The 55,613-nt window shown below is 69.0% G+C and carries 55 protein-coding genes and 1 other RNA gene (2 of these 56 cut by a window edge); 40 read left to right on the top strand and 16 right to left on the bottom strand.

Going from position 1 to position 55,613, the window contains the following annotated elements:
• Window positions 1-439: the 5' portion of a hypothetical protein gene (locus tag IEY69_RS08905; RefSeq protein WP_229783780.1), read on the bottom strand. The gene continues 392 nt to the left of window position 1, outside the view; only the first 439 of its 831 coding nucleotides appear in the window; its start codon is at window positions 437-439; the stop codon falls past the left edge of the window.
• 180 nt (window positions 440-619) lie between these two features.
• On the opposite strand from IEY69_RS08905, the gene acnA reads away from it, so the two are divergent.
• The 4 genes from acnA (at window position 620) to IEY69_RS08925 (ending at window position 6,330) form a co-directional block, all read left to right on the top strand.
• Window positions 620-3,331 carry an aconitate hydratase AcnA gene (acnA, locus tag IEY69_RS08910; RefSeq protein ID WP_189072765.1) on the top strand — a complete coding sequence of 904 codons (2,712 nt, stop codon included), beginning with the start codon at window positions 620-622 and terminating at the stop codon, window positions 3,329-3,331.
• Between the two features lie 95 nt (window positions 3,332-3,426).
• Window positions 3,427-4,527, top strand: a complete 1,101-nt coding sequence (locus IEY69_RS08915; RefSeq protein WP_189072766.1) for an acyl-CoA dehydrogenase family protein — start codon at window positions 3,427-3,429, stop codon at window positions 4,525-4,527.
• 40 nt (window positions 4,528-4,567) lie between these two features.
• Window positions 4,568-4,900 (top strand): HNH endonuclease, encoded by a 333-nt coding sequence (locus IEY69_RS08920; RefSeq protein ID WP_189072767.1) that lies wholly within the window; start codon window positions 4,568-4,570, stop codon window positions 4,898-4,900.
• An 86-nt stretch (window positions 4,901-4,986) separates the two neighbouring features.
• Window positions 4,987-6,330: a S8 family peptidase gene (locus tag IEY69_RS08925; RefSeq protein WP_189072768.1), complete on the top strand. Its 1,344-nt coding sequence runs from the start codon at window positions 4,987-4,989 to the stop codon at window positions 6,328-6,330.
• 58 nt (window positions 6,331-6,388) lie between these two features.
• Here the strand turns inward: IEY69_RS08925 and pilC are convergent, their stop codons facing one another.
• Window positions 6,389-7,609, bottom strand: coding sequence for a type IV pilus assembly protein PilC (gene pilC, locus IEY69_RS08930; protein WP_189072769.1), 1,221 nt, complete (start codon window positions 7,607-7,609; stop codon window positions 6,389-6,391).
• Window positions 7,610-7,690: 81 nt separating this feature from the next.
• Between pilC and IEY69_RS08935 the strand changes: the two genes are divergently transcribed.
• From IEY69_RS08935 to gatA, 4 genes are all read left to right on the top strand, one after another.
• Window positions 7,691-8,326 (top strand): L-threonylcarbamoyladenylate synthase, encoded by a 636-nt coding sequence (locus IEY69_RS08935; RefSeq protein WP_229783781.1) that lies wholly within the window; start codon window positions 7,691-7,693, stop codon window positions 8,324-8,326.
• Window positions 8,323-8,856, top strand: a complete 534-nt coding sequence (gene scpB, locus IEY69_RS08940) for an SMC-Scp complex subunit ScpB (protein WP_189072770.1) — start codon at window positions 8,323-8,325, stop codon at window positions 8,854-8,856. Before IEY69_RS08935 ends, scpB begins: the two co-directional genes overlap by 4 nt.
• Window positions 8,857-8,969: 113 nt before the next feature.
• On the top strand, window positions 8,970-9,731 hold the full coding sequence (locus IEY69_RS08945; RefSeq protein WP_189072771.1) for a DUF4388 domain-containing protein: 762 nt from the start codon (window positions 8,970-8,972) through the stop codon (window positions 9,729-9,731).
• A gap of 46 nt (window positions 9,732-9,777) precedes the next feature.
• The gene (gatA, locus tag IEY69_RS08950; protein ID WP_189072772.1) at window positions 9,778-11,226 is read left to right on the top strand and encodes an Asp-tRNA(Asn)/Glu-tRNA(Gln) amidotransferase subunit GatA; all 1,449 of its coding nucleotides are present in this window, start codon (window positions 9,778-9,780) and stop codon (window positions 11,224-11,226) included.
• Window positions 11,227-11,283: 57 nt separating this feature from the next.
• Here gatA and truB read toward each other — a convergent pair whose 3' ends face one another.
• A complete protein-coding gene (truB, locus tag IEY69_RS08955; protein WP_189072773.1) occupies window positions 11,284-12,210 on the bottom strand; it encodes a tRNA pseudouridine(55) synthase TruB in 927 nt (308 codons plus the stop codon).
• A 98-nt stretch (window positions 12,211-12,308) separates the two neighbouring features.
• On the opposite strand from truB, the gene IEY69_RS08960 reads away from it, so the two are divergent.
• From IEY69_RS08960 to rnpB, 3 genes are all read left to right on the top strand, one after another.
• Entirely contained in the window at window positions 12,309-12,680 is a 372-nt protein-coding gene (locus tag IEY69_RS08960; RefSeq protein ID WP_189072774.1) for a hypothetical protein, read from the top strand.
• Window positions 12,677-13,441 carry a pseudouridine synthase gene (locus tag IEY69_RS08965; RefSeq protein ID WP_189072775.1) on the top strand — a complete coding sequence of 255 codons (765 nt, stop codon included), beginning with the start codon at window positions 12,677-12,679 and terminating at the stop codon, window positions 13,439-13,441. Before IEY69_RS08960 ends, IEY69_RS08965 begins: the two co-directional genes overlap by 4 nt.
• 74 nt (window positions 13,442-13,515) lie before the next feature.
• Window positions 13,516-13,950: RNase P RNA component class A (rnpB, locus tag IEY69_RS08970), an RNA gene on the top strand.
• Between the two features lie 105 nt (window positions 13,951-14,055).
• On the opposite strand, the gene IEY69_RS08975 is transcribed toward rnpB, so the two are convergent.
• Entirely contained in the window at window positions 14,056-14,412 is a 357-nt protein-coding gene (locus tag IEY69_RS08975) for a DUF423 domain-containing protein (protein WP_189072776.1), read from the bottom strand.
• A 244-nt stretch (window positions 14,413-14,656) separates the two neighbouring features.
• Between IEY69_RS08975 and mraZ the strand changes: the two genes are divergently transcribed.
• The 8 genes from mraZ to IEY69_RS09015 all read left to right on the top strand — a co-directional run bounded on the left by mraZ (window position 14,657) and on the right by IEY69_RS09015 (window position 20,892).
• Window positions 14,657-15,085 (top strand): division/cell wall cluster transcriptional repressor MraZ, encoded by a 429-nt coding sequence (mraZ, locus tag IEY69_RS08980; RefSeq protein ID WP_174368260.1) that lies wholly within the window; start codon window positions 14,657-14,659, stop codon window positions 15,083-15,085.
• 5 nt (window positions 15,086-15,090) lie between these two features.
• On the top strand, window positions 15,091-16,038 hold the full coding sequence (gene rsmH / locus IEY69_RS08985) for a 16S rRNA (cytosine(1402)-N(4))-methyltransferase RsmH (RefSeq protein WP_189072777.1): 948 nt from the start codon (window positions 15,091-15,093) through the stop codon (window positions 16,036-16,038).
• A complete protein-coding gene (locus tag IEY69_RS08990) occupies window positions 16,035-16,406 on the top strand; it encodes a hypothetical protein (protein WP_189072778.1) in 372 nt (123 codons plus the stop codon). Before rsmH ends, IEY69_RS08990 begins: the two co-directional genes overlap by 4 nt.
• Complete coding sequence (locus IEY69_RS08995) at window positions 16,397-17,734, top strand: peptidoglycan D,D-transpeptidase FtsI family protein (protein ID WP_189072779.1); 1,338 nt, start codon at window positions 16,397-16,399, stop codon at window positions 17,732-17,734. The genes IEY69_RS08990 and IEY69_RS08995 overlap by 10 nt, the downstream gene beginning before the upstream one ends.
• Before the next feature lie 454 nt (window positions 17,735-18,188).
• Window positions 18,189-18,761, top strand: coding sequence for a 3D domain-containing protein (locus IEY69_RS09000; RefSeq protein WP_189072780.1), 573 nt, complete (start codon window positions 18,189-18,191; stop codon window positions 18,759-18,761).
• Window positions 18,762-18,854: 93 nt separating this feature from the next.
• Window positions 18,855-20,030, top strand: a complete 1,176-nt coding sequence (locus IEY69_RS09005; RefSeq protein WP_189072781.1) for an FtsX-like permease family protein — start codon at window positions 18,855-18,857, stop codon at window positions 20,028-20,030.
• 53 nt (window positions 20,031-20,083) lie between these two features.
• Window positions 20,084-20,422, top strand: a complete 339-nt coding sequence (locus IEY69_RS09010) for a 4a-hydroxytetrahydrobiopterin dehydratase (protein WP_189072782.1) — start codon at window positions 20,084-20,086, stop codon at window positions 20,420-20,422.
• Complete coding sequence (locus IEY69_RS09015; protein WP_189072783.1) at window positions 20,419-20,892, top strand: acyl-CoA thioesterase; 474 nt, start codon at window positions 20,419-20,421, stop codon at window positions 20,890-20,892. The genes IEY69_RS09010 and IEY69_RS09015 overlap by 4 nt, the downstream gene beginning before the upstream one ends.
• A gap of 106 nt (window positions 20,893-20,998) precedes the next feature.
• Here IEY69_RS09015 and IEY69_RS09020 read toward each other — a convergent pair whose 3' ends face one another.
• Together IEY69_RS09020 and IEY69_RS09025 are read right to left on the bottom strand one after the other, a co-directional pair.
• Entirely contained in the window at window positions 20,999-21,637 is a 639-nt protein-coding gene (locus tag IEY69_RS09020; RefSeq protein ID WP_189072784.1) for a cyclase family protein, read from the bottom strand.
• 569 nt (window positions 21,638-22,206) lie between these two features.
• Window positions 22,207-24,222, bottom strand: a complete 2,016-nt coding sequence (locus IEY69_RS09025) for a DNA gyrase subunit B (protein WP_189072785.1) — start codon at window positions 24,220-24,222, stop codon at window positions 22,207-22,209.
• Window positions 24,223-24,504: 282 nt separating this feature from the next.
• On the opposite strand from IEY69_RS09025, the gene IEY69_RS09030 reads away from it, so the two are divergent.
• Together IEY69_RS09030 and IEY69_RS09035 are read left to right on the top strand one after the other, a co-directional pair.
• A complete protein-coding gene (locus IEY69_RS09030; protein ID WP_189072786.1) occupies window positions 24,505-26,484 on the top strand; it encodes a vWA domain-containing protein in 1,980 nt (659 codons plus the stop codon).
• 49 nt (window positions 26,485-26,533) lie between these two features.
• Window positions 26,534-26,791 carry an NAD(P)H-dependent oxidoreductase subunit E gene (locus tag IEY69_RS09035; RefSeq protein WP_189072787.1) on the top strand — a complete coding sequence of 86 codons (258 nt, stop codon included), beginning with the start codon at window positions 26,534-26,536 and terminating at the stop codon, window positions 26,789-26,791.
• A 27-nt stretch (window positions 26,792-26,818) separates the two neighbouring features.
• Here the strand turns inward: IEY69_RS09035 and IEY69_RS09040 are convergent, their stop codons facing one another.
• Together IEY69_RS09040 and IEY69_RS09045 are read right to left on the bottom strand one after the other, a co-directional pair.
• Window positions 26,819-28,102 carry a S41 family peptidase gene (locus IEY69_RS09040; protein ID WP_229783782.1) on the bottom strand — a complete coding sequence of 428 codons (1,284 nt, stop codon included), beginning with the start codon at window positions 28,100-28,102 and terminating at the stop codon, window positions 26,819-26,821.
• A gap of 254 nt (window positions 28,103-28,356) precedes the next feature.
• Complete coding sequence (locus tag IEY69_RS09045) at window positions 28,357-28,911, bottom strand: hypothetical protein (protein WP_189072789.1); 555 nt, start codon at window positions 28,909-28,911, stop codon at window positions 28,357-28,359.
• Window positions 28,912-29,004: 93 nt separating this feature from the next.
• Between IEY69_RS09045 and IEY69_RS09050 the strand changes: the two genes are divergently transcribed.
• The 8 genes from IEY69_RS09050 to IEY69_RS09085 all read left to right on the top strand — a co-directional run bounded on the left by IEY69_RS09050 (window position 29,005) and on the right by IEY69_RS09085 (window position 37,981).
• A complete protein-coding gene (locus IEY69_RS09050; protein WP_189072790.1) occupies window positions 29,005-30,183 on the top strand; it encodes a class I SAM-dependent rRNA methyltransferase in 1,179 nt (392 codons plus the stop codon).
• Window positions 30,184-30,241: 58 nt separating this feature from the next.
• Complete coding sequence (locus tag IEY69_RS09055) at window positions 30,242-31,096, top strand: GNAT family N-acetyltransferase (protein ID WP_189072791.1); 855 nt, start codon at window positions 30,242-30,244, stop codon at window positions 31,094-31,096.
• Window positions 31,097-31,208: 112 nt separating this feature from the next.
• Complete coding sequence (locus IEY69_RS09060) at window positions 31,209-31,925, top strand: M23 family metallopeptidase (protein ID WP_189072792.1); 717 nt, start codon at window positions 31,209-31,211, stop codon at window positions 31,923-31,925.
• Window positions 31,922-32,887, top strand: a complete 966-nt coding sequence (locus IEY69_RS09065) for a TolB-like translocation protein (RefSeq protein ID WP_229783783.1) — start codon at window positions 31,922-31,924, stop codon at window positions 32,885-32,887. The genes IEY69_RS09060 and IEY69_RS09065 overlap by 4 nt, the downstream gene beginning before the upstream one ends.
• A gap of 149 nt (window positions 32,888-33,036) precedes the next feature.
• Window positions 33,037-36,147: an excinuclease ABC subunit UvrA gene (gene uvrA, locus IEY69_RS09070; RefSeq protein ID WP_189072793.1), complete on the top strand. Its 3,111-nt coding sequence runs from the start codon at window positions 33,037-33,039 to the stop codon at window positions 36,145-36,147.
• Window positions 36,144-36,773: a hypothetical protein gene (locus tag IEY69_RS09075; protein WP_189072794.1), complete on the top strand. Its 630-nt coding sequence runs from the start codon at window positions 36,144-36,146 to the stop codon at window positions 36,771-36,773. The genes uvrA and IEY69_RS09075 overlap by 4 nt, the downstream gene beginning before the upstream one ends.
• A gap of 104 nt (window positions 36,774-36,877) precedes the next feature.
• Window positions 36,878-37,546 carry a DsbA family protein gene (locus tag IEY69_RS09080; protein WP_189072795.1) on the top strand — a complete coding sequence of 223 codons (669 nt, stop codon included), beginning with the start codon at window positions 36,878-36,880 and terminating at the stop codon, window positions 37,544-37,546.
• A gap of 3 nt (window positions 37,547-37,549) precedes the next feature.
• Entirely contained in the window at window positions 37,550-37,981 is a 432-nt protein-coding gene (locus IEY69_RS09085; RefSeq protein ID WP_189072796.1) for a disulfide bond formation protein B, read from the top strand.
• Window positions 37,982-38,044: 63 nt separating this feature from the next.
• Here the strand turns inward: IEY69_RS09085 and IEY69_RS09090 are convergent, their stop codons facing one another.
• From IEY69_RS09090 to IEY69_RS09100, 3 genes are all read right to left on the bottom strand, one after another.
• Window positions 38,045-38,794 (bottom strand): SDR family NAD(P)-dependent oxidoreductase, encoded by a 750-nt coding sequence (locus IEY69_RS09090; RefSeq protein ID WP_189072797.1) that lies wholly within the window; start codon window positions 38,792-38,794, stop codon window positions 38,045-38,047.
• A gap of 171 nt (window positions 38,795-38,965) precedes the next feature.
• Entirely contained in the window at window positions 38,966-39,913 is a 948-nt protein-coding gene (locus tag IEY69_RS09095; protein WP_189072798.1) for an electron transfer flavoprotein subunit alpha/FixB family protein, read from the bottom strand.
• A complete protein-coding gene (locus tag IEY69_RS09100; RefSeq protein ID WP_189072799.1) occupies window positions 39,910-40,671 on the bottom strand; it encodes an electron transfer flavoprotein subunit beta/FixA family protein in 762 nt (253 codons plus the stop codon). Before IEY69_RS09100 ends, IEY69_RS09095 begins: the two co-directional genes overlap by 4 nt.
• Before the next feature lie 257 nt (window positions 40,672-40,928).
• Here IEY69_RS09100 and IEY69_RS09105 point away from each other — a divergent pair, with 257 nt between their 5' ends.
• Window positions 40,929-41,606: a hypothetical protein gene (locus tag IEY69_RS09105; protein WP_189072800.1), complete on the top strand. Its 678-nt coding sequence runs from the start codon at window positions 40,929-40,931 to the stop codon at window positions 41,604-41,606.
• On the opposite strand, the gene IEY69_RS09110 is transcribed toward IEY69_RS09105, so the two are convergent.
• Window positions 41,600-42,004: a carboxymuconolactone decarboxylase family protein gene (locus IEY69_RS09110; protein WP_189072801.1), complete on the bottom strand. Its 405-nt coding sequence runs from the start codon at window positions 42,002-42,004 to the stop codon at window positions 41,600-41,602. The two genes, IEY69_RS09105 and IEY69_RS09110, sit on opposite strands and share 7 nt — an antisense overlap.
• A gap of 251 nt (window positions 42,005-42,255) precedes the next feature.
• Between IEY69_RS09110 and IEY69_RS09115 the strand changes: the two genes are divergently transcribed.
• On the top strand, window positions 42,256-44,496 hold the full coding sequence (locus tag IEY69_RS09115; RefSeq protein WP_189072802.1) for an ATP-dependent Clp protease ATP-binding subunit: 2,241 nt from the start codon (window positions 42,256-42,258) through the stop codon (window positions 44,494-44,496).
• A gap of 58 nt (window positions 44,497-44,554) precedes the next feature.
• Here IEY69_RS09115 and IEY69_RS09120 read toward each other — a convergent pair whose 3' ends face one another.
• Window positions 44,555-45,235, bottom strand: a complete 681-nt coding sequence (locus IEY69_RS09120) for a hypothetical protein (protein ID WP_189072803.1) — start codon at window positions 45,233-45,235, stop codon at window positions 44,555-44,557.
• A gap of 141 nt (window positions 45,236-45,376) precedes the next feature.
• Between IEY69_RS09120 and IEY69_RS09125 the strand changes: the two genes are divergently transcribed.
• The 6 genes from IEY69_RS09125 (at window position 45,377) to IEY69_RS09150 (ending at window position 49,686) form a co-directional block, all read left to right on the top strand.
• Window positions 45,377-45,658, top strand: coding sequence for a DUF2087 domain-containing protein (locus IEY69_RS09125; RefSeq protein WP_058977178.1), 282 nt, complete (start codon window positions 45,377-45,379; stop codon window positions 45,656-45,658).
• Window positions 45,651-47,030 (top strand): DNA repair protein RadA, encoded by a 1,380-nt coding sequence (radA, locus tag IEY69_RS09130; RefSeq protein ID WP_189072804.1) that lies wholly within the window; start codon window positions 45,651-45,653, stop codon window positions 47,028-47,030. The genes IEY69_RS09125 and radA overlap by 8 nt, the downstream gene beginning before the upstream one ends.
• A 4-nt stretch (window positions 47,031-47,034) precedes the next feature.
• Window positions 47,035-47,553, top strand: coding sequence for a PH domain-containing protein (locus tag IEY69_RS09135; protein ID WP_189072805.1), 519 nt, complete (start codon window positions 47,035-47,037; stop codon window positions 47,551-47,553).
• Between the two features lie 78 nt (window positions 47,554-47,631).
• Entirely contained in the window at window positions 47,632-48,612 is a 981-nt protein-coding gene (locus IEY69_RS09140; RefSeq protein WP_189072806.1) for a cation diffusion facilitator family transporter, read from the top strand.
• Between the two features lie 217 nt (window positions 48,613-48,829).
• A complete protein-coding gene (locus tag IEY69_RS09145) occupies window positions 48,830-49,183 on the top strand; it encodes an ArsR/SmtB family transcription factor (protein WP_189072807.1) in 354 nt (117 codons plus the stop codon).
• The gene (locus IEY69_RS09150; RefSeq protein WP_189072808.1) at window positions 49,180-49,686 is read left to right on the top strand and encodes an SRPBCC family protein; all 507 of its coding nucleotides are present in this window, start codon (window positions 49,180-49,182) and stop codon (window positions 49,684-49,686) included. The genes IEY69_RS09145 and IEY69_RS09150 overlap by 4 nt, the downstream gene beginning before the upstream one ends.
• Before the next feature lie 3 nt (window positions 49,687-49,689).
• On the opposite strand, the gene IEY69_RS09155 is transcribed toward IEY69_RS09150, so the two are convergent.
• Window positions 49,690-50,574 (bottom strand): LysR family transcriptional regulator, encoded by an 885-nt coding sequence (locus tag IEY69_RS09155; RefSeq protein WP_189072809.1) that lies wholly within the window; start codon window positions 50,572-50,574, stop codon window positions 49,690-49,692.
• Between the two features lie 71 nt (window positions 50,575-50,645).
• Here IEY69_RS09155 and IEY69_RS09160 point away from each other — a divergent pair, with 71 nt between their 5' ends.
• Complete coding sequence (locus tag IEY69_RS09160) at window positions 50,646-51,869, top strand: MFS transporter (RefSeq protein ID WP_189072810.1); 1,224 nt, start codon at window positions 50,646-50,648, stop codon at window positions 51,867-51,869.
• A 24-nt stretch (window positions 51,870-51,893) separates the two neighbouring features.
• Here IEY69_RS09160 and IEY69_RS09165 read toward each other — a convergent pair whose 3' ends face one another.
• Complete coding sequence (locus tag IEY69_RS09165) at window positions 51,894-52,262, bottom strand: VOC family protein (protein WP_189072811.1); 369 nt, start codon at window positions 52,260-52,262, stop codon at window positions 51,894-51,896.
• 56 nt (window positions 52,263-52,318) lie between these two features.
• Between IEY69_RS09165 and IEY69_RS09170 the strand changes: the two genes are divergently transcribed.
• Window positions 52,319-52,777, top strand: a complete 459-nt coding sequence (locus IEY69_RS09170; protein WP_189072812.1) for a MarR family winged helix-turn-helix transcriptional regulator — start codon at window positions 52,319-52,321, stop codon at window positions 52,775-52,777.
• 71 nt (window positions 52,778-52,848) lie between these two features.
• On the opposite strand, the gene clpB is transcribed toward IEY69_RS09170, so the two are convergent.
• Window positions 52,849-55,407 (bottom strand): ATP-dependent chaperone ClpB, encoded by a 2,559-nt coding sequence (gene clpB, locus IEY69_RS09175; RefSeq protein ID WP_189072813.1) that lies wholly within the window; start codon window positions 55,405-55,407, stop codon window positions 52,849-52,851.
• Window positions 55,408-55,594: 187 nt separating this feature from the next.
• Here clpB and IEY69_RS09180 point away from each other — a divergent pair, with 187 nt between their 5' ends.
• Window positions 55,595-55,613, top strand: the 5' end (the start) of a protein-coding gene (locus tag IEY69_RS09180) for a hypothetical protein (RefSeq protein WP_189072814.1). The gene runs 653 nt beyond the window's last position; the window shows 19 of its 672 coding nt (coding positions 1-19); the start codon lies at window positions 55,595-55,597; the stop codon falls past the right edge of the window.

Below are 55,613 nucleotides of genomic sequence, written 5' to 3' on the forward strand. Positions count from 1 at the left end.
TGGCCATGATGCGGACCTCGGCGGCGGGCACGTCCCACGGCACGTCCTCCTCGCCTTCCATTTCAGGCTGGGTGTCGGGCGCGGCGGCCTCCACGAGGCGGGCGATGACGCGCTGCTGTTCGGGTTCCAGTTCCTCGATGACCTTCGCGGCGGCGCGGTATGAGCGGGCCTGCGCCTCGTTCTTCGGCTGGATGCCCAGCGGATCGAGGACTTTCGCGACGTCGGACGCGTCGATCAGGCGTCCGGCCTGCGGGGCGGTGAAGCCCCAGCGGTCCTGCAGGTACGCCTCGAAGGACTCGTAGGAGGCGCGGTAGAACCCGTTGTCGCGGATCTCGCTGAGGGCCTGTCCGGTGCGGCGGAAGTCGCGCAGGCCGTCGCGGACGGTCTGTTCCAGCGCGGAGAGGCGGGCGGACTCGTGGGGGGCGAGGGAAGCGGTCACGTCCTGAAGTATGCGCGAGCGGCGGCCCCGGCGTCCGGGGGAGGCGACCCCGACCGACGTGCGTTGTCCCCGGCGGGGTGACGATGTCGGGCTTTCGTGCCTGCACGGGTAACGCCCGCCCACACACGGAACATTTATGATGGAAGAACCGCCCCGTCGGGGGCAAGGAGGAAACCAATCATGGCGATGAACCTGTTCGGGACGCGCGACGTCCTCACCACGCAAAGCGGTCAGAAACTCTACTACTACAACCTGAACAAACTTCAGGAGCAGGGCCACGACATCAGCCGCCTCCCGGTCAGCATCAAGGTGCTGCTCGAGAGCGTCCTGCGCGAAGCGAACGACTACGACGTCCGCCGCGAGGACGTCACCACCGTCGCCGGGTGGAAACCCGTCAACGAGGAAGTCGAGATTCCCTTCAAACCCGCCCGCGTGATCCTCCAGGACTTCACCGGCGTGCCCGCCGTCGTGGACCTCGCCGCCATGCGCAGCGCCATGGTCAAGCTCGGCGGTGACCCCAGCAAGATCAACCCGCTGATCCCCGTGGACCTCGTCATCGACCACAGCGTGCAGGTGGACGAGTTCGGCACCGAGTTCGCCCTGGCCAACAACATGGCCCTCGAATTCGAACGCAACCGCGAACGTTACGAGTTCCTGCGCTGGGGCCAACAGGCCTTCGACAACTTCGGCGTCGTGCCCCCCGCCAGCGGCATCGTGCACCAGGTCAACCTGGAGTACCTCGCCAAGGGCGTCCAGAGCCGCCCCGAAGATGACGGCGTCGTCGTGTACCCCGACAGCCTCGTCGGCACGGACAGCCACACCACCATGATCAACGGCCTGGGCATCGTCGGCTGGGGCGTCGGCGGCATTGAGGCCGAAGCCGTCATGCTCGGCCAGCCCATCTACATGCTGATGCCCGAAGTGATCGGCTTCAAGATCACGGGCGCCATGCCCGAAGGCGCCACCGCGACCGACCTCGCGCTGCGCGTCACCGAGATGCTGCGCGCCAAGGGCGTCGTCGGCAAGTTCGTCGAGTTCTACGGCGCGGGCCTGAGCAACATGACCCTCCCCGACCGCGCCACCATCGCCAACATGGCCCCCGAATACGGCGCGACCATGGGCTTCTTCCCCGTGGACGACGAGGCGCTGCGCTACCTGCGCCGCACCGGCCGCCTGGACACCGAAGTCGAACTGGTCGAGGCGTACTACAAGGCCCAGGGCATGTACCGCACCGACGACACCGTCGACCCCGTCTTCACCGACACCATCGAACTCGACCTGGGCACCATCGTCCCCAGCCTCGCGGGCCCCAAGCGTCCCCAGGACCGCGTGGACCTGACCGGCATGCACACCGTCTTCAACGAGGCCCTCACCGCGCCCGTCAAGGCCCGCGGCTTCGAACTGCCCGAAGGCAAGCTGGACGCGCAGGGCACCATCACCGGCACCGACATCAAGATCGGCCACGGCGCCGTGACGCTCGCCAGCATCACCAGCTGCACGAACACCAGCAACCCCAGCGTCCTGATCGCTGCCGGACTGGTCGCCAAGAAAGCCGTCGAACTGGGCCTCAAGAGCAAACCCTGGGTCAAGACCAGCCTCGCCCCCGGCAGCCGCGTCGTCACCGAGTACCTCGAAGCCGCCGGTCTCCAGAGCTACCTCGACCAGATCGGCTTCAACACCGTTGGCTACGGCTGCATGACCTGCATCGGCAACAGCGGCCCGCTGCCCGAACCCACCGTGGACGCCATCAACGAAGGTGACCTCGTCGTCGCCAGCGTCCTGAGCGGCAACCGCAACTTCGAAGGCCGCGTCAACCCCCACATCAAGGCCAACTACCTCGCCTCCCCGCCCCTGGTCGTCGCGTACGCCCTGGCCGGCACCGTCGTGAACGACATCGTGAACGACCCCATCGGCACCGGCCCAGACGGTCAGCCCGTCTACCTGCGCGACGTGTGGCCCACCACCGCCGAAATCCAGCAGGTCATGGACCAGGCCATCAACGCCGAGATGTTCAAGAAGGTCTACGACGGCATCGAGAAGAGCAACCAGGACTGGAACGCCATCCCCGTCGCGGAAGGCGCGCTGTACGACTGGAAGGAAGACAGCACCTACATCCAGAACCCCCCCTTCTTCGACAACCTCGCCGGAGGCCCCAGCGACATCGTCAGCATCGAGGGTGCGCGCGCCCTGGTGAAGGTCGGCGACAGCGTCACCACCGACCACATCAGCCCCGCCGGTTCCTTCAAGGCCGACACCCCCGCCGGGAAGTTCCTCACCGAACGCGGCATCCAGCCGAAAGACTTCAACAGCTACGGCAGCCGTCGCGGCAACGACCGCATCATGACCCGCGGCACGTTCGCCAACATCCGCCTGAAAAACCAGCTCGCCCCCGGCACCGAAGGCGGCTTCACCACCGACTACACCACCGGACAGGTCAGCAGCATCTACGACGCCAGCGTCAACTACAAGGCCAGCAACATCCCCCTCGTCATCTTCGCCGGTAAGGACTACGGCATGGGCAGCAGCCGCGACTGGGCCGCGAAGGGCACCTTCCTGCTCGGCGTGAAGGCCGTCATCGCCGAGAGCTTCGAGCGCATCCACCGCAGCAACCTCGTCGGCATGGGCGTCCTGCCCCTGCAGTACAAGAACGGCGAGACCGCCGAGAGCCTGGGCATCAACGGCGACGAGACCTTCGACGTGATCCTCCCCGGCGACCTCAAACCCCGCCAGGACGTCACCGTCAAGATCACCGCCGCCGACGGCCAGAGCCGCACCATCACCGTCCAGTGCCGCATCGACACGCCCGTCGAAATCGACTACTACAAGAACGGCGGCATCCTCCAGACCGTGCTCCGCGGCATCCTCGCCAAGAGCAACGAAGTCAAAGCCTAAGCCGGACCTGAAATGAACGAGACCCGCCCGGGAAACTGGGCGGGTCTCGTTCACTTTTCCTCGGCCACGTCCAGCGCTTGCCGTACGATGACCACATGACCAGTACAGTCCAGCGGTTGTCGCCGGAGCAGGCGGCCCTGTGTGTGTTCGAGGTGGTGCGCGCGAACGCCGCCGACAGCGAGCGGCAGGGCGCACTGACGGCGGGGACGCTGGCGGCCCTGCACGGGTCGGGGTTATTCCAGGGGATGCGTCCGGCGTCGTTTGGGCCGGTGCTGCCGCTGCCGGAGGTGCTGCGCGCCGTGGAGGACGTGGCCCGGGCGGACGGCTCGGCCGGGTGGTGCCTGATGATCGGCGCGGCCAGCGTGGCCCTGACCGGGTGGCTGGACGTGGATTCGGCGCGGGAGGTGCTGGACGGGCCGGACGTGGTGTGCGCCAGCGTGTTCCGCCCGTCGGGCGAGGCGCGGCCGGTCCCCGGCGGGTACCTCGTGTCGGGCCGCTGGTCGTACGCGAGTGGCGTGCGGCACGCGGACTGGATGCTGGGCGGGTGCCTGGTGCCGGGCGAGGCACCGGTGCAGGTGTTCATGCCGGTGGTGGACCTGGAGGTCGTGCCGAACTGGGACGTGCTGGGCCTGCGCGCGACCGGCAGTCATGACGTGGTGGCGCAGGACGTGTTCGTTCCGGCGGGGCGCACGCTGCGCTTTCAGGACGGGCCCCGCGACGGTGGGGCGCTGTTCCGGGTGCCGTTCCCGGCGCTGCTGTCACTGTGGAGTGCGCCGGTGCCGCTGGGCATCGCGCGGGGCGCCCTGGATGAACTGCGTGCCGAGCTGGGGCGGCGCGGGGTGGAGGGGCTGGGTTCGTCCGTCTGGGCGCGGTACGCGGAGGCGGAGGGAATGCTGCGCTCCGCCCGGGCGTTCGCGCATGACGTGACCGGGCGGCTGTGGGAGGCGGTGACGGCCGGGCAGCAGGTCACGTCGGAGGACGTCGCCGAGGCGGCCGTCATGGCCCGCCACGCGGCAGTCACGGCCGCGCGGGTCACGCAGATCACGCACGAACTGGCCGGGGGCGCCAGTCTGCGCAGCGGTGTCCTGTCCCGCGCGTTCCGGGACGCGCACGCGGCCGCGCAGCACGTCGCGGTCGCCCCGCGCATCTGGGAGCAGGCCGGGCGGACCCTGCTGGAAGCGTCCGCGCCAGCCTGACCCCACAGACCTATGGCGGCGCGGACGCTATGGTGCCGTCATGGGTCGTAAGGAACGCGAGCAGGCCAGCTGGATCGAGGACACGCAGACGGAACCGCTGGACACGTGCGTCCTGTGCGGGCGTGAGGGGGACATGACGGATCATCACCTCGTGCCGAAGTCGCAGGGGCGGCGGCAGGGGGTGAAACTGGGCGAGATTCCCACCGTGAAGATGTGTGCGGCGTGCCAGGGGTTCCTGGTGAAGACGTTCAGCAACGCGCAGCTGGCGAATGAACTGAACACCGTGGACGCGATCCGCGAGCGGGAGGAGGTGCAGAAGTTCGTGAAGTGGGTGCAGAAGCAGCCGCTCTCACGGGGTGTGCGCGTTCACTGACCGGCCGGACGATACAGCTGAGCGGGGGAGACATTTATGGATGTTCCCTTCAGGTGACCGTCAGGGCATTCTGCGTACGCTGAGACATGCGCTCAATCCTCCCTGCCCTGACCCTCCCGCTGCTGCTCGCCGCCTGCGGAGGTGGTGGCAGCACCCCGGGCGGCTCAACCCCACCCCCTACCCCCCCACCCACCACGTCCATCTGCCCCCAGACCACCCGGCTGGCCGCGCAGACGACAGCGGTGCCCGAAGCAGCGGCCTGGACGCCGGGCGCCGCCGACTGGAGTCAGCCGCACGTGCCGGGGCGCATTCTCGTCAGCAGCGTCCCAGGCGGCCCAAAACTCTCGACCCTCACCGCCCAGGCGCAGGAGATTCTGCCCGGCGTGGCGATCATCTCAGCGCCCGTCGGCCAGGAATCCACCGTCGCGGCGACGCTTCGCGCCCAGGGCGTGACGACCCAACCGGACTTCCTGTACCAGCCGCTCGCCATCCCCAACGACCCCGGTGTACCCGGCGGCGGACACACCGGCGTATCCATCGGCGGCGCCCGCTACTTCCAAACCTACCTCACGAGAATCAAAGCCCCTGAAGCCTGGGAATTCCTGCAACAGTGCGGCAAAACCCCACAGGGAGCCCTGACCGCCATCCTCGACTCAAAGGTGGAAGCCACGCACGGGGACCTCGCCGGACGGATCAGCCAGCAGGTGTCCGTGCTCGACCAGGGCGCCGTGTCGGACACACGCAGCGGCCACGGCACCGCCTCAGCCGGTCTGGTCGGTGCCACCACCAACAACAACCTCGGCGTTGCCGGGGTCACGTGGAGCGGACCGCTGCTCGCCGTTGAAGTCCTCGGCACAGGAGGCGGCAGCACCAGCGCCCTCGCGCAGGGCCTGCGGGCCTCCGTGGACCGCGGCGCTCAGGTCATCAACATGAGCCTCGGACTGGCCGGCGACCCCGGCGACAAGATCCTCTTCCAGGCGCTCACCGACGTCGCCAAAACAGCCGTTCTCGTCGCATCAGCCGGCAACACAGCCATAGACGGCGTGTACTTCCCCGCCAGCCACCCGGACGTCATCGCCGTCGGCGCAGTCGGATCCAACGACACGCAACTCGCCTGCTACAGCGCCCGGCCAAATGCCACCCGCCCCCGCCCCCTCGACCTCGCCGCCCCAGGAGGCACAGGAAGCTGCCCGGACGCCACCAACGCCGGCCAGCTGCTCACCCTCGCCCCAGGAAACCAATACACTCTCAGCGCCGGCACAAGCTTTTCCGCCCCACTCGTCGCCGGAACCGCCGCCCTCATGCGCGCCGCAAACCCTGGCCTGACCGCAACAGAAATCAGAACCCGGTTGATCGCAAGCTCAAGAGCCATCAATGCCGATATCCGATTGCTGGATGTCGACTCTGCCGTCAGATCAGTCCTGAAGTAAGGTTAAAGAAGAACCAGCCCCTCTTGGACAAGAGGGGCTGGTTTGATGATCTGCTTTTTTATTGGCTCAGCTGACCGATGATGCTGAACATGGGGAGAAACATCCCGGCAACGATGGTCCCCACAATGCCACCCAGGAATACGATCATGAGTGGTTCAATAGCAGCTGTCATTCCGTCAACAGCTTCGTCTACTTCACGATCATAAAAATCGGCGATTTTATCGAGCATGTCATCCAGCGAGCCTGTTTCTTCGCCGATATTGATCATGCTTACCACCATTGGCGGGAATACTTTGCTAGATGCGAGGCTGCTGCTCATCTGTTCGCCAACCATAACGACGTTTTTGGCATTTTCAATGCTGTCTTCTACTATAGCGTTGTTCGCCGTTCCTTTAGTTATCTCCAGGCTTTCAATTATGTTGACTCCACTGCTGATAAGGAGTCCAAAGGTGCGAGCAAATGATGAAATTGCACTTTTTTGGATAAGATTGCCGAGGATGGGAGTTTTAAGTTTTATTTCGTCGATAACGATCCTGCCTTTGGGGGTTTTATAATACGATCTATACGCAAAAGTAAATACTGCCCCAACCCCCACAAGAATAAGTATCCTGTTCTGCAAAAAATCAGATACCGCCATTAACATCTTCGTGATAAAAGGCAAAGGGGCATTGAGTTGCGATAAAATACCGGCGAATTGCGGAACGATTGTTGTAAGTAGGAAATATGTAATTAACATTGCAAAAACTAGGACTACGGTTGGGTAAGTAAGCGCGCTCTTGATCTTTCCTCTAAGTGCAAGCTCTTTCTCTTGAAATGCTGCGATTCGCTCGAGTACTGAATCTAGCGTCCCACTTGTTTCGCCAGCCCTGACGAGATTCAAATAGAGCCTGTTAAATATTTTGGGATGTTTTGCGATAGCTTCGCTGAGTGGAGTTCCTCCTTCGATTTCTGTCCTCATCTCTTTGACGACATTTTGAAAGCCCTTGTGCTCAATCTGCTTCTGCAAGATAGCCAGTGATTGTACAAGTGGTACACCTGCGTTGATCAGCGTAGCCAACTGTTTGCTGAAAATGGCCACCTGTTTAAGTCCGGGGGGACGGTTGTCCAGGAATGGAATTTTTATGTCGGCGTTCAGGCCGCTTTTGGGCGGCTTGATCTCGACGATCATGAGGCCTTTGGATCGCAGGGCGTCGCGGACCTTGTTCGCCGTCTCGGCTTCCATCTGGGACTTCAGCACCTTGCCGGAGCGGTCTCGCACGCGGTATTCGAAGACGGGCATGCTGAGCAGTATATGCTTCTGATCTTGCGGAGGTCTTATGCGTTTGGGGGTGAACCCTGGTGTGTCTCGTTCAGGTGGTGAATGATGGGCGGTTTGCCGGATGATGGGACGAAAGGGCTCTTGAGTCCTGAGTGGGAGAGAGGGTTCGTGCAGGCTGAGACTGTTCTCCGTCAGGGGGGGCTCGTCGCCTATCCCAGTGAGACGGTGTGGGGGCTGGCTGCTCTGCCCGGCACGGAGGGTGTGGCGCGGCTCTATGCGGTCAAGGGGCGCCTCGCGGAGAAACCGGTGCAGGGTTCGTTTGCAAGTGTCGAGACGGCTGAGCGTTACGTCCAGTTACCGGTTGCCCTGCGCCGCCTGGTTTCCTTCCTGCCGGGTCCGTTGACGGTGGTGACCGACGCGTCTCCTCTGTGTCCGGTTGAACTGGCCCCGGGGGGGCGGGTGGGGATCCGGGTTCCGGACCATCCGGTGGCGCTGGAATTGCTGGGGCGGGTGGGTGGCGTTCTGGCGACGACGAGTTGTAACCGGAGCGGTGAGCCGCCGGCGCTGAGTTACGACGAGGCGGTGGCGTGTGGATTGGCGGATCTGGTCTTGCCGGATGGGGGCGTGCCGGCCCGGGGCGTGCCGAGCACGGTGCTGGACCTCTCGTCGTGTCAGATTCTCCGGGAGGGGGCAGTTCCGGCAGCCACGCTGCTCGCGGCGCTGGAGGTTCAGTCGTGAGTCGTCCGTCGTTCTCGGCGCTGCTGGGGGCGGCGCTGCTGGCGGCGGGCCGTCCGGTCACGGTCCGCGAGTTGGCTCAGGTGCTGGATCTGTCTGAGGACGCGACGGTCCGGGAGGCGGCGGCGTTCACGCGCCGGGTGGCGGAGGCTGACCTGGGGTTTCAGGTGGAGGCGGTGGCGGGTGGTTACCGTCTGGTGGTTCCGTCGGTCACGTCGCCGCACCTGTCGTCGCTGCTGGCGCCCCCGGCGTTGCCTGCGTTGAGTGGCGCGGCGCTGGAGGTCCTGGCGGTCGTGGCGTACCGTCAGCCGGTCACGCGGGCGGAGATCGAGGCGATGCGGGGCGGGAGTGCAAGCACGGTGCTGACGTTGCAGGAGAGGGAACTGATCAAGGTGGTGGGCCGCTCTGACGCCGTGGGGCAGCCGCTGCTGTACGGCACGACGGAGAAGTTTCTGCTGGAATTCGGGTTGACGTCACTCACGGATCTGCCTCCGTTGGAGTCCGGGCAGTTCGCGCATCTCCTGCGCAGTTGAGGTCGTTTCCGGGTGGCCGTTCAGTCATGCCCTCTTGCCGGTCTGTCCGAGATGAGCGAACATGGAGCCTGGCGATTGGTCCGGAGCGTGAGCGGGTCGGTCCTCCTCCTTCCATGACGACATCCGCGACGAACCTCGAAACGTTCGATTTCCTCGAGCTGCTCTACCTGCTGTCCGAGCAGGGTCGGAGCGGCGTCCTGACGGTCCTCCGGACGGACGGGCGGTTTCAGGCGTGGTTGCAGGACGGCCGCGTCCGGCACCTTCAGCTGGGTGAGGACGAGGGAGTGCCCGCCCTGATCCGGTTGATGCAGGAGCCGATCGGGAGGTTCCACTTCGATGAGGGCGTGCGGCATCCCAATCCGCGACTGGACGCGCCTCTGGACGAGGTGACGCTGGAGGCGCTGGACCTGCTTCCCGTGACGGACCTTCCCTTCGATGGTCCGGGCCGGATCACGTCGCCTGAACGTGTGCAGCGTCTGCGGTGGAGTCTGCAGGAGCAGCAGGTGCTGCGGCAGATCGATACGCAGAAACCGATCGGTGATCTGGCCCGGGACCCGGAAGCCCGGCGGCTGCTGTTGAAGCTGATCCGGGTGGGTCTGCTGGTGCCTCGGCGGTCGCGTACAGCGCGGCTGGTGGTCACGGTGACGCGGCAGGTGCGGGACGTGGTGCTGGTGGATGAGGTGATTTTCCGCCGCTGGAAGGAGGACATCGTCCGCCACCCACAGTTCGTGGCGGTCCGGAACGAGGCGGGGCAGGTGTTCTCCCTGCCGGTCCGCGTGAGTGCGAATCTCACCACGCAGTTGATGATTCCCCCGGAACTGCTGATGCGCACGTCCCTGCGCGCCGGTGAGTCGGTTCTGGTCAAGCCCGTCTGATCCTCCTTCGCGGCGGTGGGGGAGACGCCCGGTACACTGGCGCGGTATGGCTTTCACCTCCGCCGCAACTCAGGCGCGCCGCGTTCAGGCGCGTGACCTCTCCCCGCAGGACCTGACCGATCAGGCCCTGACCCGTATCGAGGCGGCCCGCGAGCTGAATGCCGTCGTCAGCGTCAATCCCAACGCGCAGGCGCAGGCGCAGGCGGTGCAGGCCCGCCTGGACGCCGGGGAGACCCTGCCGCTGGCGGGCGTGCCGGTGATCGTGAAGGACAACATCAACGTGACGGGCACCGAGACGACCTGCGGGAGCCGCATCCTGCGCGGGTACGTCAGCCCCTACGACGCGACGGCCGCCGCGCGCCTGACCCGCGCGGGCGCCGTGATCGTCGCGAAGGCGAACATGGACGAGTTCGCGATGGGCAGCTCCACCGAGAGCAGCGCGCACGGCCCTGCCCTGAACCCCTGGGACACCGGCCGCGTGCCGGGCGGCAGCAGCGGTGGCAGCGCCGTGGCGGTCGCGGCGAACCTCGTGGACGTCAGCCTGGGCAGCGACACGGGCGGCAGCGTCCGGCAGCCCGCCGCGTTCACCGGCGTGTACGGCCTGAAACCCACCTACGGCCGCGTGAGCCGCTCGGGGCTGGTCGCGTACGCCAGCAGCCTCGACCAGATCGGGCCGTTCGCCCGCAGCGCGGAGGATCTGGCGCTGATCATGAACGTCATCGCCGGGCACGACCCGCTTGACGCCACCAGCCTGGACGCGCCCCCCACCTTCGCGGCAGGCACTCCGGACGACCTGCGCGGCCTGCGTGTGGGCGTGATCACCGAGAGCCTCGCGGGGAACACGGCGGGCGTGGACGCCACCCTGAACGCCACGCTTTCTGCCCTGCGCGGCGCGGGCGCGACCGTCAGCGAGGTCAGCCTGCCCGAACTGCGGTACGCCATCGCCGCGTACTACCTGATCGCCATGCCCGAGGCGAGCAGCAACCTCGCCCGCTTCGACGGCATGGTGTACGGCCAGCGCGCCCAGGGCAGCGACCTGACGGAAGCCATGACCCTCACGCGCGAGCAGGGCTTCGGACCCGAGGTGCAGCGCCGCATCCTGATCGGCACCTACGCCCTGAGTAGCGGCTACTACGACGCGTACTACAGCAAGGCCATGAAGGTCCGCCGCCTTATTGCCGACCGCTTCACCCAGGCCTTCGTGCAGTTCGACGTGCTCGTCACGCCCACCAGTCCCTTCCCCGCCTTCCGGCGCGGCGAGAAGACCAGCGATCCCCTGGCCATGTACGCCGCCGACGTGGACACCGTCGCCATCAATCTCGCGGGCCTGCCCGCCCTGAGCGTCCCAGCCGGATTCGACAATGCACAGGGCGTGCGCCTTCCCGTCGGCATCCAGTTCATCGCGCCGCCCCTCCAGGACGAACGCCTCGTCCGCCTCGCGGGCGGCCTGGAAGGCATCGGGATCGCGCAGCCGCAGGTGGCCCCCGGGTACTGATCTCGTCAGTCGAACGTGGGGAGTGGGAAGAGCTGACCCCACTCCCTCCTGCCTCCCTTACGCCCAGGCGCGCACGACTTTCAGCTGCTCCCCGTTGCCGTCCACGACGGCCACGAGGTCGCCGCCCAGGGTGACGACGTGGCGGCCCTGGGCGGTGTGGGCCGGGCGTTTCCCCTGGCGGAGTTCGCGGGCGAGGCGTTCGTCGGCCTCGATGACCGGGAAGTCCAGTGCGGCCAGGTCGGGAATGCCGGTCGCGCCGGGCAGGTCGTCCACGGTCACGGCGCCCCGCAGGTCGTAGCGGCCCACGCGGGTGCGGACCAGGCCGCCCAGGTGCGCGGGCACGCCGAGTGCGGCCCCCACGTCGCGGGCGAGGGAGCGCAGGTACGTGCCGCTGCCCACGCTGGCGCGGACGAACAGGGTGGGGTACTCGCCCAGCGCCGGGGGCAGCGTGAAGGTGTGCCCCGTATCCGCCGGGGTCCAGTCCTGCGGGTCGAAGGTGCGCGGCGCGGCGTCCACGCTGGGGTACACGCCCAGCAGGTCCAGCGAGTGAATCACCACGTTCCGCGCGGGCAGGTCCAGTGCGCCCCCGGCGCGGGCGACCGCGTACGCCCGCTGGCCGCCCACCTGAATCGCGCTGTACTGCGGCGGCACCTGTGCCTGCGGCCCGGTGAAGGTGTTCAGGAGCTCCTGCACGCGCGCGGCGTCCAGCGTGGGCACCTCCGCGACCTCCTCGACCGGTCCCTCGGCGTCCAGGGTGGGCGTACCGGCCCCCAGGCTGATCCACGCGAGGTAATCCTTGCTGTCGGCCTCCATGAACTGCACGACCTTCGTGCTGTCGTCCACGCACAGTACCAGCACCCCGGTCGCCAGCGGGTCCAGCGTCCCGGTGTGCCCGACGCGTTTGGTGCCGCGCGCCCGCCTCGCGCGGTTCACGACATCGTGCGAGGTGAGGTTCAGGGGCTTGTCCACGGCAATCACGGGCATACGGGGGAGGGTAGCAGGTGCGGGGCCGCCGCAGGGTTCCGCGGCGGCCGGGACCGCGCGGGACGTTTCCTTTCATCCGGGCGGGTAGACTGGGTCCTGTGTTGCGTGTCGCGTTCTGGCTGACCGCCCTGCTGTTCATCCCGCTGGGCCTGTACCTCTACTTCCTGCCGCCGGACGTCGCGTCCCTGATCGGGGTGTCACCCCTGTGGCTGGCGCGCGGAGCGGGCGCACTGGTGCTCGCGTGGGGCGCGTTCCAGGCCGCGGCAGGATTCGCGCCGGACCGCGTGAAGGTCGGCGGACTCGTCGGCGGGCATCTGCTGCTCGTCGCGGCGCTCGTTCCGGCGGCGCTGCGCGGTGGGGACGCCCTCCCGGCCGCCATCCGCTCGAGCCTGCTGGTCGTGGCGGGCGTGCTGGCCGCGCTGGCCGTCCTGGGCATCCTGGGCACGCCGTCCCGCCGGGGGCGCCTGTGAGCCCCGAACGCCTCCAGAAACGCCTCGCCCGCGCGGGAGTCGCGTCGCGCCGCGCCGCCGAGGAGATGATCGCGGCCGGGCGGATCACTGTGAACGGCGAGGTCGCCGTGCTGGGCCGCACCGTCACCGACGCGGACGACATCCGCCTGGATGGGCAGCTGATCGAGACCGAGAGCGTCCCGAAGGTCACGTACATGCTGTACAAACCGCGGGGGTACGTCACGACCGCCCGCGACGAGTACGGCCGCCGCAACGTCCTGGACGCCATGCCGCGCATTCCGGGCCTGCACCCGGTCGGTCGCCTGGACCGCGACTCGGAAGGGCTGCTGCTTCTGACGACCGACGGCGACCTGACGCTGACCATGACCCACCCGCGCTTCGGGCACGAGAAGGCCTACCGCGCCTGGACGGACGGCCCCGAGGAACCCACCCAGGCGGACCTGGACGCCCTGACGGACGGCACCCTGAAGCTGGAGGACGGCCCGGCCCGGGCGCTGCAGGCGACCCCGGCGCGCGGCGGGGCGTTCGTGACGCTCGGCGAGGGCCGCAACCGGCAGGTGCGCCGCATGCTCGAGGACATCGGCCACCCGGTCACGCGCCTGCTGCGCTACCGCGTGGGCGGCCTGTGGCTGGGCAACATGGAGGTCGGCGAGTACCAGCAGCTCGACGAGCGCGACCTGCAGGACCTGCTGCACCCGGAGAAGGTCCCAGCGGCCATCTGGGACCGTCAGTGGGAACGCATCCAGAAACGCTGGGGGTGAGGGGATAGTGGACTGTGGAAACTGCTGTTCCGCCACCCCACAGTCCACAACCCGGCCTGCTATGCTCTGTCCTTGCGGGGGAATGTTCGGCCGCGCCTGGGCGTGAGTTCAGGTGAGGAAAGTCCGGGCACCGCAGGGCAGGATGCCAGCTAACGGCTGGTCGGCGAGTCAAGCGCCCACTGCGCGCGCCTGCGCGTGGGTGGCGGCGAAGCCGAAGGACAGTGCCACAGAAACCAGACCGCCACCTGCTGACGTGCAGAACGTGAAGCCCCGGCGCGGGCGGGCAGGTGGTCAGGGTGAAACGGTGCGGTAAGAGCGCACCAGGCCCCCGGGAGACCGGGAGCGCTGGTAAACCCCATCCGGTGCAAGACCCGACAGTGCGCGAGGGCGGCCCGCCCGATGACCGCCAGGATGGTCGCTTGAGGCGCGTGGCGACACGCGTCCCAGAGAGATGGCCGAACAGTCACGCGAGTGGCGGACAGAACCCGGCTTACAGTTCCCCCGCACCACACGAAGCAGGCTGCCCCGGTTACCCGGAGGCGGCCTGCTTCAGGTTGTGGGCGGTGGGTTGCAGGTGGTGGGAACAGCCTTTCCGACAGCACACAACCGACAACCTACACCCCTCTTTTCACGTCCAGCGCCTCCAGGACGAACCCGGCGATCATCAGCGCGCCGCCGATGGGTGTGACCGCGCCGAGTGCCTTCACGCCGGTCAGCGCCAGGATGTAGAGGCTGCCGCTGAAGATGACAGCTCCGGCAAGCAGGAACCCCGGCGCGCGGCGCTGCGCGTCCTGGGTGCCCAGCGCGAGAAGGGCCAGGGCGGCGTACATCTGGTAGCGGGCGCCGGTCTCGAAGTTGGCGAGCATCGCGGCGTCCAGGCGGGGTTTCAGGCCGTGCGCGGCGAAGGCGCCCAGCGCGACGGCCAGCGCGGCCAGGATCGCGCCGCTTCTCAGGGTGTGGGTGGGTGTCATGCGGGCAGGGTAGCGGGTGGGTGCCGGGGTGGGTGTCCTGCCGCCGGGGTGGAGTGCCGGTGGGGATCAGGGGCGGAACTGGTGGGAAAAGTGGGGGCGCGGTGGGAATCGGTGGTAAATCGTGGTGGTGGCTGTTACACTCGCTGCATCAACCGAAATGCGTTTAGCTCGTGTTCACGGTTGGCCGTGACCTTCCCTTCTGCCGCGGTCCGTGGTGGGAGGGAGTGGGGAAGAGAGGAGACGTTTGCCGTTTGGAGAGTACCCGTACACCATCGACGACAAGGGCCGCGTGGTCATGCCACCCGCGTTCCGTGACTTCGTGGAGGACGGCATGATCCTGACGCGCGGCATGGAGGGCTGCCTGTACGTGTTCCCGCTGTCCAGCTGGAAGCGCGTGGAGGACCAGCTTGAGGGCCTGCCGCTCACGGACGCCGAGTCGCGCGCGTTCGTGCGGTTCTTCTATTCCGGCGCGAACAAGGCGCGACTGGACAACCAGAGCCGCGTGTCGGTCCCGCAGACGCTGCGGGCCTTCGCGGGTCTGGACAGCGAGGTGATCGTGGCGGGAGCGCCCGGTCGCCTGGAGCTGTGGAATCCGGCCCGCTGGGAAGCGGCCATCACGGCTGTGCAGGACAACCCGCCCAAACCTGACCTTCTCACGAACTTCGTGGCGTGATTCCAATGACTGACCCTGACTTTCCCACTGACCCCCACGCGACCCCCACCGGGGAAGCGTTTCAATCCGACGATCTGACGCCCGAATCGGGCGACTCCCTCTCGCACGTGCCGGTCCTGGCGGACGAGGTGCTGGAGATGCTCCAGCCCGCGCCGGGCAAGGTGTTCGTGGACGGCACGCTGGGCGGCGCGGGACACACAGGCCTGCTGCTCGCGGCGGGCGCGACCGTGTACGGCATCGACCAGGATCCCTATGCCCTGGACCGCGCCCGCGCCGCCAACCCGCAGGGCCTGACCGTGCTGGAAGGCAACTACCGCGACATGGCTGCGCTGCTGGCCGGGGTGGGCGTGACGCAGGTGGACGGCATCCTGCTCGACATCGGCGTGAGTTCCTTCCAGCTGGACGACACCGCGCGCGGCTTCTCGTACCACACCGAGGCCCCGCTGGACATGCGCATGAGCCAGTCCGGCGAGAGCGCTGCCGACGTGGTCAACGAGTACGAGGCCGAGGAGCTGGCGTCGATCATCTACGAGTACGGCGAGGATCGCCTGTCGCGCCGCATCGCGCGGGCCATCGTCGCGGCGCGCGAGCAGGCGCCTATCGAGACGACCGTGCAACTCGCCGACATCGTCAAGCGGGCCTACCCTGGCTTCTCGAAAGGCATCCACCCCGCGCGGCGGACCTTCCAGGCGCTGCGCATCCACGTGAACGACGAACTCGGCGCGCTGCGTGACGGACTGTCCGCCGCCGAGATGCTGCTGGCCCCCGGTGGGCGGCTGGCGGTCATCAGCTTCCACTCGCTGGAGGACCGCATCGTGAAGCGTTTTCTGCTGGGCAGCGAGCGGCTTGAACCCCTGACGAAACGGCCCGTGATCGCCACCGATGAGGAGCAGGGCACCAATCCCCGGGCCCGCAGTGCCAAACTGCGCGGCGCACAGCGGACGGACGCATGAGACGCCTGCCGACCGTCGATCCGGACCTGACGCTGCCGACCTGGCGGGCGCGGGCCGTGCGGTACCTGTTGATCTACGTGGCGCTGGTGGTCTCGCTGGTCAGCGTGCGCGCCTCGACTGCCGGTGTGCGCCCGGCCCTGCGTGAAGCGCAGACGCGGGAACAGACGCTGATCACGCAGAGGGACAACCTCTCGCTGCAACTGCAGACCCTGGAGAGCCGTCCGCGCATCATCGCGTGGGCCAAAGCAAACGGAATGGAGCTCTCGGCCGTGGCCTCCAAGGGCGCGGCTGACATTGCCGGTGTACCCGAGGCCGCTCACGTGCCGGCCGCGCCGCGCACCGTGGAGGTGAGGACCCAGTGGAAGTGAAGATCCGGACCCGTTCCGCCCTGATGCGCTTCATCGCGCTGGCCATGTTCCTGACGCTGGTGTGGGCCTACGCCCAGCTGGAGTGGGGCGCCCCGCAGGGTGTCCGTCAGCGGGCCATCCAGGCGCGGGGGACCATCCTGGCCGCCGACGGGCAGGTGCTGGCCACCAGCGTGAACGGCAAACGCGTGTACCCCCAGGGTGCACTGGCCGGACAGGTGCTGGGCATGATGGGCGACACCGAGGGCCTGGAAGGTCTGGAGGCGGCGTACAACGGCTCGCTCACCGCAGGGCAGAACCTGAAGCTGACGCTGGACACCCAGGTGCAGGCCGCGGCGGAAGCGGCGCTGGCGAGGGCCGTGCCGGACCACCAGGCGGAGTACGCGTCGGCACTGGTCCTGGAAACGCGCACCGGGCGGGTCCTGGCCGCCGCCAGCTACCCGCCGTTCGATCCGAACACGTGGCGGTCGTTCAGCAGCGCCGCCCGCCGCAACCGGCCGTTCATTGACGTCTTCGAGCCCGGGTCGACCATCAAGGCGCTGGTGGTCGCGGCTGCGCTGAACGAGGGCCTGACCACACCGAACACCCTGTACAGCACCCCCATGAGCCGCTTCGTGGGGGGCCGCTGGGGCAGCCGGATCGGGGATGCGGTGGCGCACCCGGCCACCCTGACCACCCAGGGCATCCTGCGGTACAGCAGCAACGTCGGCATGACGCACATCGTCGAGCACTTCCAGCCTCAGAAGATGCGCGATTACCTCACGCAGTTCGGCTTCGGGCAGGACGTGCCGCTGCCGGTCATGCCCACGGCCACCGGGCAGCTGCAGCCGCTGACGCGCTGGAACGATCTGGTCCGGGCCACGAACGCCTTCGGGCAGGGCATGAGCGGCACCAACCTGCAGCTGCTCGCCGCGTTCAACGTGCTGGCCAACGACGGGCAGTACGTGGCGCCCCGGCTGGTCGAGGGCGCGGGTGGACTGGAGCGGCGCGAGGTCCTGCGCCCCGAGGTGGCCCGCACCACGCGGCAGCTGCTGCTGAACGTGATCAACGAGGGCATCTTCCCGCAGGCGGGAATCAAGGGCTTCGACCTGGCCGGGAAGACTGGGACGGCGCAGGTGGTCGTGGACGGGCGGTATTCCAGCACGGTCTACGACAGCGTGTTTGCCGGGTTCCTGCCGGCGGAAGCGCCGCGGGTGACGATCACGGTGATGGTGCATGGTGCGAAGCAGAGGCATCACGGCTCTCAGCTGGCCGCACCGATCTTCCGGGAGATCTCCGCGCAGGTGATCTCGGCCTGGGGAACAGCACCCGCTGCACAGACTGGACCATGAGTAGATAATGAGATTGGATGCGGAGTTGAGCGGCTGGTCAGATACTTCTTGACGTGAACTCACAGTCGCTGTGTTGCAGCGAGTAGTCGCCGCCACAATACGGAGGGATGCTGGGCCTATCTGAGGTCCAGCATCCCCTTTTCGTATGGCCGTCCTCACGCATACCATGAGAAACTAAATGAGAGGATTAGAACTTGTCTCATTTTTAAAGTGTAGGTATAGTCGGATAGTTTTCGCTTTTTTATGCTGAGTATAAAAATATAACGTATTTATAATGAGTTAACAAACGTGTATATCTTAGGAAACTGCCACACTGGACCTTTAGTCTCATCCCCAGGTTAGTGGAATTCTTCATTCCGGACCGGACCAGATCCCAGCAGCAGGGGATGCCAGCAGCACAACCTCACACCACCACAGCCAGGCACGCCGACCCGGGTGCCTGACAGGAGAGTTCATGTTTCAAACCCCCATCCGCCGACTGCAAGCCCTGATCGTGGCCCTGCTCGGCTTCGCTGGCGCCGCCAGCCCCGCACTGCCCGCCAGTACCGTCGCCACCGACGCCGTCCGCGACGCCCTCGCCCAGACCGCCCCGGCCCAGAGCACCGCCCAGCAGGCCGCCACGAACCAGGCCGCGCAGAACCGCGCCGCTGGCGTCGCCGCCACGCAGACCAGCGACACCGTCGCCTACACCCCCATCCGCGGCAAGAGCGTCATCGCACGCAGCACCGCCTACAACAGCACCCCCGGCCAGACCGACGCCACCCCGTTCATCACCGCCACCGGCACCCGCACCCGCCCCGGCGTGATCGCCCTGTCCCGCGACCTCCTGCGCATCTTCCCCTACGGCACCCGCGTCATGATCGAAGACCTGAGCGGCCGCTACAGCAGCATGCTCAAGAACCGCGTGTTCATCGTGGAAGACACCATGGCCGCCCGCAAGACCAACTCGGTCGACGTATGGATGCCCACCCGCAGCGAAGCCCTGAACTGGGGCGCCCGGCAGATCCGCATCACCGCCGTCCGCTGACACACGTCCCACCGATCCGCCCCCACCCGGGGGCGGTTTTGCGTTCCAGTCGCCAGACCGCCGCGCCGGGAGTGAGTGGTATCCTCCGCTGTCATGACCGTTGCCCCCGACCGGACGCTCGCCTGGACCCTGGCCCGCGCGCACCTGCGCCGCCGCCGCACCCAGAACGTCCTGACCATCCTGGGCATCGCGGTGGGCGTCATGGCGCTGATCGCCGCGCTGAGCCTCACGAACGGCTTCACCCGCGCCCTGATCAGCGCCACCCTGCGCGCCAGCCCGCACCTGAGCGTCACCAGTTACACGCCCAGCGGCCCCAGCCCGGACCTGGAACGGGCCATCCGCGCCGACGGTCGCGTGCAGGCCTTCACGCCGTTCCTAGCCGACAAGGGCCTCCTGACCCGCCCTGCCAGCAGTGGCCGCGCCGCCGGGGTGGACTTCACCACGCTGTTCGGCGTGAGTCGCGACGCCGCGCGGGTACTGGACCTGCCCCCCGAGGAACGCCTGACCCTGGGCACCCTGAAGGACGGCGAGGTCATGCTGGGCGCCGCCCTGGCCCGCAGCGTCGGCGCGTTCAGCGGCGAGGAGGTCCGCCTGCTGAACAGCAGCCAGCGCCGCACCACCCTGAAGGTCCGGGGTGTGTTCCAGACCGGCAACTACCTGATCGACTCCGCGTACGCCTTCACCAACCTGAAGACGCTGCAGCAGCTGCAGGACACCACGACCATCACCGGGTACCAGCTGCGCCTCTTCAACCCGGACCTCGCCCCCCGCGTCGGCGACGACCTGACCCGCACCCGGGCGTACGCGCCGCTCCCCTGGCAGAGCCTGTACGGCACCCTGCTCGATCAGCTGGCCCTGCAGAAGAAGGTCATCGCGTTCGTGGTGCTGCTGATCGTCGTGGTCGCCGCGTTCGGCATCGCGAACGTCCTGACGCTCGCCGTGTTCGAGAAGACCCAGGAGATCGCCATCCTGCGCGCCATCGGCGCCACCCGCACGCTGATCACCCGCGTGTTCCTGATCGAGGGCCTGATCCTGGGCTTCGGCGGCCTGCTGCTGGGCAACGTCCTGGGGCTGGGCATCAGCGCGTACTTCACCGTGCGGCCCTTCACGCTGCCCGGTGACCTGTACTTCATCACCACCTTGCCGGTCGAGGTGAAGGTCACCGACATCCTCGGCGTGAACGCCATCGGCCTGATCACCACCCTGCTGGCCGCGCTGATCCCCGCCCGGCGCGCCGCGAGCGTGGAACCCGGCCGCATCATCCGCTGAACCGCGTCCCCGACCACACCCCTGCCCCGCCCGCGCGGCCTACCATGCCGGGTATGGCGTACGACCCCCGCATCGGCTACGACACCACGCGCAAACTCACCGACGGTGACGTCCTGCAGGACAAACCCGACGGCTGGTGGGGCGACTCCGGCAAGCTGTACCGCGACTATCCCTTCCAGAACTTCATGGACGGCGTGAACTTCGCCGTGCGCGTCGCGCAGCACGCCGAGGAACGCGGCCACCACCCGGACATCCACATCCACTACCACTACGTCCGCGTGAACTACTACACCCACGACGCGGGCGGCGTCACCCAGCTCGACCTGGACGCTGCCCGCGCCCTGAACGACCTGCTGGCCGCAGACCCACAGCCCGGAGGCGCCCCCGCTTGAAGCTCCGCATTCCCGACGCGGATGTCCTCTGGACCGAGGTTCCGGACACCCGCCGCCACGAGCAGACCGTCACCGTCCAGCCCGGCGATCTGGACGACCTGGATCACGTGAACAACACCGTGTACCTCGCGTGGTGCGAGCAGGTGGCCCGCGAACACGCCCTGCGCCTGGGCATGGGCACTGACGCCCTGACCGCGCTGGGCGCCGTGCCCGTTGCGCGGCAGCACGTCATCACGTACCATCGCCCCGCCGTGCTGGGTGATCAGGTGCGCGTCCGCACCGCGCTGACCCTGCACGCCGGGGTGCGCAGCGTCCGCGCCTACGCCCTGGACCGCATGAACCCCGGTGACCCCGAGGGCGGCGTGCGCCTCGCCGAGTGCCAGACCGAATGGGTGTGGGTGGACCCGCAGTCCGGGCGGCCCAAGCGCGCCCCGGCGCCGGTCAGCGCCGCGTTCGGTTTCGACGGCTGACCGGCCGACAACGGTCGGATCAACTCCACGCCCGGAATCCGCTCTCCTCCTCCTCGCATCCGCTCGGATTGACGCGGTTCTGCGAACCTGTCAATCGGAGTCCGTATTACAGCGTCCCGGCCCGCAGCAGGATCGCGCGGGCCGGGGCGCCGTCCACTTCCGCCAGCGGCAGAGGCAGGCACACGAGGTCGTACTCGCCGTCCGGGATATCCTCCAGGTTCAGGCTCTCCAGGATGAGCACCCCCGTGTCCCGGCACGCCGCGTGCCCCGGCAGGTCCTTGCTGGTCAGGGCGTCCACGCTGGGGCAGTCCGTGCCGATCAGCCGCACGCCGCGCCGCGCCGCCTCCCGCACGAAGGCCGGGGAGAGGGCCGGGAAGTCTTCCGGGAAGGCCGCCCAGTGCGCGGGCTGTCCGGTCCGCAGCAGCAGCCGGGGCGCGAGGGTGTCCGGCAGGCCGTCCAGCACCTCTGCCTGTATGGCCCCGTCGTGGGCGGTCACGCCCAGCACCCGGCAGCGGCCCACGTACACGTCCAGCGGCACATCCTGCAACTTCACGCCCGCGTCGTCGTAATGCCACGGCGCGTCCACGTGCGTGCCCGTGTGCGTGCTCGTGCACAGCTCGCCGGTGTTCACGCTGTCGCCCGCCGCGATCCGCGCCCCGGGATTCACCCGGAACGGCGCGTCGCCCGGCCAGTTCGGATGACCGGGCGTGAGCAGGCGGGAGATATCATGCGGAAAGGTCAGCATGCTCCCAGCCTACCGGGCCGCGCGCCCCGGTTCGCCTGGCCACCATCCGTCACGCTTCCCTCGTGACCCTGCGGACGGTCGGGCGGCGAACGCGCAGAGGAATGATCGGCTGCTGCCAGCAGAGTTCAGAGGTCTTGAGGGTATGCCTCGATACCTCTGAATCGAGCGAAGCGAGCACCTGAGAAAGACAGTGGTTGGAAGTGGAATGGAAGGGCGTGCTGTTGGCCCTTCAATGAAACTGAAAACCGCTGTGAGAGCACCTTCTACACGTGCGTACCGGTCCCTGGAAGGCCGACACCCCAGCCAAGGCGTCTCACATCGCGGCGTCTGTACCGAGCCGATATGAGTCCTTATGACCGCTGTGGCGCACCGGCAAGGGCTGCCGAGCACCTTGGCTGAGGACCGGGCACCGGCAAGACGCCGCCTTGGCCTTCCGCGGCGTCCGGCTTGTGTCTGCCTGGAGTCCCGGTGAAATGGCCGCCGGTCAGCCAGTTCCGGTGGGTGCCCAGCACCATAGGCCGCAGCCCCGCTCCATCGCTGGGCGGGGCTGCGGCTTGAAGGCTCGTGAATTACACGCTGATTTCAGCGAAGCGCGCGTTTTCCTGAATGAACGTCTTGCGGGGGGCGACGTCGCTGCCCATGAGGTTCTCGAAAACTTCGTTGGCGACGATCAGGTCCTCGATGCCCACGCGCTTGAGGGCGCGGGTTTCGGGGTTCATGGTGGTGTCCCACAGCTGGTCGGCGTTCATCTCGCCCAGGCCCTTGAAGCGCTGGATGTCGTACTTCTTGCCTTCCTTGTTGGCGCGGGCGACGTGTTCCTTGAGGTCCTCGTTGGTGTAGAGGTACGTGCCCTTCTTTTCGCGGCCGACCATGATGCGGTACAGGGGGGGCTGCGCGATGTACAGGTACCCGGCTTCGACGACGGGACGCATGTAGCGGTAGAAGAAGGTCAGCAGCAGGGTGGCGATGTGACCGCCGTCCATGTCGGCGTCGGTCATGATGATGATCTTGTGGTACCGCAGGTTGCTCAGGTCGAAGTGCATGCGGTCGCCGGTGCCTTCGACGCCGGCGCCGATGGCGCCGATGAGGGCGCGGATCTCGGCGTTCTTGAGGATCTTGTTCAGTTCGGCTTTTTCGACGTTGAGGATCTTGCCGCGCAGGGGGAGGATCGCCTGGAAGCGGCGTTCACGTCCGCCCTTGGCGCTGCCGCCTGCGGAGATGCCTTCCACGATGAACAGTTCGCTCTCGGCGGGGTCCTGGCTGCTGCAGTCGGCGAGTTTGCCGGGCAGGTCGTCGTTCTCGAGGGGGTTGCTGCGGCGGACGATGTCGCGGGCCTTGCGGGCGGCTTCTCTTGCGCGGGCGGCCTCGGCGGCCTTCTCGACGATGGTCTTGCCGACCTTGGGGTTCTCTTCGAGGAACTCGGCGAATTTTTCGCCGACGACGGCGTTCACGGCGGTCTGCGCCTCGCTGTTCAGCAGTTTGACCTTGGCCTGGCTTTCGAACTGCGGGTCGCCGAGTTTGACGGACACGACGCAGTAGATGCCTTCGAGGAGGTCGTCGCCGCTGGGGACGGGGTTGCCGTTCTTGATGAGGTTCTTGTCTCGGGCGTACTTGTTCAGGATGCGGGTGTACGCGGTCTTGAAGCCGGTCAGGGGGGTGCCGCCGTCGCGGGTGCGGATCATGTTGGCGTACGTGAGGATGTTGTCGCTGGCGTAGGTGTTCGCGTGGATGAACGCCACCTCGACTTCCACGTCGCTGTGCTTGCCGCGCATGACGATGGGCTGGTCGTACAGGAGTTTGCTGTCGTCGGTGACGAGCGCGCGGGCGAAGTTGGCGACGCCGCCCTTCTCGTGGAAGGTTTCTTCCTTGATCTGCCCGGCATGCAGTTCGGTGCGTTCGTCCCGGATGACGATCTTCAGGCCGGTCAGGTACGCCAGTTCGCGCAGGCGGTTGCGGATGCGGTCGTAGTTGAACTGGTTGTCGAACTCCTTGAAGATGCTGGGGTCCGGGTGGAAGCTGACGCGGGTCGCCCAGGTCACGTCACCGGGGGTGGCGCCCTCGTCGCGCAGGGGCTTGACGAGGATGCCCTTCTCGAAGCGGATGTTGTGCAGGTGACCGTGCTTGTTGACGGTGACGTCGAGGTACAGGCTCAGGGCGTTCACGACGGTGCTGCCGACGCCGTGCAGGCCGCCGCTGACCTTGTACGCACCCTGGCCGAATTTGCCCCCGGCGTGGAGTTCGCTGAAGATGACCTCGATGGCGGGGCGGCCCTTGCTCTGCATGATGTCGATGGGGATGCCGCGGCCGTTGTCGGTGACGGTGGCGGCGCCGTCGGCGTGCAGGATGACGTGGATCTCGTCGGCGAATCCGGCGAGGCCCTCGTCGATGCCGTTGTCAATGATCTCGGTCAGGAGCTGGTGGTAGCCGTCGACGCCCGTGCCGCCCTGCACGTACATGCCGGGGCGTTTGCGCACGGCGTCCATGCCCTCGAGGACGCTGATGTCGGCGGCGGTGTATTCGGCGCTGGGTCCGGCGGTGGTGGTGATCTCGGTCACGGCGTTGGTGGGTTCGTCGATCTGGGTCATGTCACTCCTGTGGCGCGCCCGGCGGGGTGGCCGGGCGGCGCTGGTGGGTGGGGGAGGTGGGGTGGGAGACGCGCTGGGCGCGCCTTCCGTGTCTGTCCAGTATACTACCAAGGTTGAAAAGGGTCAAATATTTTACGTAAATAACGAAATAGTGTACCGGGTATCTCCAGCAGGACGAATCCTGAAAACACCGCCCGAAACGCACAAAAGTTCAGTCCCCCCACCGTGGCCTCCGGAATGCACACCTGCGCCGCACCTCCAGGCGTCACAATGGGGAACCGAATGTCCCGCGCCGTCACACTGTCCCTCCTGCTGCTGGTGTCCGCCGGGGCCGCGCAGGACCCCTCCACCTGCCTCCTCCCCACCGGCGACCTCCCCACCCGCACCCGCACCATCTTCGTGCTGGACACCAGCGGCAGCATGCGCGGCATCGGCGACGGCCGCGCCGACATCTTCGAGCGGGTCAAGAGCGCCCTGAACACCCACGTCCGCGCCACGCAACCCGACCAAGTGGAACTGATCACCTTCGACTCGGGCCTGCGCACCCGCCGCACGTTCGACGCGCCCGCCGGCAGTGCCGCCTGGAACGCCGCCCTGAGCACCCTGACGGCCGACGGCCGCAACACCCACCTGTACCGCAGCGTCCGCGACGCCCTGCGCCCCCTGAACACCCGGGGAGGCGAGGTGACCCAGGTGTTCGTGCTGACCGACGGGATCGACAACGACACCCGCGAGCAGGGGAAGACCGTGACTGCCGAGGGCGCCCTGAACGCCTGGACCGGCCGCGGCCCCCTGGACCGCCTGACCTATGTGGCCCTGGGCACCGAGATTCCCGCCGACGCCCGCACGGCCCTGGCCAGCAGCGCCTACGCCAGCGGCCTGACCGTCCCCGTGAACATCGTGCCGGACCTGGGTGGTGCGGGCCTGGAAGGAGGCCTGCGCCGCGTGACCGGCGACACGCTCGACACCCCGTTCCCGGACGGCACGTCCATCCGGCTGGGTCACGCCACGCCCGGCCTCGCCCTGACCGGTGACACTGTCCAGGGCCGCACCCTGGCACTGACCGTCCCAGCCGGACTGCGGCCCGGCACGCCCGCGCTGCTGTGCGCGCCGCCCGTCGCTGGGACCGGGTGGATCGCGCCGAGAGAACGGCAGGTGCTGCTGCGACTGACCGGTCAGCCCTTCGCGTGGCTCAACCCCGGCGCGGATCTCGCCCTGCGCGGCGGCGAGGACGTCGTGCTGCGCCTGCGCGCCGCGCCCGGCATCGACACGCGCCGCGTCACGCTGGGCACGCTGCCTGCGGGCGTCACCGGCCGCGTCGACGCCCCCGCCGGCTCCCGCGATTTCACCGTGCGACTGACCGTCACCCGGCCGCAGCCGGACCTGACCGTCACCCCGACCCTGCGCCTGCCCGCCGTGGGACCCGTCGCGCTGCCCACCCTGCGTGGACAGGCTGGCGGTCGCACCCTGGCCCGACCGGCCGCCCCTGAACTCCCGGCCGACGCATCCGCGACGGGCCCTGACCGTGCTGAAACCGGCTGGTGGTGGCTGGCGCTGCTGCCGGTGGCTGCCCTGCTCCTCTGGGGCGCGGCGCGCCGCCGCCCGGCCCCCCGGACCGAGCCCCGCGCCGCACCCGCGCGTCCCTTCCTGCCGGGCGTGGAAGGTCTGGAGTACCGCGAGGACCGCACCCTGCATCTCGTCACCGCCGACGGCGAGGTGGCGGGCGTGCCCACCCCGCTGGGCGGCCCGTTCGACCTGGGGCAGCTGAGTCGCGTGCCGCACCTGAGCGGCCTGCGCGCCGAGCAGCACCGCGACGGCCTGAAACTGCTGCGCCTGCCGCCTGATCTGGACGTCAGTCAGGGCGCGCGCCTGCTCACGGCCGGAGACATCGTGCGGCCCGGAACGCTGATCGGCGTGGCGGTCAGCCGACAGGTCCGCGCGCCGCGACTGGAGCTCGGGGAGCTGGCTGGGCTGGGCCTGCCCCTCGCGCTGCACGTCACGGGCGCCACCGTGCAGGTGCGCGGCCCGTACGGCGCGCACGCCCTGCGTCTGAGCGCGCCGGTCACCGATCTGGGGCAGGCGCTGCGGGCCCCCGCGCTCGACGGTCTGCGCGTGACGCTCAGTGGCAGCACCCTGCTGCTGCTGAGCGCGCCCACCGCGGTGCAGCTCCGCGCCGCCGGGGACACGCAGGCGCTGCGCGAGAGTCAACCGCTGCCGCCGCAGGCCGTGCTGGACTTCCTGCCGGACGTCCAGACTCCCTGACCGGCCGCCAAATGCTCTAGAGTGACCCGCCGCAAGGAGGCCGCCTGCTGTGCCTGTCACCCGCCTGGAAATCTGCACCGAACACCTGAGCATCGATCAACGCGAAGACCTGCTGGACGCCGTCTGGGACGCCCTGCGCATCAGTCCCGGCATGGTGACCGCCGACGGGAACGTCGAACTGAGCCTCTCGCAGTGCGGACCGGCCGTCGCACCCGAGGACGCCCCGCTCGTGCGGGTCGGTGACGTCGAGTACCGCAACGTCACCCCTCAGCGGCTCGTGACGCTGATGAAACGCTGGAGCCGCTGAACCGCGCCGGGACCTCACGCGTCCGCCCTAGCGTTCCGGCGGACGCAGCCCCTGCGCGCCCTTGAGGCTCATCAGCGCGGCCTCCAGCGTGCTGTCCCGCCCCTCGCCGACCAGCAGGTCCAAGTCGGTGGGGGCCGCCACGTCCGGCGTGACCCGCTCCGGCAACGGCGAACCGTCCGGCCCGAAGGCCCGCAGGACCGTCACCGACACCACCCCACCGTCCGGCAGCGGCAGGAAGTTCACGGCGCTGTTCTGCACGCCCCTGGTCGCCTCGCCCACCGCAATCGCCCCGGCCCGCTGCGCATAGAACGTGAACACCTCCGCGCAGGACGCCGTGTTCGGCCCGACCAGCAGCGCCGTCGGTGCGGTCCACAGCGGCGGCGGCGGTGGTCCCGCCGGACGTCCCGGCGGCCGGGGCGGGGCCAGCTGACCGTCCGCGCCCCGATACACGCTGCCGCTGCCGCGGCCCTGCGTGCGGTACTCGACCGGAGTGAACACGCTGGCCGCCGCCACGCACTGCGCGAGGCTCCCGCCACCGTTGAACCGCAGGTCCACGATCAGCGCCTGCGCGCCGCCCGCCCGGGCCTCCTGCACGCGCTTGACGAACAGAGCCGCCGCGTCGGCCGGAAGGAACGTCGGGTACCGGATCAGGGCCGTGCGGTTCCCGTCGCCCACCCAGGACAGGGTCGGTTCGTCCCGCGCCTGCAACTCGGCGCTGCCCAGCGTGACGGTCAGCTCGGGACTGGCAGCCCGCCGGACCGTCACCGTGATGGGCTGCGCGGCGCGTTCCAGTCGCACGAACTCCTTCGGGCCGACCGGGGCGTCCTCACCGCCCCGCTTCCCGGCCACCTCGCCCTGAACGGTGGTGATCAGATCGAACTCCCGCAGCCCGGCCAAGTCGGCAGGACTGCCCGGCATGACCCCGGCCACCACCAGGCCACCCTCGACCCGCACGACCCGCGCGCCGGTGCGCGGCACGGCGAGGTTCTGCTGCTGTTCCCGCAGCCGCTCGGCGGCCTCGGGATCCCGGACATTCGTGTGGGCGTCCCCGAAGGCCTTGAACAGGTCGCTCAGGACGGCGCGGCCCGTATCGAAAGAGCAGCTGTCCCCCTCGGGCGCACAGCGCTGCGCCAGCGTGTCCGCGTACTGGCGGGTCAGGTCAGTCAGGTCGCCGGTGGCCCAGCCGAAATAGTTGCGCTGTACCTGCCGGGTGGCGGCGTCGAACAGGTCGCTGGCGGGGCTGCCCAGCGCGGCCGGGGACAGCAGGCTCAGCCCCAGCGCCAGCACGCGAACACGGTGATTGTGAGGCACGCCTGAAGCTACGGCAAAGGCCCGCGCCCCTTCGGCACGCCGATCACCATCCCCCTTCATGAACTGGGGGACGACCCCTACGACAGGATCCTCTTCGCCATTGGCCGCCACACCCTGGGGCCGACAGCACGCCCCGGGGATCCGTTCCCAGCCAGAGTCAATGTGTTGCAAGCTCTGGGGCGAACCTCTGAGGATCCGCTCGATCTAGAGGTCTCGCGGGATTCCCTCACGACCTCCGATGACAGAAGTCCGGTCTACAGGCGCGCGCTGGCCTTCATGCCCGTCAGATCCACGGTATCCCCGAAGACGCTCGCCCCGACCGAGAACCGCATCCCGAAGAACCCGTGCCCGGACTTCGCGGCGGTGTCCAGGGCCGGGCCGCTCAACGTGAACGGCACCCCCTGCGCGGGCTTCAGGGTCAGCGTCCCGATGGCCTGCCCCGCCTCGCCCGCCGCGTCACACACCACCATGCCGGGCGCCGTCGGCGACGCCGCGTACACCGTGGACGTCGACGGCAGCGCCGTCAGGTCCGGACGCACGAACAGTTGCACCTCGCTCAGCGACCCCAGCCCACCGGTCCGGTACGTGGCCGTGCCACGAACGCTGATCTGCTGCAGCGCGCCGGGCACGGTGTTCCCGGCCAGACTGTCCCGCTGCAGGTACACCACCTTGCCGCTCAACGCGCTGCTGGACGGCAGGTCCAGCCGCGTGTCCTTCAGGTCCACGCTGGGCGTGGGCAGGACGCCGCACCCGGACAGGACGGCAGCACTGAGCACGGCGAATACAGGCAGGCGGGCGAGGCGCTTCATGCCCGCGAGTATGCCCGCCCCCCCACATACCGGGGGTGAGGTGGTCCTCCGGGCAGCGTTCATGCTCAGGTGGCCCTCTGCTACCCTGCCCTGATGAAGAAGTCCCCCACCGTGACCCTGCAACCCCAGGCGGTGCGCCGCATCGCGGGCCGCTACCCGTTCGGCCACAGCGGCGATATCGCCCGCGCCGACGACGGCATCCAGCCCGGCGAGGTCGTGAACGTCAAGGGCCCCGACTCCGGGAAGGTCATCGCGCGCGGGTACTTCAACCCGCAGGGCGGCACCCCGCTGCGCCTGCTGACGTGGCAGGACGAGGACATTGACCTGAAGTTCTACCGCGCCCGCGTGAAGGCCGCCCTGGCCCGCCGCGCCGGCCGGATCATGAACACCGACGCCATGCGCGTCCTGCACGCTGAGGCGGACGGGATGCCCGGCGTGATCGCCGACCAGTTCGCCGGAACGCTGGGCGTCCAGCTGCGCAACGCGGGCGTCGAGCGGCACCGTGACCTGATCGTGAAGGCCCTGCGCGAGGAGACCGGCGCGACCAGCGCCTACGAACGCAGCGACACCGGCGAGCGGCGCAAGGAGGGCCTGGACCTCGTGACCGGCACCCTCTGGGGCGACGTGCCGGACCGCGTGGAATTCTTCGAGGACGACCTGAAGCTGCACTTCAACCCGATGGACGCGCAGAAGACCGGGTTCTTCCTCGACCAGCGCGACAACCGCCGCCTGATGCGCACGTTCGTGCAGCCCGGCGCGGGCTTCCTCGACGTGTACTCCTACACCGGCGGCTTCAGCCTGCACGCCGCGAAGGCAGGCGCGAAGGCGGTCGCGATCGACAAGGACAGCGTCGCGCTCGGCGCGCTGGAAGGCGCGGCACGTGGCAACGCCCTTCAGGTCGGCGTGCGCTGGGGTGACGCCATCGAACAGCTCGACGCCCTCGTCAAGGAGAAGCGCACCTTCGGCGCGATCGTCCTCGACCCGCCCACCCTCGCCAAGCGGCGCGACGACGTGCCCCGCACCAAACGCATCTTCACCGACGGCGCCGCCCGCGCCCTGCGCATGCTGGACAGCGGCGGGCACCTGCTGATCAGCACCTGTGCGCACTACATCCGCGTGGACGACCTCCTCGACGCCGCCCGCGTCGCCGCCGCCGAAGCCGACACTAACGCCGAGGTCCTGGACGTCACCTACCAGCCCGCCGACCACCCCCACCTCCTGAGCGTCCCCGAGAGCCTGTACCTCAAGAGCATCCTGCTGCGCAAAGCCTGACGTGTAGGCCATTGTGCGGGCGCGCCGCCGTGGAACGCGCCCGCACAATCGGCGTGACATGTCCACCGAAGCGCCCACCGCTGCCCTGACCCTGCGCCCCGCCACGGAGTTCACCCTGCTGACCCTGTCCACCCTGATGGCCGGGGCGTTCGAGGGCTACGTCGTGACCATCCCCGACGACCCCGCCGGATTCGCCGCGCGGGTGCGGGCCGAGCAGATCGACCTGAACGCCTCCTTGATTGTCTGCGTGGACGGCGAGCCGGTCGGGCTGGGCCTGATCGCCCGGCGCGGCGAGGACGCCCGGCTGGCCGGAATGGGCGTCCGCAGGGGCTGGCGCGGGCAGGGCGTGGCCCGCACGCTGCTGGACCGCCTGCTGGATGACGCCCGCGCACGCGGCGAGGCCCGCATGCACCTGGAGGTCATCGAGGGCAACGACCCCGCCATTGCCCTGTACGAGACCGCCGGGTTCGAGCGTCGGGGTCGACTGGCCGGGTACGAACGACCGGCGGGTGGGACGCAGCCCGCGCAAACCAACCCTCTGATCGAGGTGCCGCTGAAGGCAGCCGCGCGGACCCTGGCGCAGCACGCCGACGACGACCTGCCCTGGCAGCTGCACCCCGCCACCCTGACCGCCCTGACCCCACCCAACCGCGCCCTGACGCTGGGTGACGCGACCGCCTGGGTCCTCGAACAGCCCGGGGTGCTGGTGCTGCGCGCGATGCTCGTCCCGCCCGCCGCGCGCCGTCAGGGCCAGGGGCGCGCCCTGCTGGAGGCCCTGACCCGGGCGTTCCCGGATCACCGGATGATCGTCCCCGCCATCGTGCAGGAGCGTCAGGTCGACGGCTTCCTGACCGCCTGCGACTTCAGGCAGACGACCCTGTCGCAGCTGGAGATGACCTGCCCGCTGAAGTGAATCCTGTGACCGGGCGGATGCGCTCTTCCTCCCCCTCGACCCTGAAGGAAACGACAGAAATGATGGTGGGCGCGCCCACCCTGCCGTGCAGGTGGGTCGGGCAGCATCGGGTATGTCCGTCCGCCGAGTCCTGCTGCTGAGCGTGCCGCTGTCCGGCGTGGCGCTCGCCCATTACGCCGCGCCGCTTCCGCTGAGTGCCGTCGCGCCCGCGAAGGCGCAGTTCGGGCTGCCGTTCGCGGGGCCGCCCGGCCCGGACACCTGGATGCTCGGGCAGGGGTACGGGAACACGACCGGCGCGTACCGGCAGCGGCGCAGCACGTACGGGAACCTGCAGGGCATCCACGCGGGCCTGGATTTCAGCGCGCCGTGCGGCACGCCCGTGCGGGCCATCGGGGACGGCGTGGTGGCCGAGGTGGACGGCCCGCACGGCAGCCCGCCGCACAACGTGGTCGTGGATCACGCCGGGAACCTGTCCAGCCTGTACGGGCACCTGCGGGTCCGGTCCAGCGTGCGCGTGGGGCAGCGGGTCACGCGCGGGCAGGTGATCGGGCAGAGCGGGGACTCGCAGGGCACCTGCGTCAGCGCGCCGCACCTGCACCTGGAACTGCGCGACCGGTCGCACCAGCGCTTCCTGAACCCGCTGCCGTACATCGCGGCGGACTGGAATTCGCTGGCGCTGGCCGGGAGTTTCGGCCGCGGCTACGAGTACGACCTGACGCAGCCCCGGCGCTGGCAGACGCCGGACTCGCAGCCCGCCGCGCTGCGGGGTGGCCCGCTGCTGAACGAGTACCGCAAGCCCTGGCCTCCCGCCGCCGGGGGTGCCCGGTGAAGCGCACCCTGCTAGCCCTGGCCGCCCTGTTGCTGGGCGCGGCAGAGGCCGCCACCCTCCCGTCCCGCGCGGTCCTGAGCGGCGAGTGCTGCCCCGGCGTGGTCTGGACACCCGACTCGCGGGCGCTGCTGTTCCTGGATGGCCCCCCGGCGCGCGGCTCGACCGGTATCTACAGCGTCCCGGCGGACGGGGGAGAGGTCACGCGGCGCTTCTCCAGCGTGGCGTTCTTCTCGCCGTCCCTGCGCTGGGCGGTGCGACCCGGCGCGGGCGAGGCGACCACTCTGGAACGCCTGACCGACGGGCGGCGCTTCACGCTGCCCACGTACGGGGCGGACGTCGTCTGGACGCGCGCCGAGACGCGGCTGGCGTACGCGCGCAGCAGCACGAGCGGCAACTTCGACCGGCGCGTCACGCGGGTGTTCGTCGCGGACATGTTCGGCGCGCCCCGGCTGGTGGCGACCCTCTCGGGCGGCAGCATCCACGGCTGGGTGAACGACTCGACACTGCTGCTGAGCGGCAAGCCAAGTGCCGGGGCGCGGGATCGCGAACTGTTCACCCTGGACACCCGCACGGGCGCGCGGCGGGTGCTGCGGCAGGCGCTGGGCTTCCGCTCGGTCAGCCTCAGCCCCGACGGTCGGCAGGTCGCGTACACCGTCGCCTTCGACAGCGCCGCCCGCAACGGCCTGTGGCTCCAGGCGACCGCCGGGGGCAGCCCACGCGAACTGAGCGTGTTCGGGTCCTACCGCTGGCGCGACGCGAACCGCCTGCTCCTGATTCCCCTGGGCACCGGGGGCGGCGCGCATGAGCTGCGTCAGTACAGCGTGCCCGCCAATGCGTGGTCGACGCTGGGCGACCTGGGCGGTCAGGTGCGGCTGGCGGACTGGTCGGTCAGTCCCGACGGGCGGCGCCTGAGCTTTCTGAGTGCGAGGGATGGGAACGTGCGCGTGCTGACGTTGCCGTAATGAAGGATGAGGCTGCGGGTCATAGCAGAATCGCGGGCTGACCTGCTACACTGTCTCGTTTCCGAAGCGCAGGGGTGACCTTACGCACGCAACGTAAATATTCGGCGGCCCGCTGCATGCACGCCCGGCCGCGCACGAGGAGCCAGACCTTGCAGAACAATCTGATCGTGAAGGGCGCGAAGGCACACAACCTCAAGGACATCACGGTGGAACTGCCGCGCGACCAGTTCGTGGTAATCACCGGCGTGTCCGGCAGCGGCAAGAGCACCCTGGCCTTCGACACCATCTACGCCGAGGGCCAGCGCCGCTACGTCGAGAGCCTCAGCGCCTACGCGCGCCAGTTCCTGGGCCTGATGGAGAAACCCGACGTCGAGAGCATCACCGGCCTGTCCCCGGCCATCTCCATCGACCAGAAGACCACCAGCCACAACCCGCGCAGCACCGTCGGGACCGTCACCGAGATCCACGACTACCTCCGCCTGCTGTACGCCCGCGTGGGCACCCCGTACTGCCCGGTGTGCGGCCGCAAGATCGAGAAGCAGAGCCCCAGCGAGATCACCGACCGCCTGCTGGCGGGCTTCCCGGACAAACGCGCCATCCTGCTCGCGCCCGTCGTGCGTGGCCGCAAGGGCGAGTACCGCAAGCTGTTCGCAGACCTGCGCCGCGAGGGCTTCGCGCGCGTCCGCGTGGACGGCACGCTGTACGAACTGGAGGAAGCCGAGAAGCTGAAGCTGGAGAAGTTCGAGAAGCACGACGTGGATGTCGTCATCGACCGCGTGACCCTGCGCGAGAGCGACCGCAGCCGCATCGCCGAGAGCGTCGAACTGGGCCTGCGCCGCGGCGAGAGCCTGCTGCGCGTCCTGATGCCCGACGCCGGTAAGAACAGCGCGGGTGAGGACGACGGCAGTGCGCACGAGGAACTGTACTCCGAGAAGTTCGCGTGCCCCGAGCACGGCAGCGTGCTGGAGGAACTCGAACCCCGCTCGTTCTCGTTCAACTCGCCGTACGGCGCGTGCGGGGACTGCGCGGGGCTGGGCAGCAAGCAGGAGTTCAGCGCGGACCAGATCATCGACGACAAGCTCTCCATCGCCGAGGGCGCCATCCTCCCCTGGAGCAAGAAGGGCACGGGCGGCGGCATCTACTACTGGGACAAGTTGCAGGCCCTGGCCGAGCACCTGGACTTCAGCGTGAAGACCCCCTGGCGCGAGCTGCCCAGGAAGGCGCAGGACGCGATCCTGCGTGGCCCCGGCGCGCCGTTCGAGGTCGTGTACCGGCGCGCGGGCAAGGAAACCATGCGCTTCATGACCGAGTTCGAGGGGGTCATCCCGAACCTGGAACGCCGCTACGCCGACACGGAAAGCGACTTCATGCGCGAGAAGCTGGAGGAACTGATGGAACTCCAGCCTTGCCCCACCTGTGGTGGCACCCGCTACAAACCCGAGATCCTCGCGGTGCGGGTGGGCGGCCTGAACATCAGTCAGGCGAGCGGCATGAGCGTCCTAGCGGCCGACACCTTCTTCCGCGACCTGCAGGTCGGCGAACTCGACCACGCGGCGATTGACCCGTTCCTGAAGGGACACACGGGCGGCAGCGCGAAGGCGCACGGCCCCCGCCACTACGAGTACGTCCTGAACGACTTCGGATCGGCGGTCGCCGCGCCCATCCTGAAGGCGATCCGCACCCGCCTGAAATTCCTCGTGGACGTCGGCCTGGACTACCTGAGCCTCGACCGCACCGCGAACACCCTGAGCGGCGGGGAGGCGCAGCGCATCCGGCTGGCCACGCAGGTCGGCAGCGGCCTGACCGGGGTGCTGTACGTCCTCGACGAACCCAGCATCGGGCTGCACCCCAAGGACAACCACCGACTGATCGGCACGCTGAAGCACCTGCGGGACCTGGGCAACACCCTGATCGTCGTCGAGCACGACGAGGACACCATGATGGACGCCGACTACCTCGTGGACATGGGCCCCGGCGCGGGCGTGCACGGCGGGCAGGTTGTCGCCGTCGGCACCCCGGAACAGGTGAAGAAGGACAAGAACAGCCTGACGGGCAAGTACCTGCGCGGCGAACTGAAGATCGAGGTGCCCACCCATCGCCGCCGGGGCAACGGCAAACAGTTGAAGGTGATCGGGGCGCGCGAACACAACCTCCAGAACGTGTCCATCGAGATCCCTTTGGGCACCATGACCGTCGTCACCGGCCCGTCCGGCAGCGGCAAGAGCACCCTGATCCACGACATCCTGCACGCCACCCTGGCCCGCGAACTGAACGGCGCGAAGACCACCCCCGGCCGTTTTGAGCGGATCGAGGGCATGGAGCACCTGGATAAGGTCATCGAGATCGACCAGAGCCCCATCGGGCGCACGCCGCGCAGCAACCCCGCCACGTACACCGGCGTGTTCACCGAGATCCGCGACCTGTTCACCCGCACGCCCGAGGCCCGCAGGCGCGGCTATCAGGCCGGGCGCTTCTCCTTCAACGTGAAGGGCGGCCGCTGCGAGCACTGCAAGGGCGACGGCGTCATGAAGATCGAGATGAACTTCCTGCCCGACATCTACGTCCCCTGCGAGGTCTGCAAGGGCGCGCGCTACAACCGCGAGACGCTGGAAGTCAAATACAACGGCAAGACCATCGCCGACGTGCTCGACCTGACCGTCGAGGACGCCCAGAGCTTCTTCGAGGCGATTCCCGCCATTGAACGCAAGATGACCCTGCTGTGCGACGTCGGCCTGGGCTACATGAAGATCGGGCAGCCCAGCACCACCCTGTCGGGCGGCGAGGCGCAGCGCATCAAACTCGCCAGCGAACTGAGCAAACGCGCCACCGGCAAGACCATCTACATCCTCGACGAACCCACCACGGGATTGCACTTCGAGGACGTCCGCAAACTCATGGAGGTGCTGCAACGCCTCGTGGAGGGCGGGAACACCCTCGTGATCATCGAGCACAGCCTGGACGTCATGAAGACCGCCGATCACATCATCGACCTGGGTCCCGAGGGCGGCGTGCGCGGCGGCACGGTGGTCGGCACCGGCACCCCCGAGGAGATGGCCGCCCACCCCACCAGCCACACCGGCGAGTACCTGCGCCGCGTCCCCGGCATCACGCCCGCCCAGCCCCGCACTGTCCCGTCAGACGAATCTGTGGAGGCGCCGAAGAAGCCCAAGCGCACCCCGAAGAAGGCCACCACTGAGGAGCCGGAACTGGTCGGCGCGGCCCCTGCCCGCAAGGGGCGTGCTAAGAAAGAAAGCGCATGACCTCGCCCGACTCTGCCCCCACCCCACAGGCCGCTCCGGCCACTCCCGCGCCTGCCCGCACCCGCCGGGCGCGCCGCCCGCGCCTGCCGGAGTTCGAACCGCCGCGTATCACGCCGGGCCGAGCGCTGGCGCACCTGCTGGGCGGCCTGATCACCCTGGCGGTCCTGGCGTACTTCCAGTGGACGCCCGGCGAGTGGCCGGTGCGCCTCCTGACCTGGGTGGCGCTGACGATCATCGCGGACGAATTCGACGGCTGGTACGGCTACGTCGCGCTGCTGCTGGGCGGCCTGGGGTACTTCAGTCCCGTCACGCCGCCCGAACAGTGGACGGTCATCCTGCCGCTCGTGGGCGGCGCTCTGGCGGGGGTGCTGCTCATCAAGCACTCCGGCGGGCTGTTCGTGCTGCCCTTCGCCGCGGCGCTGTACGCCGCCGTGATCATCGGTATGGGGCAGTTCGCCACCAAACTCGACGGCAGCCTCACCCTGCCCGCCAACGAGGAGTTCCAGCGGACCGCGCTGGTCGGCCTGATCGTCGGGCTGACCGTGAGTGCCATCCGGCGCATCGTCAGCCTGATCCTGCGCGCCCGCGCCCGCAGAGAACAGCGAGGAGCCATGCCAGCCGCCTAGTTCGCCCCGGCACTCCCGCCGCCCCGCGCCACCCGGCCGGGGCGGCGTTCGCTGGTCCGCCCTGAGGCACCCGGCCCAGGTGGCCCGCGTTACACTGCCCCCAGATGACCGCCAACAGCAACCCCAACCGCATGTTCCTGGTGATCGGCACCCTGATCGCCGCCGTTCTCATCGGCCTAGCCGTGTTCGCCGTGCAGGGCAAACCCGCCGCCGGAACCGCCGAATTCGACCTGCAGGGCGTCCCCTTCGCCGGGCAGGACAGCGCACCCGTGAATGTCGTCGTGGTCGAGGACTTCAAGTGCCCCGTCTGCAAGAGCTTCGAGGAGACGGTCGCGCCCGAACTGAAAACCAAGTACGTCGACACCGGCAAGGTCAAGATGTACTCCCTGCTGTGGCCCTTCCTGGCCGAGGCCCGCAGCCTGCCGACCGATGACAGCAAACTCGCCGCGCAGGCGTCCCTGTGCGTGGCGGACCAGGGCGGAAACGACCCCTTCAACGCCTTCAAGGCCATCCTGTTCCGCGCGCAGGGAGACGAGAACACCGTGTGGGCCACCAAGACCCGCCTGAAGGAACTGGCCGGCAACCTGGAGGATCTCGATCAGAGCAAATACGCTGAGTGCCTCGACTCGGACGCCACCGCCGCCCGCGTGGACGCCATGGAAGCGCAGGCCGTCAAGGCCCGCGTGACCGGCACGCCCACCGTGTTCGTGAACGGTCAGAAAGTCAACGCCACCGTGGCGGACATCAGCGCCGCCATCGACGCCGCGAACTGAGCCGTGACGCGCGACAACCGCCTCTACGCCGCGTGGGTCGTGTCCCTGATCGCCACGCTGGGCAGCCTGTACTTCAGCGAGATCCGGCACTTCAACCCCTGCATCCTATGCTGGTTCCAGCGCATCTGCATGTACCCGCTGGCCGTCATCCTGGGCGTCGCCGCCCTGACCGGCGACCTGCGCGTCCGCCGTTACGCCCTGCCCCTGGCCGGAATCGGCGTGCTGATCGCGCTGTACCAGAACCTCGAAACGTGGGGCGTCGTCCCGGCGCCCGCCGCGTGCACCGCCGACCCCAGCGCCTCCTGCGGCACCCCCTGGCCCGTCTGGGGCCTGAACTCCCCGCTGAACACCGTCCTCACCATCCCGGTCCTGAGCATGATCGCCTTCACGCTCATCATCGCTCTGCTGGGCTGGCGCCGCACCCGCGCCAGCTGAGGCAGGCGTCCGGGCAGTGGACCATGGGGCGCAGAGAGGTTCACTGCGCCCGGCGCGTCCGGTTTATACGGGGCGGCCCGCCATCATGAACGACGCGGTCATCCCACCGTCCACCGGGATGATCGCGCCAGTCATGAACGCCGATTCCTCACCTGCCAGGAAATACACGACCTGCGCCACCTCGCGCGGCGTACCGAGGCGGCGCAGCGCGTGCAGATCCTCGTAGTCCCGGCGGGTCTGCTCCGGGTCGTCACTCTCCGCGATGCTCTGCAGCACCGCCTCGGTACTGATCGCGCCGGGCGCCACGGCATTCGCCCGCAGGCCGTGCGGCGCGAGATCCAGCGCCATCGCGCGGGTCAGGTTCACGAGGCCGCCCTTGCTGGCGTTGTACGCCGCGTTGCCCTGCTCGGCGAACAGGCCCTGCACGCTGGCCACGTTCACCACGGCCGATCCGCGCGGCAGCAGGTCCACGAGGGCCCGCGTGAGCAGCAGCGGGGCGGTGAGGTTCACGTTCAGGGTCCGTGCCCAGCCCCGCTCGCTGACGTCCAGCACGCCCCCGTGCGCGCCCTGGAACGCCGCGTTGTTCACGAGGACCTGCACGCCCCCCATCTCGCGCGCGGCCCGCACGATCCGCTCGCGCCCGGCGGCGGTACTCACGTCCGCCTTCACGCGCCGCTGTCCCCGCAGGTTGGGGGGCAGGCTCAGGTCCGCGCTCAGGACCCGCCATCCCCGTTCCGCGAACAGTTCCGCGGTCGCCCGTCCGATCCCGCGCGCCGCGCCCGTCACCACCACCCCACCCGAGACGTCCGTCATGCCTCCAGTGTCACGGACGCCCGCCCTGGGGGCGCGGAGGCATAAGGCACGCTCAATGGGGGTGCGGGCAGTGGGAAAAGGGGAAGGCCCGCCGACTGTGTTGACATCGGCGGGCCCTTCATACGCAGGTGGGCGGGGCGGAGGTCAGCAACCGACCCACACCCCATTCCCTTACTTGCGGCTGGCTTCGATCAGTGCGGGGACGATCTCGTTGATGTCGCCCACGATGCCGTAGTCCGCGACCTTGAAGATGGGCGCTTCGGCGTCCTTGTTGATGGCGATGATGTTCTTGCTCTTGCCCATGCCGCTCAGGTGCTGCACGGCGCCGCTGACGCCCAGGGCGATATAGGCCTTGGGCTGTACGGTCTTGCCGGTCTGCCCGACCTGTTCGGCGTAGGGGCGCCACCCGGCGTCCACGACGGCGCGCGTGGCGCCGACGCCCGCGCCGAGGTTGTCCGCGAGGGCCTCGACGTACCGGCTGAAGTTCTCGGGGCTGCCGACGCCGCGGCCGCCGGTGACGATCACGTCGGCTTCGGTCAGGGCGACACGGCTGCTCTTCTCGACGCTCTTGCCGGTCACCTCGACGCGGGGGGCGGGCAGGGAGAGTTCGACGTCGTACTGCTCACCAGCCGCGGCGGCTGGGGCGGCGGGCGCGAACGAGCCGGGTTTCACGGTCACGACGACCAGCCCGTCGGCCTCGACCGTCTCGGTCACGCGGGCGAGGTAGGTGTAGCGCTGCGCCTGGAGGGCCGCGCCGTTGCTGCTGAGTTTGGTGGCGTCCTCGAGGTACGCGGCGTCGAGCTTCACGGCCACGCGGGGGGCGTACTCGCGGCCGGAGCGGCTCCCGCCGATGATCACGGTGTGCGCCTCGCCTTCCTGCGCGATCTGCGTGGTGGCGGCGGCCCAGACCTCGGCGTTGTAGGTGGCGAGCCCGGGCAGGTCGGCGACGAGCACCTGATCGGCGACGGCGGCGGACTCGGTGGCCACAGCGGCGACGTTCTGGCCCAGCACGAGCAGGGTGATGGGACCTTCGCGGCCCGATTCGCGGGCGGCGGTGACCATTTCCAGGGTGGCTTTCGCCAGTTTCCCGGCGGTGTGTTCAGCGACGATCAGAATCATGCGATCACCTTGGCTTCGTTGCGAAGCAGGTCGAGAAGCTGCTGGGCGGCGGCCTGGGCGTCCTTGCCGTCGATCATCCTGTTCAGGCGGGCGCGGGTCTGGATCTCGGCGCCCACGGTGCGGACCTTGCTGGTCAGGCCGTAGGTGGCGGGGTCGTCCTTGCGGAGTTCCTTCTTCTTGGCCTTCATGATGTTCGGCAGGGTGGGGTAGCGGGGTTCGTTGAGGCCCTGCTGGGTGGTGACCACGGCCGGGAGGGTCGCGCGGAAGCTCTCGTTGCCGTCGTCCACGTCGTGGCGGCCGGTGAGGGTCTCACCGTCGAGTTTCAGTTCGTTCGTCCAGGTGAGCTGGGGCCAGCCGAGGCGTTCGGCGCTGGCGGCGCCGAGGGCCTGGGAGTCCCAGTCGGCTTCCTGGCCGCCCACGAGGATCAGGCCCGCGTTCTCGGCCTGCGCGACCTGCGCGACGACGCGGCTGAGGGTCACGGCGTCGAACTTCTCGTCGGTCTCGACGTGGATGGCGCGGTCGACGCCCATGGCCAGGGCGGTGCGCAGGGCGTCCTCGTTGCGTTTGGGGCCGATGGCGAGCGCGATGATCTGCTCGACATTGGCGCCGCTCTCGCGCAGGCGCAGGGCTTCTTCGACGCCGTACTCGTCCATGCCGTCGATGACGAGGGTGGCGCCGTCGAGGTCGACCTGCTGGGCGTTGATCTTGACGCGCGCTTCGGCGTCGGGCACTTGGCGGACTAGGGTCAGGATGTTCATGGGGCCTCCGGGGAGTGTGCACTCACGGCTGGTGCGATGCGGCGGGTGATGCCGGTCGCCCCAGCATGCCAAATTGGACTGAGTTCAAGTTTAGCAGAACGGGACGCGCGACTCGCAACCCACCCAGACCGGCTACCGGTCCACCACCCCTCACGGATTCTCATCTTCGCCACGAGACCTTTATGTCGCCCCGGGTCTTAATCTTCAATCATCCAGAAAGGGGAGAACTCTCACATTCAGGACCGACGCTACCACTCATGAAGAAGCTGCTGCCCCTGACCCTGCTGACCCTCGCCGCCACCACCGCCACTGCCGGCGCCCAGAGCCTGAACGGCCTCGAACTCGGCCTCACCGGCGGCTACGCCGGCGGCCTCAGTGGCGAACTGTTCGTGCACGCCCCCAACGTGGTGGGCCCGGTCGGCATCAAGGCCGGCGTCGCCTACACCCGCCCCAGCGACGCCATCAACGACAGCGCCCCCACCGGTCTGGGCGGCACGTTCGGCGACTACAAGAAGCCCACCAGCCAGGGCGGCCTCGGCTACTCCGAGAGCGGCTCGCAGACCGTGGTCTCACTGGACGGCACCTACAGCCTCGGCGAACTCAGCCCCGGCCTGGACGCCACGGCCTACGCCGGCGGACGGTACGGGATGTTCCGCGCCAACTTCGGTGACTCCTCACAGAGCACCACCTACACCACCAATCCCTTCGGTCTGGGTGCCGGTGTCATGGTCAGCTACGCCCTGACCGGCGGCCTGAGCCTCGTCACGGATCTGGGCGTCGACACCTACTTCCGTTCCTCCATCACCACGAACGACAATAAGGGCACCGTCATCACGAGCTCGACCGGCAGCGGCGACTACAACGCCGTCAGCAACCAGTTCGTCCGCCCCGGCACCGTGTTCAAGGCGCGCATCGGCGTGAAGACCAGCTACTGATCCTCTGAGTCCTGAAGACCGGTCCCTTGCCCAGGGGCCGGTTTCTCTCTGGGTTCCAGATGCTGCCGCAGCACCTCGAACCCCGCCACGGCCCGCGGGAACCCCAGGTAGGGCACGCACAGCATCAGGGCGTCCCGGACCTCGGCCTCTGCGGCTCCGGCGTTCAGGGCCCCCCGGATGTGGGTGCGCAGTTCCGGCGGGCTGCCCAGCGACACCAGCAGCGCGCAGGCAATCAGCTCCTTCGTCTTCAGGTCAAGGGCAGGGCGGTCGTACACCGTGTCGTACGCGAAATCCCTGATGTAGCGGCCCAGATCGGGGTCCAGAGCGTCGAGCCGCCGCTGGATGCGGTCCTCCTGCGTGCCGAAGATCACAGTGCGGGCCTTCATGGACTCGTTCATCCCTTCAGCGTAGCGGGGTGGTCAGACGAGGAAAGAAGACCGTCAGGGAGGGGCCGCTAGTGTGGGACGTGTGACCAGCCAGGCGGAGCAGATCGTAAGGTTTCCCCAGCCTTCCGTCCAGACGCGGCGCTACCCTACACTCAGGCTGTCACCACCTGTACCTTCCGGTCCCGTCCACTGCGACAGTCGTTTCTCCGTTGACTTCCGTTCCCCTCCCCGCGCCTAGACCGCGCTTTCCCTAGGGGGTTCCCATGAACCGATATGACGACCGCGCCCGCCTCGTGTTCCACTACGCCCGCGAGGAAGGCAACCGCCTGGGCCACGCCATGGTCGGCCCCGAACACCTCCTCCTGGGCCTGATGCGCGAGGGCGGCACCGCCGCCAGCATCCTCGGGGAGTTCGGCGCGTCCCTGGATGGCCTGCGCCGCCGCGTGGAGGAGATCATCGGCCGCGGCGAGGGCAACCGCCTGAACGACGCGCCCAGCATCACGCCCCGCGCCCGCCGCGTCATGGAACTCGCGTCCAGCGAGGCCCGCGCCCTGGGCGCGCAGGTGACGAGCACCGAGCACATCCTGCTGGGCATCATCCGCGAGGGCGACGGCGTCGCCTTCCGCATCCTGCAGGAACTCACCAAGGACGTGGACACCATCCGCTGGCGCATCCTCGCGCAGGGCGAGGGCGCGGGCAGCAAACCCGCCAAACCGGTCGCCACGCCGTTCCTCGACGAGTACGGCCGCGACCTGACCAAGTGGGCGCGCGAGGGCAAACTCGACCCCGTCATCGGGCGCAGCGAGGAGATCCGCCGCGTCACGCAGATCCTCACGCGCCGCACGAAGAACAACCCCGTGCTGATCGGGGACCCCGGCGTCGGCAAGACCGCCATCGTCGAGGGGCTGGCGCTCGCCATTCACGAGAAGCGCACCCCGCCCAACCTCCACAACGTGAGGCTGGTCAGTCTGGACCTCAGCGGCGTCGTGGCGGGCACCAAGTACCGTGGGGAGTTCGAGGAACGCCTGCGGCAGATCATCGAGGAGCTGCGCAACGCGAAGGTCATGGCCTTCATCGACGAGCTGCACACTCTGGTCGGCGCGGGCGGCGCCGAGGGCACGCTGGACGCCGCGAACATCCTCAAACCCGCATTGAGCCGCGGGGAGATCCAGGTGATCGGCGCGACCACCACCGGCGAGTACCACCGCTACATCGAGAAGGACGCCGCGCTGGAACGCCGCTTCCAGCCGGTGATCGTGCTCGAACCCAGCCCCGCCGAGACGCTGCAGATCCTGCGCGGCCTGAAACCCAAGTACGAGGAACACCACGGCGTGCAGATTCCCGAGCAGGCACTGGAACTCGCCGTGCGCATCGGCGAGCGGAGCCTGCCGGGCCGCAACTTCCCGGACAAGGCCATTGACCTGATCGACGAGGCCGCCAGCCGCGTCCGCCTGAACATGAGTGTCGGCCTGCCCGTCGCGGAGACCGAGGACGGCGAACCGTACGTCACCCGCGAGGACATCGAGAGCGTCATCAACTCCATGGGCGGCATCTACTCCGAGGAAACCGCCGCGCAACTGGTCGACCTGGAGCAGCAGCTGCAGGATCAGGTGTACGGCCAGCCGGACGCGATCCGCGCGCTGAGTTCCGCGCTGCGCCGCGCCCGCGTGGGCCTGGGCGGCCGCACCCGCGTCGCCGCGAGCTTCCTGTTCGTCGGCTCCAGCGGCGTCGGCAAGACGCACCTCGCCAAGGCGCTGGCCCGCACGCTGTTCGGCAGTGAACGCAGCCTGATCCGCATGGACATGAGCGAATTCCAGGAAAGCCACTCGGTCAGCAAACTGATCGGTTCGCCCCCCGGCTACGTCGGCTTCGAGCAGGGCGGCCGCCTCACGGAAGCCGTGCGCCGCCAGCCGTTCAGCGTCATCCTCCTCGACGAGATCGAGAAGGCTCACCCGGACGTGTACAACACCTTCCTGCAGGTGCTCGACGACGGCCGCCTGACCGACGGTCTGGGCCGCACCGTGGACTTCCGCCGCACGATCATCATCATGACCAGCAACACCGGCTTCAACGTGAACCCCACCGTGGGCTTCAGCCCCGTCACGCCGGACAACAACCAGCCGCTGCGGCACATCTTCACGCCGGAATTCCTCGACCGCCTGGACGAGGTCATCCGCTTCAGGAGCCTCGGCGAGGAGGAACTCGTGCGGGTCGCGCAGCAGCTCATGGGCGAGATGCGCGAGGAACTCGCCAGCCGCGAACTGACCGTCACCTTCGACCCCGCCATCGCCGCGTGGCTGGTGGGCAAACTCAAGTCCCGCAGCCCCAAACACGCCGTCGGCAGCAGCCGCCAGCTGCGCACCCTGGTCCGCGAGGAGATCGAGGATCCCCTGGCGCTGGAACTCGCCAGCAACCACGGCGAGGAAGTCCGCGTCGTGCTCGGCCAGGACGGCGTTCAGTTCGAGAAGGGCGAGGAAGCCGCCACCCGCCAGATCCTCGCGTAAGCCCACCTGGAAGGGGCCCCGGCCAGCGCTGGGGCCCCCTCGTCGTTCACTGCCGGATCTACTTCCGGCAGGTGAGGTCCACCCGGAAGGCGGGATCCGGGGTGTTCCACGGCAGGCCCGCCTTCACGTTCCCGGCGCGCAGGTACACGAGTTTCGTGGGGGCGCCGCTGCCGGGCACCTGGGCTTTCATGGTGTACGCCCCGGCCGGCATCACCGCGCGGTTGTGATCCCAGCCCTCGCGGTTCGGGGCGACGCTCTCGACGGTGGTGGTGGTGCCATCCGCAAAGGCCAGATTCACGTTCGTGAGGCCGAAGCCCGTGCCGGTTAGGTCGAGGCTCTGCCCGGTGGCATTGCGGACTTCAGCGGTGATCTCGAATCCGGGACGGCTGTTGTACGTGCTGGGCACGGCCCGGACGTCCGTCACGCGGAAGCGCCACACGCCGTTGAACAGCGTCTCGCCCAGGCAGCCGCTCACGGCCGCCACCTGATTCTGCCCGCCCGCACCCGCCGGGAGGTTCAGGTCCACCCGCCCGCCGGTCACGGTTACGTTCAGCCCGGCGGCCTTCAGCGCGGCTACCGGGACGTACGTGGTGCCGTTCACGCTGATGGCATTCGCGGCGGCCCGCCCGTTGATGAAGAAACGGACGCTGGTGGTCGCAGCCACCGCGACGCTCAGCAGCGCGGTGGCGGACAGGGACAGGACGGTCAGGGAACGGGCGGTGGGGGCACGCTGGGTCATAGGGACTCTCCTTTCCCGCGTCTGGGCGGGCATGTGGGCAGTGTGCGCGGCGGGGCGTGATCGGGCCGTGATCACGCGGCGGGCGCCGCAATCCGGCCTCCGGGAACCATCCGCCCGCCGCGCGTCCGCTACGATGGCGGGATGACGAAGAGCATCCTCGATTTCCAGGACGAACACGGCCGCATCACCGGGTGGCCCAGCGACCGCCGCCGCGCGCACCAGCTCGCCATCCTCGACTACCTGACCGGGCTGTTCGAACCCGGCGTGTCCTACGACCAGGGGCAGGCCGAGCAGATCCTCGCCGACCACAGCACCCTGGAAGACCCCAGTTTCCTGCTGACCGAACTCGTGGACGGCGATTACCTCGCCACGCAGGACGGGACCTACTGGCGGGCGGACGGCCGCCCCGGCGCGCGTGGCTAAAGCCCGCACCACCTACGTCTGCAGCAGTTGCGGGTACACCAGCGCCAAACCGCTGGGCCGCTGCCCGAACTGCCAGGCGTGGAACTCCTTCGAGGAAGAGGTGCCCGCCGTCACCACGGCCGCGCGCGGTGGGGCGTATGGGGGCATCACGGGCGGCCGCCTCACGCCGCTGTCCTGGGTGGGCCGCCGCGAGGAGCCCCGCACCCCGAGCGGCATCCCGGAACTCGACCGGGTGCTGGGCGGCGGGCTGGTTGCCGGGGGCGTCACGCTGATCGGCGGGGAGCCCGGCATCGGCAAGAGCACCCTGCTCCTGCAGGTGGCGGACAAGGTCGCGGCGGGGGGCGGCACGGTGCTGTACGTGGCGGGCGAGGAATCCCTGGAGCAGATCCGCCTGCGCGCTGACCGCCTGGGCGTGAAGGCCGAGATCCAGCTGACCCGCGACACCCGCGCCGAACATGTGGCGGCGCTGATGGCCGAGCACAAGCCCGCGCTGTGCATCGTGGATTCCATCCAGACCGTGACCGTCGAGGGGGATGGCGCGCCGGGTGGCGTGGCGCAGGTCCGCGACGGGACCGCCCTGCTGACCCGCGCCGCGAAGGAAACCGGGACCGCCACCGTCCTGGTGGGGCACGTCACGAAGGACGGCACGGTCGCCGGACCGAAGGTTATGGAGCACATCGTGGACACCACCGTCTTCCTGGAGACGGTCGGGTCGTACCGCCTGCTGCGTTCGGTCAAGAACCGCTTCGGGCAGGCCGGTGAACTCGGCGTGTTCGAGATGCGCGGCGAGGGCCTGATCGCCGTCGAGAACCCGTCGGCGGCGTTCCTGGCCGAGCGGCCCGTCGGGGTGCCCGGCAGCGTCGTCGCCGCCACCATCGACGGGCAGCGCCCCATGCTGCTGGAGGTGCAGGCGCTGGCCAGCAAGACGCCGTACCCGAACGCCCGCCGGGTCGTGGTGGGCCTCGACGCCCGCCGCGTGGACGTCGTCCTGGCCGTGCTGGAACGCCGCCTGGACCTGACGCTGGGCGGACTGGACGTGTACGTGAACCTCGCGGGCGGCCTGAAGGTCCCCGATCCGGGCCTGGACCTCGCGGTGGCGCTGGCGGTGTACTCGGCCGTGGTGGGCCGCACCCTGCCGGACAGCGTCGCCGTGTTCGGCGAGGTCGGCCTGGCGGGCGAGGTGCGCTCCACCGTCGCCTCCATCCGCCGCGCCGAGGAAGCCCGCCGCGCCGGGTACACCCGCCTGATCGTCCCCCCCGGCCTGGACGGCCACCCCAACGGGGTGAGGAGCGTCGAGGAGGCCGTCGCGCAGGTCTGGGGCGGCGCACCGGCGTCCGGCAGGAAACCCCGCGCCGCTGCCGAGCGTACCTGAGGGTATGACTGCCCCGCTGTCGGCCGCGCCGCCCACCTCGCCCGTCTGGTTCCGGGCGGTGGTGTGGCTGGCGCCCCTGCTCCTGATCGTGACCGCCTGGATGCCGGACGACAGCGCCGACAAGCCTCTGCCGGTGGCGGGCAGCGTGGCCCTGACCCTGCTGGGCGTGGGACTGGCCGCACTGTTCGCGCAGGTGCCCCGGCGCCTCGCGTACACCCTGACCGACACGGGTCTGCGCATGAGCCGCTTCTCCGGCACCTTCGAGTGGCCGTACTGCGAACTGCGGGTGCGCCGCACCGACGCCGGGCTGGGCCTGCGGGTCGGCGGGGTGGGCCTGCCCGGCTACTACACCGGGAACTACACCTTCACGGGGGCCGGGTACCGCAGCGTGCAGGCCATCGCGTCGAACACGCGCGGCGGCCTGATCGTCGAGCGGGGTGGCACGCCGTACTACCTGACGCCCGCCGACCCGGACGCCTTCGCACAGGCGCTCGCCGCGCGGGGCGTGCCCGTCCTGGACTGAGCCGGACTCTGTACTGCGTGCAGGTCTCGTGAACGGGGGTCGCATCTGCCGGGGGGCGGTGGGTGCGACCCTTGGGGCATGACGAGCGGCGCCGCCGACCACGACCACGCCGAGCACGATCACCACCACGGGCATAGGCACAGCGAGCAGGGGCACGTCGGGCAGGGAGATGGCGGGCACGATCACAACCACGGCGCGAACGCGAACGCCCGGCAGCTGACCCTCGCCCTGCTGCTGACGGGCGGGTTCCTGATCGTGGAGGTCGTGTACGCGGTCCTGTCCGGCAGTCTGGCGCTGCTGAGCGACGCAGGGCACATGCTGACCGACGCGGCGGCGCTGGCCCTGTCGCTGCTGGCCCTCCGGGTGGGCGCGCGGCCCGCCGATGCGCGGCGCACCTTCGGGTACCGCCGGGCGGAGGTGCTGGCCGCCGCCCTGAACGCCGGGGCGCTGTTCGCCGTGGGCATCTACGTGCTCGTGGAGGCCGCGCGCCGCTTCGCGCAGCCGGTCGAGGTGCAGGCCACCCCCATGCTGATCGTCGCGGTGCTGGGCCTGATCGTGAACCTGCTCAGCGCCCGCATCCTGGCCGGAGGGCAGGGCGAGAGCTTGAACATGCGCTCGGCGTACCTGGAGGTCATGGGGGACCTGCTGGGCAGCGTCGCCGTGATCGTCGGCGCGCTGCTGATCCGCTTCACGGGCTGGACGTGGGTGGACCCGCTGCTGGGCGCGGGCATCGGCCTGTGGGTGCTGCCGCGCACCTGGGCGCTGCTGCGCGCCAGCGTGAACGTCCTGCTGGAGGGCGTGCCGCGCGGCCTGGACCTGAACGCCCTGCGCGCCGAACTGCGCGCCCTGCCCGGCGTGGACGACGTTCACGACCTGCACGTCTGGAGCGTGACGGGCGGCGTGAACAACCTGACGGCCCATCTGGTCGCCCCGAAGTCAGGCGACACCCTTCTACGCGAGGTGGAGGAGGTCGCCGCCCGATTCGGCATCGCGCACAGCACGGTGCAGATCGAAGGGCCGGACGCCCACGCGGCAGGTGGGGCGGCGCTGCACCCCTGAGCGGATGGGGGAGAGGGGCGGAACGTCGAAGGGTCAAAGGGTCTGGGAACGACGAGCTTCACAGCTTTTTTCTTAGACTCTCTGACCTTTCGACTCTTGGACTCTGCGTCGAGCGCCCGGACGGCCCTGATGAGCACCTATATGCCTTGACAGGAATATTCCTTTCGTAGCATAATATGTTCACAGCAGAACACACCAGAAGGAGGTCACGCGCCGCTTGAACCACCACACCTTCACCGCCCTGGCCGACCCGCACCGCTTCCAGATCGTCGAACTGCTGCGGGAACGGCCCCACAGCGTCGGCGAGATTGCCGACCGGCTCGGCCTGCGCCAGCCGCAGACGTCCAAGCACCTGCGCGTCCTCACGGACGCCGGACTGGTCCACATGGAACCCCAGGCCAACCGCCGCATCGCCCACCTGAACCCCACGCCCTTTCGCGACCTCGACGACTGGCTGACCCGCTACCGCCCCCTCTGGGAGGTGCGACTGGACCGGCTGGACGACTACCTGCGCACCCTCCCGCCCGAAGACCCCGCACCCGACCCAGATGAACCCGGAGGTTCCCCATGACGCACGCCACCCTCGACCACCGCATCGAAGACGCCCGCACCCTCGTGCTGGAACGCACCTTCGCCGCGACGCCCGACCGGGTTTTCGCGGCGTTCACGCAGGCCGAGCACCTGAAGCACTGGTGGGGGCCGCGCGGCTGGACCCTGACGCACTGTACCGTCGACCTGCGCCCCGGCGGCCGCTGGCACTACTGCATGACCTGCACCGACCCCACACAGGGCGACTTCCACGGCATGAACAGCTGGGGCCTGGGCGTGTACGAGCACATCGAGGCCCCTGCCCGCCTGACGTACACTGACCACTTCAGCGACGAGCACGGCGCCGTGAACGACCAGATGCCCGCCACGCTGGCCGACCTGACCTTCGAGGCCGTTCCCGGCGGTACGCGCGTCACCAGCCGCTCCACGTACGTCCGCCCGGAGGACCTGCAGGCCGTCATGGACATGGGGATGCTCCAGGGCATCAGCGAGACGTGGGACAGGCTGGCCGAACACCTCGCCTGACCGTCACCCTTCGGGCGCGGCGAGGGCCAGGAAGTTCCGGACGATCACTGATCGTTCCACCCGCTGCGACGCCAGGGACAGCGTCACGCGCGGACCCCCGCCCCGCAGGTCGCGGTACACGCAGCCGCGCAGGTGCAGGTGCCGCATCGCGGCCGGCACCAGCGACACGCCCAGGCCCGCCGCGACCAGACTGACCACCGACATCATCTGCGGGGCGGTCTGCCCGGGGCGCGCCTCGAACCCCGCCGCGCGGCACGCGGCCAGCACCGCGTCGTGCAGCGCCGGACCCACCGCCCGCGGCGTGAGGATGAACGGATCGTCCCGCAGCGCGTGCAGCGGCACCGGGTCCAGGCCCGCCGCCGGGTGATCCTCGGGCAGCACCGCCACCAGTTCACTGCACGCCACCTCTGTCACGCGGAACTCCTGCGCGTACTCCGGGGTGGCGCGCACGAACGCCGCGTCCAGCACGTGCGCACGCAGGTCCGCGACCAGATCCTCGGTGTTCTTCTCCGCCAGCGTCAGGTGCACCTGCGGGTACGCCCGGCGGAACGCGCGGATCACGTCCTGCACCGCCGGATCGATCCCCGCCGCGCCCGTGAAGCCCACCCGCAGCGCGCCCGTCTCGCCCCGCGCGGCCCGCCCGGTCTCGACAGCGGCGCGGTCCAGCTGCGCGGGAATGCCCGCCACCCTGGCCTGGAAGGCGCGGCCCGCCTCGGTCAGCTCCACGCCGCGCGGCGTCCGGTGAAACAGCGCCGCGCCCAGTTCGCGTTCCAGCGCGCGGATCTGCGCGCTCAGGGGCGGCTGCGCCATGCCCAGCCGCGCGGCGGCGCGTGTGACGTTGCCCTCCTCCGCGACCGTCAGGAAGTACCGCACCTGGCGCAACTCCATACGCGCAGCATATGGCGATGCCCCGCCGCGCGTATTAGACGTCTGACCGGGAGGAGCCTACAGTCGGGGGCATGACCGTCCTGAGCCCCGCCCACCCCGCTCCGACCCTGACGGGCGAGCCGGTGCGGCGCGGCACGCCCCAGTACCGCCGCATCGGCGCGGCACTGTTCCTGACGGGCTTCAGCGCGTTCTCACTGGTGTACTGCGTGCAGCCCCTGCTGACCGAATTCACCCGCGCGTTCCACGTCACGCCCGCCCAGAGTGCCCTGAGCATGTCCCTGACGACCGGGTGCCTCGCCCTGTCCATCCTGATCATGAGTGCCGTCGCGGACTCCTTCAGTCGCCGCCGCGTCATGCTGACCTCACTGCTCGCCGCCGCGCTCCTGAACGGACTGGCCGCGCTGGCCCCCACCTGGACCCTGCTGCTGCTGTGCCGCGCCCTGGAAGGCCTCGCCCTCGGTGGGGTGCCCGCCGTCGCCATGGCGTACCTCGCCGAGGAAATCCACCCCCGCGACCTGGGCGCCGCCATGGGGCAGTACGTGGGCGGCACCGCGTTCGGCGGCATGATGGGCCGCGTCTGCATCGGCCTGCTGAGTGACGTCACCTCCTGGCACGCCGCGCTGCTCGTCATGGCCGGCGCGGGCCTGCTCAGCGCCGCCGGATTCGCGCTGCTGCTCCCCCCCTCACGCGGCTTCCAGCCGCGCCCCGCCGCGCCCGCCCGCGAGCACCTGCGCCGCTGGGCCGCGCACCTGCGCACCCCCGGTTTGGGCGCCCTGTTCACGCTGGGGTTCCTGAACCTGGGCGTCATGGTCGCCGCGTTCAACTATCTCAGCTTCCGCCTGCACGCCCCTCCCTACGCCCTGAGTGCCGCCGCGATCAGCCTGATCTTCCTGACGTACCTGCTCGGCTCCGCCGCCTCCGGCTGGGGCGGACGCCTCGCCGACCGCCGGGGCCGCCGCCCCCTGCTGACCATCGGCCTGACCGTCAGCAGCGCCGGACTTGCCCTGACGCTCCTGACCCCCCTGCCCGTGATCATCCTGGGCGTCACGCTGATCACCGTCGGCTTCTTCATCACGCACTCGGTTGCCAGCAGCAGCGTCGGCCAGCTCGCCCGGCGCGACAAGGGCCACGCCAGCGCCCTGTACCTCCTCGCCTACTACGCCGGCAGCAGCGTCATCGGCGTCCTCGGCGGCCTCGCCTGGGCCACCGGAGGCTGGGCGCTCCTCGTCGCCCTGTGCGCGGCCCTGCTGCTGCTGCTCGGTCTGCTCGTCACCCGCAGCGTCCCGCGCCGCTGACTGGCGGCGCGACGGGGCGACCCTTCAGGCGCGGTCGTGCAGGGTGATGTGGTAGCCGTCCGGGTCGGCGAAGGTGAAGGTGCGGCCGAACGGGCCGTCTATGGGCGCGGTCACGATGCGGTGGCCGTCTGCCGTCAGGGTGTCGTGGATGGCCTGCACGTCGGTGGCGTGCAGCCACAGGGCGGTGCCGAGGCCGGGCTGGGCCACGCCGCTCAGTTCGGTGCCGGGTGCGAGGTCTCGAAGGGCGAAGGTGATGGGCTGGGTGTCGAACACGACGGCGTGCGGTGGCCCGGCGGGCGAGCGGCGCAGGCCGAGGTAGCGCTCGTAGAAAGCGTGGGACACGCGGAGGTCGCGCACCTGAATCGAGATGAAGTCTGGGCCGGTCACGGGCATAAAGATCCTCCTGATGTCAGTTAACTGACACGGGGATACTATGTCAGAATACTGACATGAGTCAAGATCGGCCCGGCGTCCACCTCGCCACCTCGACCGGCTACCTGCTCAAGGAAGCCGCCAGCACCCTGCGCGCCGCCATGGACGACGTCCTGCGCCCCCTCGACATGACCGTCACCCACTACGCCTGCTTGGAACTGCTCGCCCAGCGCCCCGGACTGTCCAACTCCGACCTCGCGCGCGGCACCTTCGTGACCCGCCAGTCGATGAACGTCCTCCTGCAGGCGCTCGAACGCGACGGGCAGGTGCAGCGCGCGGCGGAAGCCAGGTTCGGCAAGGCCCTGCCCACCACCCTCACCCCGCGCGGAGAAGAACGACTCAGGCAGGCCAGCGCCGCCGTCCGCGCCGTCGAACTGCGCATGCTGTCCGGCCTGACCCCCACCGAACAGGCCGACGTGACCCGACTCCTGCGCCTCATGGTTCATGCCCTGGCAGGCGGCCCCCGCGACACCTGACGGGAGCAGGCTCCCGAAGACAGGAAGGCGGGGCCAGGTCACGCAGACCCGGCCCCGCCAGCGTGCTGTGTTCAGTTCAGCGCGCCGGTCTGGAACGTGAAGTTCGTGCCGTCGTAGTCGACGTTCAGGCTGCTGCTGTCGGGCACGTTCCCCTGGAGGATCTCGCGGGCCAGGGGCGTCTCGATCTCGCGGCTGATGGCGCGCTTGAGGGGGCGGGCACCGAAGGCCGGGTCGTACCCGATCTGTGCCAGTCGGTCCTTCGCGGCGGCGCTCAGATGCAGGCTGACGCGGCGCTCGGCGAGGCGGCGGATCAGGCCGCGCATCTGGATATCCACGATGCGGTGCAGGTCGGCGGCGGTCAGCGCGTCGAACACGATGATGTCGTCCACGCGGTTCAGGAACTCCGGGCGGAAGTGACCCTGCAGCTCGCCCATGACGGCGTCGCGGATCTCAGTGGCGTCCCCGCCGCGGTGCTGCATCTCCAGGATCAGCGGAGAGCCGATGTTGCTTGTCAGGATGATCAGGGTGTTGCGGAAGTCCACCGTGCGGCCCTGCCCGTCGGTCAGGCGGCCGTCGTCCAGCACCTGCAGCAGCACGTTGAACACGTCCGGGTGGGCTTTCTCGATCTCGTCGAACAGCAGCACGGCGTAGGGGCGGCGGCGGACGGCCTCGGTCAGCTGGCCACCCTCCTCGAAACCGACGTATCCGGGAGGCGCGCCGATCAGGCGGGCGACGGTGTGCTTCTCCATGTACTCGCTCATGTCAATGCGGACCATGGCGTCCTGACTGTCGAACAGGAACTCCGCGAGGGCCTTGGCCAGCTCGGTCTTACCCACCCCGGTCGGCCCGAGGAACATGAAGCTGCCCAGCGGGCGGTTCGGGTCGCTCAGCCCGGCGCGGCTGCGGCGGATGGCGTCCGCGACACTCACGATGGCGCGGTCCTGCCCGATCACGCGCCCGTGCAGCTGCTCCTCCAGCTTCAGGAGTTTCTCGCGTTCACCCTCCATCAGCTTGTTCACGGGGATGCCGGTCCAGCGGCTCACGACGGACGCGATGTCCTCCTCGGTCACCTGGGTGTGCGCGAACTCGGCCCCCTTGAGCTTCTGCTCCAGCTCATGCACCTCTTTTTCCAGCTGCGGGAGGCGGCCGTACTCCAGTTCGGCGGCGCGTTGCAGGTCGTAGTCCCGCTGGGCCTTCTCGATGTCGGTCCGCACCTGATCGAGCGATTCGCGTTTCTCGCGCAGCGCCGCGACCTCGTGCCGCTCGCCTTCCCAGCGGGCGCGGACGTCGGCCAGCTCGTCAGTGATGCCCTTGAGGGTGCCCTCGATGTCCAGCAGGCGGTTCTGGCTGTCCTGATCCTTCTCGCGCTTCAATGCTTCGCGTTCGATCTCCAGCTGGAGCTTGCGGCGTTCGAGCTGGTCGATGCGTTCGGGGCTGCTCTCCAGCGCCATGCGCAGCCGGGCGGCGGACTCGTCGATCAGGTCGATGGCCTTGTCCGGCAGTTGCCGGTCCGTGATGTACCGCTGCGACAGCTGCGCGGCGGCCACCAGCGCCGGGTCGGTGATCTCCACGTTGTGGTGCACCTGGTAGCGCTCCTTGATCCCGCGCAGGATGCTGATCGTGTCCTCGACGCTGGGTTCGTCCACGAACACCGGCTGGAAGCGGCGTTCCAGGGCGGGGTCCTTCTCGATCTCGCGGTACTCGCTCAGCGTCGTGGCGCCGATCAGGTGCAGTTCGCCGCGCGCCAGGGCGGGTTTGAGCATGTTGCCCGCGTCGGGGCTGCCCTCGGTCTTGCCCGCGCCGACGATGGTGTGGATCTCGTCCACGAACAGGATGACCTCGCCCGCCGAGGCGATCACCTCGTCGATGACGCCCTTGAGGCGTTCCTCGAACTCCCCGCGGAACTTCGCGCCCGCCAGCAGGCTGCCCATCTCCAGGCTGACGATGCGCTTGTTTTTCAGGCCGTCGGGCACGTCGCCCTTCACGATGCGGATGGCGAGCCCCTCGGCGATGGCGGTCTTGCCGACGCCGGGTTCGCCGATCAGGACGGGATTGTTCTTCGTGCGGCGCAGGAGGATCTGCATGGCGCGGCGGATCTCCTCGTCGCGGCCGATGACGGGGTCGAACTTGCCGTCGCGGGCGCGCTGCGTGAGGTCGGTGCCGTACTTGGCGAGGGCGTCGAACTGCTGTTCACTGGTCTTGGTCGTCACGGTCTTTCCTTTGCGCTGCTCGTTCACGGCGCGGTTCAGGTCAATTTCGGTGGGCAGGCCCTTGCCCCGGTACTCGCCGCGCAGGGCGAGCAGGAGGGCGTCGGCCGCCACGAACGAGTCGCCGAGCTGCCCGGCCAGCGTGTCGGCCTTCTGAAAGGCGCGGGCGAGTGCGGGGTCGAGGTACAGCTGACCCTCGCCGCCCTGCACGCGGGGGAGTTTCGCCAGTTCGGCGTCCAGCGCGGCGCGGATCTGCGTCAGGTCGCCGCCCGCGAGGGTCAGGGCGCGCGCGGCGGTGTCGTTGTCGGTCAAGGTGCGCAGCAGGTGCGTGGGGGTGAGGTTCTGGTGCCCGCTCTGCTGCGCGAGCGTCTGCGCCTGCTGCACGGCCTGGGTGGTGGCTTCGGTGAAGCGTTCAGGGTTCAAGGGTGGGCCTCCGTGGGGTGAGGATCTGGGACGTTCAATCTCCCACCATTCTGAAACTTGAGTGCAGTCGTGTCAAGTTTATTGCGGCTTAAGAATGGTGCCGCAACTCCCGTCCCGCACGCAACGCCCCTGCAACGCCCCCCGGCGCACACTCCCCTCAGCCCAGCACCACACAGGAGGACCGACCATGACCCGCACCCTGACCA

The sequence above is a fragment of the Deinococcus sedimenti genome (genome assembly GCF_014648135.1).
Lineage (GTDB): Bacteria > Deinococcota > Deinococci > Deinococcales > Deinococcaceae > Deinococcus > Deinococcus sedimenti.

Excerpts from the sequence above, each read along its gene's own strand:
- acnA (WP_189072765.1), top strand. The coding sequence starts at position 620 with ATGGCGATGAACCTGTTCGGGACGCGCGACGTCCTCACCACGCAAAGC.
- IEY69_RS08915 (WP_189072766.1), top strand. The coding sequence starts at position 3,427 with ATGACCAGTACAGTCCAGCGGTTGTCGCCGGAGCAGGCGGCCCTGTGT.
- IEY69_RS08920 (WP_189072767.1), top strand. The coding sequence starts at position 4,568 with ATGGGTCGTAAGGAACGCGAGCAGGCCAGCTGGATCGAGGACACGCAG.
- IEY69_RS08925 (WP_189072768.1), top strand. The coding sequence starts at position 4,987 with ATGCGCTCAATCCTCCCTGCCCTGACCCTCCCGCTGCTGCTCGCCGCC.
- pilC (WP_189072769.1), bottom strand. The coding sequence starts at position 7,609 with ATGCCCGTCTTCGAATACCGCGTGCGAGACCGCTCCGGCAAGGTGCTG.
- IEY69_RS08935 (WP_229783781.1), top strand. The coding sequence starts at position 7,691 with ATGATGGGCGGTTTGCCGGATGATGGGACGAAAGGGCTCTTGAGTCCT.
- IEY69_RS08945 (WP_189072771.1), top strand. The coding sequence starts at position 8,970 with ATGACGACATCCGCGACGAACCTCGAAACGTTCGATTTCCTCGAGCTG.
- gatA (WP_189072772.1), top strand. The coding sequence starts at position 9,778 with ATGGCTTTCACCTCCGCCGCAACTCAGGCGCGCCGCGTTCAGGCGCGT.
- truB (WP_189072773.1), bottom strand. The coding sequence starts at position 12,210 with ATGCCCGTGATTGCCGTGGACAAGCCCCTGAACCTCACCTCGCACGAT.
- IEY69_RS08975 (WP_189072776.1), bottom strand. The coding sequence starts at position 14,412 with ATGACACCCACCCACACCCTGAGAAGCGGCGCGATCCTGGCCGCGCTG.
- rsmH (WP_189072777.1), top strand. The coding sequence starts at position 15,091 with ATGACTGACCCTGACTTTCCCACTGACCCCCACGCGACCCCCACCGGG.
- IEY69_RS08990 (WP_189072778.1), top strand. The coding sequence starts at position 16,035 with ATGAGACGCCTGCCGACCGTCGATCCGGACCTGACGCTGCCGACCTGG.
- IEY69_RS09000 (WP_189072780.1), top strand. The coding sequence starts at position 18,189 with ATGTTTCAAACCCCCATCCGCCGACTGCAAGCCCTGATCGTGGCCCTG.
- IEY69_RS09005 (WP_189072781.1), top strand. The coding sequence starts at position 18,855 with ATGACCGTTGCCCCCGACCGGACGCTCGCCTGGACCCTGGCCCGCGCG.
- IEY69_RS09010 (WP_189072782.1), top strand. The coding sequence starts at position 20,084 with ATGGCGTACGACCCCCGCATCGGCTACGACACCACGCGCAAACTCACC.
- IEY69_RS09020 (WP_189072784.1), bottom strand. The coding sequence starts at position 21,637 with ATGCTGACCTTTCCGCATGATATCTCCCGCCTGCTCACGCCCGGTCAT.
- IEY69_RS09025 (WP_189072785.1), bottom strand. The coding sequence starts at position 24,222 with ATGACCCAGATCGACGAACCCACCAACGCCGTGACCGAGATCACCACC.
- IEY69_RS09030 (WP_189072786.1), top strand. The coding sequence starts at position 24,505 with ATGTCCCGCGCCGTCACACTGTCCCTCCTGCTGCTGGTGTCCGCCGGG.
- IEY69_RS09045 (WP_189072789.1), bottom strand. The coding sequence starts at position 28,911 with ATGAAGCGCCTCGCCCGCCTGCCTGTATTCGCCGTGCTCAGTGCTGCC.
- IEY69_RS09050 (WP_189072790.1), top strand. The coding sequence starts at position 29,005 with ATGAAGAAGTCCCCCACCGTGACCCTGCAACCCCAGGCGGTGCGCCGC.
- IEY69_RS09055 (WP_189072791.1), top strand. The coding sequence starts at position 30,242 with ATGTCCACCGAAGCGCCCACCGCTGCCCTGACCCTGCGCCCCGCCACG.
- IEY69_RS09060 (WP_189072792.1), top strand. The coding sequence starts at position 31,209 with ATGTCCGTCCGCCGAGTCCTGCTGCTGAGCGTGCCGCTGTCCGGCGTG.
- IEY69_RS09075 (WP_189072794.1), top strand. The coding sequence starts at position 36,144 with ATGACCTCGCCCGACTCTGCCCCCACCCCACAGGCCGCTCCGGCCACT.
- IEY69_RS09080 (WP_189072795.1), top strand. The coding sequence starts at position 36,878 with ATGACCGCCAACAGCAACCCCAACCGCATGTTCCTGGTGATCGGCACC.
- IEY69_RS09090 (WP_189072797.1), bottom strand. The coding sequence starts at position 38,794 with ATGACGGACGTCTCGGGTGGGGTGGTGGTGACGGGCGCGGCGCGCGGG.
- IEY69_RS09095 (WP_189072798.1), bottom strand. The coding sequence starts at position 39,913 with ATGATTCTGATCGTCGCTGAACACACCGCCGGGAAACTGGCGAAAGCC.
- IEY69_RS09100 (WP_189072799.1), bottom strand. The coding sequence starts at position 40,671 with ATGAACATCCTGACCCTAGTCCGCCAAGTGCCCGACGCCGAAGCGCGC.
- IEY69_RS09105 (WP_189072800.1), top strand. The coding sequence starts at position 40,929 with ATGAAGAAGCTGCTGCCCCTGACCCTGCTGACCCTCGCCGCCACCACC.
- IEY69_RS09110 (WP_189072801.1), bottom strand. The coding sequence starts at position 42,004 with ATGAACGAGTCCATGAAGGCCCGCACTGTGATCTTCGGCACGCAGGAG.
- IEY69_RS09115 (WP_189072802.1), top strand. The coding sequence starts at position 42,256 with ATGAACCGATATGACGACCGCGCCCGCCTCGTGTTCCACTACGCCCGC.
- IEY69_RS09120 (WP_189072803.1), bottom strand. The coding sequence starts at position 45,235 with ATGACCCAGCGTGCCCCCACCGCCCGTTCCCTGACCGTCCTGTCCCTG.
- IEY69_RS09125 (WP_058977178.1), top strand. The coding sequence starts at position 45,377 with ATGACGAAGAGCATCCTCGATTTCCAGGACGAACACGGCCGCATCACC.
- IEY69_RS09135 (WP_189072805.1), top strand. The coding sequence starts at position 47,035 with ATGACTGCCCCGCTGTCGGCCGCGCCGCCCACCTCGCCCGTCTGGTTC.
- IEY69_RS09140 (WP_189072806.1), top strand. The coding sequence starts at position 47,632 with ATGACGAGCGGCGCCGCCGACCACGACCACGCCGAGCACGATCACCAC.
- IEY69_RS09150 (WP_189072808.1), top strand. The coding sequence starts at position 49,180 with ATGACGCACGCCACCCTCGACCACCGCATCGAAGACGCCCGCACCCTC.
- IEY69_RS09155 (WP_189072809.1), bottom strand. The coding sequence starts at position 50,574 with ATGGAGTTGCGCCAGGTGCGGTACTTCCTGACGGTCGCGGAGGAGGGC.
- IEY69_RS09160 (WP_189072810.1), top strand. The coding sequence starts at position 50,646 with ATGACCGTCCTGAGCCCCGCCCACCCCGCTCCGACCCTGACGGGCGAG.
- IEY69_RS09165 (WP_189072811.1), bottom strand. The coding sequence starts at position 52,262 with ATGCCCGTGACCGGCCCAGACTTCATCTCGATTCAGGTGCGCGACCTC.
- IEY69_RS09170 (WP_189072812.1), top strand. The coding sequence starts at position 52,319 with ATGAGTCAAGATCGGCCCGGCGTCCACCTCGCCACCTCGACCGGCTAC.